The sequence below is a fragment of the Leptospira mayottensis 200901116 genome (genome assembly GCF_000306675.2).
In the GTDB taxonomy this organism is placed as follows: domain Bacteria; phylum Spirochaetota; class Leptospiria; order Leptospirales; family Leptospiraceae; genus Leptospira; species Leptospira mayottensis.
The window spans coordinates 1,275,001-1,320,000 of the sequence record NZ_CP024871.1 but is presented as its reverse complement, the minus strand read 5'-3'; the positions used below and the strand labels follow the sequence as shown (position 1 = coordinate 1,320,000).

Annotated in this window: 34 protein-coding genes and 5 pseudogenes (2 of these 39 cut by a window edge); 8 read left to right on the top strand and 31 right to left on the bottom strand. The window is 40.8% G+C overall.

The window, feature by feature from the left end:
* The 6 genes from glyA to LEP1GSC190_RS05830 form a co-directional block, all read right to left on the bottom strand.
* Window positions 1–715, bottom strand: partial view of a serine hydroxymethyltransferase gene (gene glyA / locus LEP1GSC190_RS05855; RefSeq protein ID WP_002760821.1) — the 5' portion only. Its footprint begins 533 nt before the window's first position; 715 of the gene's 1,248 nt are visible here — the first part of the coding sequence; its start codon is at window positions 713–715; its stop codon lies off the left edge, out of view.
* A gap of 37 nt (window positions 716–752) precedes the next feature.
* Window positions 753–1,730 carry a lipoate--protein ligase family protein gene (locus LEP1GSC190_RS05850; RefSeq protein ID WP_004280808.1) on the bottom strand — a complete coding sequence of 326 codons (978 nt, stop codon included), beginning with the start codon at window positions 1,728–1,730 and terminating at the stop codon, window positions 753–755.
* Window positions 1,731–1,778: 48 nt separating this feature from the next.
* The gene (locus tag LEP1GSC190_RS05845; RefSeq protein ID WP_173380556.1) at window positions 1,779–2,963 is read right to left on the bottom strand and encodes an efflux RND transporter periplasmic adaptor subunit; all 1,185 of its coding nucleotides are present in this window, start codon (window positions 2,961–2,963) and stop codon (window positions 1,779–1,781) included.
* Window positions 2,964–2,976: 13 nt separating this feature from the next.
* The gene (locus tag LEP1GSC190_RS05840; RefSeq protein WP_002760666.1) at window positions 2,977–4,602 is read right to left on the bottom strand and encodes a TolC family protein; all 1,626 of its coding nucleotides are present in this window, start codon (window positions 4,600–4,602) and stop codon (window positions 2,977–2,979) included.
* A complete protein-coding gene (locus tag LEP1GSC190_RS05835) occupies window positions 4,578–5,174 on the bottom strand; it encodes a hypothetical protein (RefSeq protein WP_002760844.1) in 597 nt (198 codons plus the stop codon). Before LEP1GSC190_RS05835 ends, LEP1GSC190_RS05840 begins: the two co-directional genes overlap by 25 nt.
* Before the next feature lie 153 nt (window positions 5,175–5,327).
* Entirely contained in the window at window positions 5,328–6,389 is a 1,062-nt protein-coding gene (locus LEP1GSC190_RS05830) for a saccharopine dehydrogenase family protein (RefSeq protein WP_002760652.1), read from the bottom strand.
* A 575-nt stretch (window positions 6,390–6,964) separates the two neighbouring features.
* Here LEP1GSC190_RS05830 and LEP1GSC190_RS05825 point away from each other — a divergent pair.
* Window positions 6,965–8,293, top strand: coding sequence for a sterol desaturase family protein (locus LEP1GSC190_RS05825; RefSeq protein ID WP_036034981.1), 1,329 nt, complete (start codon window positions 6,965–6,967; stop codon window positions 8,291–8,293).
* A 280-nt stretch (window positions 8,294–8,573) separates the two neighbouring features.
* On the opposite strand, the pseudogene LEP1GSC190_RS21280 reads toward LEP1GSC190_RS05825, so the two are convergent.
* Both LEP1GSC190_RS21280 and LEP1GSC190_RS05820 read right to left on the bottom strand, forming a co-directional pair.
* Window positions 8,574–8,720 (bottom strand): annotated as a pseudogene (locus LEP1GSC190_RS21280) (LIC_12337 family protein); the annotation flags it as partial.
* 43 nt (window positions 8,721–8,763) lie between these two features.
* Complete coding sequence (locus LEP1GSC190_RS05820; protein ID WP_002760618.1) at window positions 8,764–10,263, bottom strand: hypothetical protein; 1,500 nt, start codon at window positions 10,261–10,263, stop codon at window positions 8,764–8,766.
* Window positions 10,264–10,474: 211 nt separating this feature from the next.
* Between LEP1GSC190_RS05820 and LEP1GSC190_RS05815 the strand changes: the two genes are divergently transcribed.
* Both LEP1GSC190_RS05815 and LEP1GSC190_RS05810 read left to right on the top strand, forming a co-directional pair.
* Window positions 10,475–11,596, top strand: a complete 1,122-nt coding sequence (locus LEP1GSC190_RS05815) for an MBL fold metallo-hydrolase (RefSeq protein WP_004280284.1) — start codon at window positions 10,475–10,477, stop codon at window positions 11,594–11,596.
* 129 nt (window positions 11,597–11,725) lie between these two features.
* Window positions 11,726–12,169 (top strand): annotated as a pseudogene (locus tag LEP1GSC190_RS05810) (transglycosylase SLT domain-containing protein).
* Window positions 12,170–12,241: 72 nt separating this feature from the next.
* Here the strand turns inward: LEP1GSC190_RS05810 and LEP1GSC190_RS05805 are convergent.
* Both LEP1GSC190_RS05805 and LEP1GSC190_RS05800 read right to left on the bottom strand, forming a co-directional pair.
* A complete protein-coding gene (locus LEP1GSC190_RS05805) occupies window positions 12,242–13,261 on the bottom strand; it encodes a substrate-binding periplasmic protein (RefSeq protein ID WP_002760799.1) in 1,020 nt (339 codons plus the stop codon).
* Between the two features lie 80 nt (window positions 13,262–13,341).
* The gene (locus LEP1GSC190_RS05800; RefSeq protein ID WP_004280582.1) at window positions 13,342–15,324 is read right to left on the bottom strand and encodes an acetoacetate--CoA ligase; all 1,983 of its coding nucleotides are present in this window, start codon (window positions 15,322–15,324) and stop codon (window positions 13,342–13,344) included.
* A 132-nt stretch (window positions 15,325–15,456) separates the two neighbouring features.
* Here LEP1GSC190_RS05800 and LEP1GSC190_RS05795 point away from each other — a divergent pair, with 132 nt between their 5' ends.
* On the top strand, window positions 15,457–15,861 hold the full coding sequence (locus tag LEP1GSC190_RS05795; RefSeq protein ID WP_002760842.1) for a hypothetical protein: 405 nt from the start codon (window positions 15,457–15,459) through the stop codon (window positions 15,859–15,861).
* A 118-nt stretch (window positions 15,862–15,979) separates the two neighbouring features.
* Window positions 15,980–16,117, top strand: a pseudogene (locus tag LEP1GSC190_RS20165) (WGR domain-containing protein); the annotation flags it as partial.
* 320 nt (window positions 16,118–16,437) lie between these two features.
* Here the strand turns inward: LEP1GSC190_RS20165 and LEP1GSC190_RS20720 are convergent.
* From LEP1GSC190_RS20720 to LEP1GSC190_RS05765, 5 genes and pseudogenes are all read right to left on the bottom strand, one after another.
* A pseudogene (locus LEP1GSC190_RS20720) lies at window positions 16,438–16,644 on the bottom strand (antitoxin).
* Window positions 16,645–16,772: 128 nt separating this feature from the next.
* Window positions 16,773–17,417, bottom strand: coding sequence for a pyridoxamine 5'-phosphate oxidase (pdxH, locus tag LEP1GSC190_RS05780; RefSeq protein ID WP_002760624.1), 645 nt, complete (start codon window positions 17,415–17,417; stop codon window positions 16,773–16,775).
* 254 nt (window positions 17,418–17,671) lie between these two features.
* Window positions 17,672–22,954 (bottom strand): trifunctional serine/threonine-protein kinase/ATP-binding protein/SpoIIE family protein phosphatase, encoded by a 5,283-nt coding sequence (locus tag LEP1GSC190_RS05775; protein ID WP_004280052.1) that lies wholly within the window; start codon window positions 22,952–22,954, stop codon window positions 17,672–17,674.
* Between the two features lie 3 nt (window positions 22,955–22,957).
* A complete protein-coding gene (locus LEP1GSC190_RS05770; RefSeq protein ID WP_002760777.1) occupies window positions 22,958–23,623 on the bottom strand; it encodes a transmembrane-type terpene cyclase in 666 nt (221 codons plus the stop codon).
* Between the two features lie 3 nt (window positions 23,624–23,626).
* Entirely contained in the window at window positions 23,627–24,745 is a 1,119-nt protein-coding gene (locus LEP1GSC190_RS05765) for an oxygenase MpaB family protein (protein WP_004280925.1), read from the bottom strand.
* Window positions 24,746–24,842: 97 nt separating this feature from the next.
* Here LEP1GSC190_RS05765 and LEP1GSC190_RS05760 point away from each other — a divergent pair, with 97 nt between their 5' ends.
* Entirely contained in the window at window positions 24,843–26,237 is a 1,395-nt protein-coding gene (locus LEP1GSC190_RS05760) for an OmpP1/FadL family transporter (protein ID WP_051066322.1), read from the top strand.
* Between the two features lie 556 nt (window positions 26,238–26,793).
* Here the strand turns inward: LEP1GSC190_RS05760 and LEP1GSC190_RS05755 are convergent.
* From LEP1GSC190_RS05755 to LEP1GSC190_RS05740, 4 genes are read right to left on the bottom strand one after another with little or no spacing between them, the layout of a single operon-like run.
* Window positions 26,794–27,864 carry a sulfate/molybdate ABC transporter ATP-binding protein gene (locus tag LEP1GSC190_RS05755; protein ID WP_002760631.1) on the bottom strand — a complete coding sequence of 357 codons (1,071 nt, stop codon included), beginning with the start codon at window positions 27,862–27,864 and terminating at the stop codon, window positions 26,794–26,796.
* Window positions 27,865–28,704 carry a sulfate ABC transporter permease subunit CysW gene (gene cysW / locus LEP1GSC190_RS05750; protein ID WP_002760627.1) on the bottom strand — a complete coding sequence of 280 codons (840 nt, stop codon included), beginning with the start codon at window positions 28,702–28,704 and terminating at the stop codon, window positions 27,865–27,867.
* Window positions 28,701–29,537 carry a sulfate ABC transporter permease subunit CysT gene (gene cysT / locus LEP1GSC190_RS05745; protein WP_002760759.1) on the bottom strand — a complete coding sequence of 279 codons (837 nt, stop codon included), beginning with the start codon at window positions 29,535–29,537 and terminating at the stop codon, window positions 28,701–28,703. Before cysT ends, cysW begins: the two co-directional genes overlap by 4 nt.
* Window positions 29,538–29,566: 29 nt before the next feature.
* Window positions 29,567–30,562 (bottom strand): sulfate ABC transporter substrate-binding protein, encoded by a 996-nt coding sequence (locus LEP1GSC190_RS05740; RefSeq protein WP_004280176.1) that lies wholly within the window; start codon window positions 30,560–30,562, stop codon window positions 29,567–29,569.
* A gap of 563 nt (window positions 30,563–31,125) precedes the next feature.
* On the opposite strand from LEP1GSC190_RS05740, the pseudogene LEP1GSC190_RS20565 reads away from it, so the two are divergent.
* Window positions 31,126–31,504, top strand: a pseudogene (locus tag LEP1GSC190_RS20565) (IS4 family transposase); the annotation flags it as partial.
* A 179-nt stretch (window positions 31,505–31,683) separates the two neighbouring features.
* On the opposite strand, the gene LEP1GSC190_RS05730 reads toward LEP1GSC190_RS20565, so the two are convergent.
* The 12 genes from LEP1GSC190_RS05730 to LEP1GSC190_RS05670 form a co-directional block, all read right to left on the bottom strand.
* Window positions 31,684–32,889 carry a bifunctional 3,4-dihydroxy-2-butanone-4-phosphate synthase/GTP cyclohydrolase II gene (locus tag LEP1GSC190_RS05730; RefSeq protein ID WP_002760620.1) on the bottom strand — a complete coding sequence of 402 codons (1,206 nt, stop codon included), beginning with the start codon at window positions 32,887–32,889 and terminating at the stop codon, window positions 31,684–31,686.
* A gap of 492 nt (window positions 32,890–33,381) precedes the next feature.
* Window positions 33,382–33,978, bottom strand: coding sequence for a riboflavin synthase (locus tag LEP1GSC190_RS05720; protein WP_002760728.1), 597 nt, complete (start codon window positions 33,976–33,978; stop codon window positions 33,382–33,384).
* Window positions 33,963–35,327, bottom strand: coding sequence for a bifunctional diaminohydroxyphosphoribosylaminopyrimidine deaminase/5-amino-6-(5-phosphoribosylamino)uracil reductase RibD (locus LEP1GSC190_RS05715; RefSeq protein ID WP_004280324.1), 1,365 nt, complete (start codon window positions 35,325–35,327; stop codon window positions 33,963–33,965). The genes LEP1GSC190_RS05720 and LEP1GSC190_RS05715 overlap by 16 nt, the downstream gene beginning before the upstream one ends.
* Window positions 35,327–36,265, bottom strand: a complete 939-nt coding sequence (secF, locus tag LEP1GSC190_RS05710) for a protein translocase subunit SecF (protein ID WP_002760805.1) — start codon at window positions 36,263–36,265, stop codon at window positions 35,327–35,329. Before secF ends, LEP1GSC190_RS05715 begins: the two co-directional genes overlap by 1 nt.
* A gap of 2 nt (window positions 36,266–36,267) precedes the next feature.
* A complete protein-coding gene (gene secD, locus LEP1GSC190_RS05705) occupies window positions 36,268–38,196 on the bottom strand; it encodes a protein translocase subunit SecD (protein WP_002760605.1) in 1,929 nt (642 codons plus the stop codon).
* Between the two features lie 9 nt (window positions 38,197–38,205).
* Entirely contained in the window at window positions 38,206–38,973 is a 768-nt protein-coding gene (locus LEP1GSC190_RS05700; RefSeq protein WP_002760760.1) for an SRP-less Sec system protein, read from the bottom strand.
* On the bottom strand, window positions 38,970–39,299 hold the full coding sequence (yajC, locus tag LEP1GSC190_RS05695; protein WP_002760794.1) for a preprotein translocase subunit YajC: 330 nt from the start codon (window positions 39,297–39,299) through the stop codon (window positions 38,970–38,972). Before yajC ends, LEP1GSC190_RS05700 begins: the two co-directional genes overlap by 4 nt.
* A gap of 55 nt (window positions 39,300–39,354) precedes the next feature.
* Window positions 39,355–40,365, bottom strand: coding sequence for an anthranilate phosphoribosyltransferase (trpD, locus tag LEP1GSC190_RS05690; protein WP_002760684.1), 1,011 nt, complete (start codon window positions 40,363–40,365; stop codon window positions 39,355–39,357).
* Window positions 40,340–41,086: a CDP-diacylglycerol--glycerol-3-phosphate 3-phosphatidyltransferase gene (pgsA, locus tag LEP1GSC190_RS05685; RefSeq protein ID WP_002760693.1), complete on the bottom strand. Its 747-nt coding sequence runs from the start codon at window positions 41,084–41,086 to the stop codon at window positions 40,340–40,342. The genes trpD and pgsA overlap by 26 nt, the downstream gene beginning before the upstream one ends.
* A complete protein-coding gene (gene rimO / locus LEP1GSC190_RS05680; RefSeq protein WP_004280072.1) occupies window positions 41,083–42,405 on the bottom strand; it encodes a 30S ribosomal protein S12 methylthiotransferase RimO in 1,323 nt (440 codons plus the stop codon). The genes pgsA and rimO overlap by 4 nt, the downstream gene beginning before the upstream one ends.
* Before the next feature lie 6 nt (window positions 42,406–42,411).
* Window positions 42,412–43,530: a helix-turn-helix domain-containing protein gene (locus tag LEP1GSC190_RS05675; RefSeq protein ID WP_002760635.1), complete on the bottom strand. Its 1,119-nt coding sequence runs from the start codon at window positions 43,528–43,530 to the stop codon at window positions 42,412–42,414.
* Window positions 43,531–43,556: 26 nt separating this feature from the next.
* On the bottom strand, window positions 43,557–44,267 hold the full coding sequence (locus LEP1GSC190_RS05670; RefSeq protein WP_004279926.1) for a LolA family protein: 711 nt from the start codon (window positions 44,265–44,267) through the stop codon (window positions 43,557–43,559).
* Window positions 44,268–44,824: 557 nt separating this feature from the next.
* Between LEP1GSC190_RS05670 and LEP1GSC190_RS05665 the strand changes: the two genes are divergently transcribed.
* A protein-coding gene (locus tag LEP1GSC190_RS05665) for a TPR end-of-group domain-containing protein (RefSeq protein ID WP_004280535.1) crosses the window boundary here: on the top strand, window positions 44,825–45,000 show its 5' end (the start). The gene runs 649 nt beyond the window's last position; the window shows 176 of its 825 coding nt (coding positions 1–176); it begins with the start codon at window positions 44,825–44,827; the stop codon falls past the right edge of the window.

Here is a 45,000-nt window from a genome sequence, read left to right as displayed (position 1 = left end):
TAGATAAAATTAATCCACCCCTCGGTCCTCTCAACGTTTTATGAGTGGTAGTAGTCACAAAATCGAAAAGTCCAACCGGAGAAGGATGATAGCCCGTGGAAACAAGACCGGAAATATGAGCAATGTCCGCCATCAGTTTCGCCCCTACTTCCTTCGCAATTTCAGCAAACTTAGAGAAGTCTATAGTTCTTGCGTAAGCGGAAGCACCCGCAACAATCAACTTCGGTTTGTGTTCCCTCGCAAGTTTCGCGATCTCATCATAGTCGATTGTTTCGGTTTTTGAATCGACTCCGTAAGGAATCGGTTTATAAATTCTGCCGCTTACGTTGACGGGAGAACCGTGGGTCAAATGTCCGCCGTGCGCAAGATTCATTCCTAAAAAAGAATCTCCGGGTTCCAAACAAGCAAGAAAAACCGCCATGTTTGCCTGAGCACCGGAATGAGGTTGAACATTAGCGTATTGCACACCGAAAAGTTTTTTTGCTCTTTCAATGGCGAGATTCTCCACGATGTCCGCATTGTGACAACCGTTGTAGTATCTTTTTCCCGGATAACCTTCGGCGTATTTGTTTGTGAGCGTGGAAGTATAAGCCTCTAAAACGGCTCTGGAAACAAAATTTTCGGAGGCGATCATTTCCAGGTTATTTTCCTGTCTTTCGTCCTCTTTTTTTAATGCTGCGAATATCTCTGGATCCGCTTTCGGAAGAAACTGCATCTGGCCCTTCTTTTTGATGATTACGAGTAAGTCCGATTTAGTTTCTTAGGATGAAATCCATCCTAGAATATTTATTTTCCAAAAGCCGTTTCGCCTCTCCAAAGACCGCTTTTGTAAATCGGAGATCCTTCTCTGAGCCCATTCTGAAAAGACCCAAAGATTCGGCAAATACATGAGAAAGATCCTGACCAAATTTTAGGGAAGAAAAATCGCTCGGAAGAGATGTCACAAAATCGGAATGTTTTCGATTCTTTCTGTATTCGGGTTCCTCGGGAGGATGTTTGAGCAGCCCGGAAACCCTTTCGATAAGAGAAGGTTTTAAGATCAAGGTACCGTGGTGTATAACCGCATTTCTTTTTCGAAACTGAGCGTTTCCGGAAATTTTTTTTTCCAGACCTTGTTCCAAAATAGCAAGATCCGATTTTCCACGACAAGAAGCGCTTAACGTTTGTCGCTTTAACGCGCTTATCACCAAATTTAAAAAATAGCCGTAGGATTCCTTTACTTTGTAGAGCTCAGGTTTTACATCCAAGGAAACAAAAAAAGTAAAATTCAGATTCTCCTCGGGATGATGAACGACCGTCCCTCCTCCGCTCACTCTTCGAACGATTGTGGGAAACTCCTTGTCGAAACGTTTCCTATATTTGAAACCCCGAATAGAATCCGAACCGTTTATTCCGGAAATTTCTTTCGGGCTTTTCGAAATCAAATTTTGACTCCCTGACGCGGTTAAATTTGTTCGGTTCTTTTCGGATTCCAAAACTAAGTTCAAAATTTCCGGCAAAACCGCACTTTTCTCTTTTTCGCCCGATTCCATAAAATTCCGCAATACTTCCGGTAAAACCGTATCTTCCGCCCGTTCCGAAAGCCCAAGCACGATGGAAAACGAATTTCTCCAAATTCTAAGTCCCGCTCCGTAACCGGACGATACGAAATGGAGTCCGATCGCTTCTTCAATGGCAAGATTGTAAGCGGCGGATCTCTTTGAGTCTTGTAGGAATGCAAATGTACGCATAAGATATGAGGACAAAAGTTCGGATTTAATTCCAAATTTTTTGAACTCTTACAGTTTCAAATATTCACTTTTGAGAATAAAGGATCCTTTCGAAACGATCCGTGCTCCCTCTTCTTTAAGACCAACTTTGATAACAACCTCGTCTCCCACGGTATCTCCCGTGATCACTTCTACGGCTTCAAAACTTCCGTCATCGTTCTGAAGAAACACGATGGACTTTCCTTCGATTTCATGAACAGCTTCCAGGGGAACAGTGCGTCTAGGTTCCGCTCCCGTATCGGCAACAATTCCCTTTACCTTTGCAGTTACGGATTGGCCCGGTTTTAATTTTCCATTTCGGTTAGAAACCATGATTCTCAATTTCGCGGTTCTTTTGACGTTGTCTAAAACGGTTCCTACGTATGCAACTTCGCCGCGGATACCGGGAGATTCCTTATCTCCCAGAGGATAGATATGCGCCTCTGCTCCTTCGGAAATCGTGCCTAAATCTTTTTCATACACTTCCAAAAGAACCATCAAATTGGTAAGGTTGGCGATGGTGAACAAATCTTCGTTTCTTGTGACCTGTTGACCTTGAACTGCTTTTCTTTCGGTAACCTCTCCGTTGATCGAACTTCTCAAAACGAGATTGGAAGAAACGTAAATTCCTCTTTCAATCCCCGCAATTTCCGCAGGAGTAAGTCCGTAGTTTTCAAGTTTGATCCGAGTTGTCTCCACTTCGATTTTTGCCGTTTTGTATTGCATATTCGCAAATTCGTAATCTTTCGCGGAAGTTACCTTCATATCGAAAAGTTCTTTCGCACGATCGGCTTGTAACTTTAACGCTTCAAGACTAGCCCTCGCTTTCACGTAAGAAGCCTCTACTTCTCCGAGCACCACAGAAGAAAGAATTGCAAGCGGAGAACCCTGACTTACACGATCCCCTTCTCTTACGAGAACCTTTTTGATTCTACCTTCGACCGTCGAACCAGCTCTTGCCATACTTTCGGGATCGTAGGAAATCCTTCCGGGAAGAGCGATCTCGTCGACCGCTGAAATCTCTTTCAGAGCGACAAACGTCAAGGGATGTCTTTTTAATATTTCTTCGGATACGGTAAATCTGTTTTTATCAACGACAGTTTGCTTTTTCTCTTCCGATTTTTTAAAGAAGAATTTTTTGTATCCGAAATATCCAGCGCTTAAAGCCGCAATAAGGACGAGAATGATCTTGTATCGTCTTATGATCATACGAATCTCCGAGATAGGATTATTCCCTCTCCGTTTTTTTTCCAACCGCCGCTTTATATATTTCGACCGCGTTGTAATAGAGATACAACACTTCGTAATAATCTCTGAGAACCGTAAGATAATTTTTCTCAGCTTGGAGAAAGGTTACTTGATCGGACGCGCCGCGGACATACGCTATCCTGGATTTTTGTTCCAGCTGTTTGTTCTTTTGTAACAGATTAATTCTTTCGTACTTTGCAAGAAGATCCTCTCTCGCAAGAAGTTCCTTCTTGGAAGCCTCGATCTCTTCGTCAACTTCCCTTTTTTTTGCCTCAAGTGCAAGTTCGAACTTCCTGTGTTCTTCTTTTGCGGAAAGAACCTTACCCTGACCTCTATCGTTTAAAGGAAGAGGAATAGTCGCAAAAACACCTGCATAGTGTTCATTGCCTTTGATTCTCCATTCTCCCCCGACTTGTACATAACCGAGAGCTTCTCTTCTCTGGAGATCAATGTTAAGCTTTTTCTCTTTGACTCTTTCTTCGAGTGCAGCGATATCGGGACGGTTAACTGTGGTAATTGCGGTATCTCTGAGCTTGAGTCCCAAGTCTTCCAAGGATTTAAATCTCATTTCCGTCTTAAACGCAAAGATTCCTTCCGCTTCCCGAATTCCAGAAAGGATTCGAAGTTCTTTTTCCACGAGCTGTCTACGAACAAGCGCGTCGCGGTAGAATTTTTCGACCTGAATTCTTTCCAACTCAAGTCTTTCGTATTCGAGAGGAGAGATGTCCCCCTTTTCAACTCGAAACTTCGTAAGCTCCAGAAGATCACTATAATTTTCATAAAATTCTTTATTATAATCTACTAAATTTGTAAGAAAGATATAAGCCCAGTAGTTCTGCCTGAGTCTGAGCCGAAAAAGCCTATCAAAGTTGTCAAATTCTCCTAATACCGCTTCAAAAGATTTTTTTGCCACCTTGGAACGAAGCGAAACCACTCCATATACGTCCAAATCCTGATAAAGCCCCGGCGCCAGTTCCATATGTCCTCCTTGAGAGCCATTGGCTCCGAGAACTTGTGGACCGGATGATCCTCCTCCTCCTCCGGGGACTCCGATGAACTGCTGTTGGAGTTGTATGATCGGATTTCTGTAGAGAGAAGCTGTGATCACTTTTCCCCTTTCGATTCTCATATTTTGTTTTTCCGCGAGGTAAAGAGGATTGTTGGAAACCGCATACTCCGTCAGTTTTTCCACATCCCAGTCTATGATCTTTCCGGAAAAAGACGCTGCCTGATTCGACTCAACTTCCGTTTTAGGCGGTTGCGTTTGTTCTTCTTGAAAAATTTGAGATTTTTTTTCCTCAAACTTTTTCTCTTCCGTTACGGTATGAGATTCAAAAGGAATTATTTCCGGGTAAATCCAAGACAATGGGAAAACAAATCCGAGAAAGCCGAAAACAAAAATTGTATTCACGAACTTTTCAGGTTTGAACCCGCGCATTCCTGGACTTTCCGTTTTCCCCAAAAAGAAAATCGGAAGCTTAAAACGATCCCAAATCCCAACTTGATCCCGATACTGCTTCAGGAAATTTCTTACCTTTCGGAAAGGTTCGTTTTTAAAAAACGATTCTCCTTTTAGAGCTCTTAAAACATTCTGTGAAGATACCATTTCCCCTGCACTTTCTTAAAGTATGGATTGATAAGTTCCTTCTCCAGTTGTATATTATCTTTGAATTTAAGTTTCAATTCGCATTCCGTCATACTTTCATAATAGAACTCGACCTCGATTCCTCCCGAAAGTAAAAACAAATCCCGAACCGTTCTTACGTTTTCAGAATTCTTTTGCTTTTTCAGGAGTTCCCGCTCAAAAAAATAAGTCTCGAAATAATTTCCTTTTTTGGAAAGTTCCTTTTTAATCTCTTCTCGGGTCCAAATTCCTTTCAGATCCAAAAGCAATCCGTCTTTTGGAGAAACTTGGTCCGGTAATTTTGAAAAATTTTTCCCTACCGTATCCTCCACCAGGTTTTTTATCAAAAGTAAAATTTGAGCCGTATCCTTACTATGATCTCCTGTGTGACCCGCAAGAAAGATCTTTCCAGCCCGAATTTCTATTTTTTTTAAGTTCGTTTCGGATTGAGTGGTTCCCTGTCCCGAAATCAAACCGTAGGAAAGGGTTAAACCTAGGAAAAAAAATATCCCGCATATTTTTCGGGGCAAAGATCGTTTGGAAAGAAAGTTCATGGCGGTTTTCACGTTCTCAAACAGCAAACGCGCCCAGTCTCTGAAAATCAATCCGAAAGTCGAAATATAGTGACGAAATAATATTTGTGTTCGTCTCTAAAACGCTGAAGTGAATCGATATTTTCTTTCGAATAGAACAAACACTTTCGAAATTTAAGGTAAAATCTTAGTACCAGGAATTTCTAATACGAATTTAGATCCAAATACTTTACCGGGAGTCGTAAAACCCGCTTGGAATTTTCCTTTCCCCACTTTGGCAACGGCCGCTAATGCGGATTCGACCGTAAACTCGTAGACTTCCGCACAACGCATTCGAATTGAAACTTTTTTCGAATTCGCTTCGGTCCAAGCCTCACCCCAAAGAAGAACCGTCCCTTTTTTTCTTTTTTCTTCACCGGGACCTCGGACGGTCAGTTCTACGAGTTTTTGCATTCCTTTAAGAATCAGAGAGTTTTTTAATAATAAAGCCGTAGGCTGTAACAGTTTCAGAATCTTAGTTTGAAACTCAGGCAAAGAAGAATACACTGTGATGTTCGGAATTCCGGTAGAAATAAAAGAAGTAAAAACATCTCCCCAGGGAATGGCAAAAAATTCCGCATATTTCCCACTGATCTCCACGACCTTTTTCAAACTCAATTGAGGAATTGTTTCGATCTTTCCGTTTCTTCTCACCCTACTTCCGTGAGGAAGTTGAGCAAGCATACTTTTTAAGGTTCCTCTGGAAATATCCGTAAAACCCGAAAAACCGAGTTCCAAAGAATGTGCCTTGGGAAGTTTTTCCTTGAGCATCACGGCAAGACAATCCGTAGGTACGACATCGAAGCCTACTCCCGGAAGAAGCATTACTTTTTTTGCAAGCGCTTTGGAAGATAGAGAATGAAGCGTTTCATATACGGAAATTTCTCCCGTGATGTCCAGATAGTGGACCCCGGATTCGATACAAACTTCCGCCATTGGAAGTGCAGTTTCTATAAAAGGACCGGCACAATGCAAAACCAAAAAACAATCCAAGATTTGGGCCTGAACTTCTTCCGGATTCTCCAAAGAAAAAATCCTGAATGGGAGACCTAGTTCTTCTGCAAGTGGACGAATCTTCGATTCAGACCTTCCTGCAAGGATAGGTTTTTGTCCCCTTTCAACAGCCCTTCTTGCGATCAATTCTCCGCTGTAACCGTTTGCTCCATATAAAAGCCAGTTCTTTTTCTTAGCCGCCATAAAGGCCAGATTTTTCTCAATCGGAAGAATTCGTCAAGTTTTGACGGAAATTTTCACAAGTTACGATCCAAGAATCCATTCCAAGAACTGACTTTGAAACGGTCCGACTTAATTTCACTTCTTACTCATCATTTCAAATCAGATAGATTTCGACCAAAATTCGTCGAGGACACTCTTCCCCAGTTTTCGACCCTATATCCGACAACGGATCTAGGGCTATGCAAAAACACTAGAATCACATATCATCACTCAAGCGCTTTCGCCCCTCATTTCAATTACATCATCTGTGGAAAACGGCTAACATGGAATTTACGAAAAAGTTTTCAAATCAACCAATTGGCCCTAGTTTTAGAAAAGATTGAAGTGTCAATATGTACTTTTCAAACTCATTCTTTTCAATTTCTTTCCCAATACAAAAGAAGTTCCATCGGATTTATTACACGACATCCCAATTTAGGATGGTTCGATTTACCATAACGGTTGTGACGAAAAAATGCTCATACTTAGTGGGTGTTTTTGAATTGACCGAGAAAGCGTTGAGGAACAATCTTAAAGAAGAACTTATTAGAGGCGTTATGGAAATCAATCTTGTCACGATCGCAATTCCATTTTTCTTTTTATTGATCTTTCTGGAAATTGGATTTTCCGCGTATCACAAGCGAAAACTCTATCGACTGAACGATTCGATCAACGATCTCTCAACTGGAACCGCGAGCCAGGTTGTGGGAGTTTTTTCGAAAACAATTACTTTAGCCGCTTATATTTATATTTATCAAAATTTTAGAATCTTCAACCTTCCTTCTTGGCCAAGTGAAGCTCTTTCCATCGTTCCCGCAAGTATGTTAGGGCTTAGTTCTCCGACTTGGGCTTGGATCGTTGTCGTAACAGTTTGGATCCTTTGTTTTATCGGTTACGACTTAGCCTATTATTGGGCTCACCGTCTGAGTCACGAAGTTAATTTTCTTTGGGCGGGACACGTTGTGCACCATCAAAGTGAAGAATATAATCTTACAGTCGCTTTAAGACAGGCCAGCCTTCACGGACTTTTTACCTGGGTGTTTTATCTTCCTTTAGCACTCATCGGTTTTTCTCCTATCGTGACAATTCTAAACGGACAACTCAATTTGATCTATCAATTCTGGATTCACACAAAAGCGATCGATAAACTTCCTCGTTGGTTCGAGGCGATTTTCAACACTCCTTCTCATCATAGAGTTCACCACGGAATCAATCCGAAATATATCGATAAAAATCACGGGGGTACTCTGATCGTTTTCGACAAATGGTTTGGAACCTTTGAACCAGAATCGGAAGAACCGGTTTACGGAACCGTTAAACCTCTTCGTAGTTTCAACCCAATTTGGGCGAATCTTCACTACTGGTGGGAAATGTTCGAGCTGGCTTGGAGTTGCACTCGTTGGTCGGATAAGATTAAGGTTTTTTTCGCCCTTCCCGGCTGGAGACCGGAGGAGTTCGGTGGTCAGTACCCGATTCCCGAAGTCTACTCAAATTCATTCCATAAATATGATATTGATCTTCCTAAAGGATTAAGTTTGTATTCTCTTGTATGGTTTATTATTTCCGTAGCATTGGCGTTCGGAATGCTCGTCAAGATAGGATCTCTTTCTTGGTTTAACATAGGAGTCATTAGTCTGATTACCTTGGTTTCTTTACTGGCGATAGGCGGAATTCTGGAAAGAAAACGCTGGGCTCTTTTTACGGAACCTATCCGTATGGCAATTCTAGTCGCGGGCGCTTACGCGCTTTCAGAAGAAATGAATATCACATTAGGTACTCTTGTTCTAGGAGTAATTTCCACAATGTGGTTTTTGAACTATAGAAATTTCTTTGCTTCTATTCAGGAAATCAATCCGGTTCAGGAAATTCTCAGAAGGACGGCTTAATAAAAACTCACTGACTTATATTTGAAAATCCTATCGGATAGCGAACAGAATATGTTTCTTCATCGATTGGAACATTTATAAATCCACTCAAGTCGTTGTTAGGAAGACAGAGGAGCGAGACAAAGCCTCTGTCTTTTGATTGAAAGTCCATCCAAAGACCCTAAACTAAATCGGTTCCAATCATTTTATACGTTCATAATAAAAACGCCGGAGTTCCAACAAATTACGCCACATCAGTTAAGTCCATGGGCTTTTAAACAGTCTTTCGTTGTTCAATTCCTATCTCAGTCAGTTGATACACAAGAACAGCTCCATCTGCGAAAACGTCTCTCGGATTATGGTCGAAGAAAACTGAAATGTCGGGAGAAGAACGAAGTTCAAAAAAATTCGTATAGGAAGCCGAATTACCGAGAATCCTCGGTTGATAAGGATAAGTTCTTTAAAAAATTTCGGTTTTTACTTTTGAAAATTCAAACACTTTCTAAAGTATAAATAAAACATTGGTTACTTAAATAGATTCTCAATTCGTTCAAAACGATTTCAATCGCCGATTCATCGTATTCTAAATGGTTAGGCAAAGGTAAAATCGTAATTTTGCTCTCTTCACGTTCCAGATTTAAACGCACTAAATTGTATTGATCCTTGCCGGCACTTGTAAGAAACCAAAACGAATTTCCGGAAATGAAATGAGGTTGCCTACAAGAATGACCTTTGAGATAAGGAAGCTTTTGTTTTTGAATCTTTTTGTTTATAAAGCTGAGAATCTGTAAAGAATCATCCAAACAAACTATCAATCTGAATTCCGAAAAAAGAATACTTTTGGGATACCCAGAATCTACCTTCCCTTGACTGATCAAATCGTACTGAAGGTTTAAGACCTGTACCTCTTCCTGATTCTGCACGACGATAAAATTTTCGTCAATTGCAAGTTCCTTCGCGCGAATGATTGATTTAAACGGTTTTTTTTCTCCCGTTGAAAGATCCTGTCGGAACAATTGTGCAGCCTTATAGACGACCTGGTCTTGATGAATCGCCGCGACCTCCGTCCCTTTTTCATCAATGACACCTCCGACTTTCGGAGAACTGAGATCGCTCAAGTCTATCCAAACAAAAGGATTAAAAAGACTCGTCATTCGGTTAAAAAGGATCGCCTTCGATCCTGAAATTTTCATGTTAAAACTATTTTTTGAACTCGGAAATTCAGTTTTTCCAACGAGTTTGAGATCCTCTATATTAGAAGTATCTAAAATACAGAAGAATTTTTGATCATCTTGACTTAGAATCGCTCCAATTTTATTTTCTCCTATGCTTTCAGCTTTGAGGATAGAAAAGGGTAGAGTTATTTTTCTCAAGAATGTAAGTTTATTAAAATAATTTTCTTTCGATTTCGGAGAAGAGTCTATCTTTAATCGATCCGCCAGTCGTTTAAGAAACAAAGAACCGACATTATGTGGAAAGCTTTCTTTTACTTTGCCGCTTTCGTGAGAAACAAAGTAAAGCATCGGTTGATTCTGTTCATTTTTTTCCTGCGGATGATATATCCACCAATCCGATTGTCCATCAATCAACGGGCTTTTGGCGTTTTCAAATTCTTCTTCGCCTATAAATTCATCTAAAAAGGAACCATGATCCCCTAATATAAAATCCCTATTGGCATTTTGGTCATTAGAATCTCCAAATTCAATCAACTGATGGACGCCAACTAATTTTTGAAAACTTTCCGGCCATGTTGTGACTTCTTCGGAGGAAACGGGCGCACTTGCCTTCAATAGAAAATTATTCTGAAACAAAACTTGAAAAGTATCCTCTTCAATCCGAACGCTTAAAACTTTCTGCATAATCGACTCCAGCAATCGATCGTATCCGGGACTATCCGCAAGATACGTAAAATGCAGAGTTAATGCTTTAGAAAAATCGGTCGCATTTATGATCTGTTGCCAACGTTTAAGATAATTAAGATTCGTTTCCATAATTTTTATATTGCTTTTGAGAGATCTTACTATTCCCGTTTGGTGTGGGTTAAAGTCAATTTAAATGCTTTCGTTATATCGTAGGAAAAAGACGCAGTAGTCTTTTTAGGATTGTGCAAATTTCTTTCTGATCGAATTTCCTTCAGAATGATGAATTCCCATTGCTCAAATTCGCAAAGATAGTATAACTTCGATTTTAGGAGTAAATTGTATGTTCGGAAGCCGAATTCAAAAAATTTCTTTCTTATCTTTGATTCTTTTTTTGGGAACTTTCATTTTAGTCATTTTACAGACAAGCTGTCTCAGTTCTTTCGGAGGAACTCCGGAAGGAAAACGACTCGAAAGAATGCGGACCTCTAAAATGTACAAAGATGGAAAATTCGAAAATGATCCCTTTGTTCCCAATATTGTTTCTGGAACTTATACAAATATCATCTGGAGACAACTTTTCGGAAACGAACAAAGAACCCCTCCCTCTTCGATTCCGGTGATCTATCCGAAAAGTTTTTCTCCAAACGCAGCTCCAGGATTAAGAACGATTTGGCTTGGTCATGCTTCCGTTTTGGTCGAAATCGACGAAGTAAGAATTCTCACGGACCCGGTGTTTTCAAATAAGGTTTCTCCATTTAAGAATGTAGGTCCGGAAAGATTTTTCCCACCTCCGATTTCCCTGGAGAACCTTCCTTCAATCGACGCGGTTGTAATTTCACATGATCATTACGACCATCTGGATATGGATACCACCAAATACCTGGCTTCCAAGGGAACGAAATATTTTGTCCCCTTGGGAATCGGCGCTCACTTAGAACATTGGGGAATTCCCGAAAACCAAATCATCGAGTTGGATTGGTGGGAAAAGGGAAATGTAGGTAAAGTTGAGATCGTCTGCACGCCTGCGGTTCACTATTCCGGAAGAGGACTCTTAAACGGCAAATCCACTCTTTGGGCCTCCTGGAGCATCATCGGTCCTAAAAATAAATTCTTTCATAGTGGGGACACCGGTTATTCTCCCCATTTTGCGGAAATCGGCAAACGTCTCGGTCCCTTCGACTTAACTTCGATTAAAGTCGGTGCCTACGATATTACTTGGGAAGGAATTCATATGAATCCAGAAAAGGCCGTTCAGGCACATCTCGACCTGAAAGCCAAAAGAATGCTTCCGATTCATTGGGGAACATTCAATCTGGCAATTCATCACTGGGACGAACCGATTCTACGAACCGTGAAATCCGCAAAACAATACCAAATCGACTTAGTCACTCCAAAACCGGGAGAAGTTGTCGTCGGAGGAACGGCCTTTGTCTCCGAAGCCTGGTGGGAGAAAGTCCGTTAGTGACGACGCCTACATGAATGCGAATTCGGTGTAAGAAAATTAGAAAAATTTTTCTTTAGGTAGGAGTTCCATATTTACGAAGATAGAACCCGGTTTCTAAAGCTAAAAATATAGAAGTTCTCATATTTAATTTTTCTCTCACCTTCCGGTTTCCAGTCGCTTTTAGCACCACTTGCGGGAGTATTCAACCAAAAGAAAAACTTTTGGAGATAAAGAATCTATCAAAATAGCAACCATTCATCACTCCAAAAACCTCCCAATGAATATAGGTCCAACACAAACAAAGTATCTACTAATCAGTCTCATCCATCTAGAATCCCAGTCCAAAGCAACGGCCCGTTCACCCAAGAACATTCGGGGTTTATGCAAATTATGCCTACAACCCAAGCTGTTTTCCTAACAAAAAAAGGTTGGAAAATCAACCTGAACGATCCCCACAAACCAGAAGTCAATATCTACCTTGGAGTTTCTTATTTGAATGATTCGTTGAATCTAAGGCCTCCTCACCGACCCAGTGTGGTCGAATACAACAAAATCATTCTTTCCAACCAATCCCATTTATTTGAAACTTAAGAGAAAAATTACGATTATTGAATTCTTTAAAGAGCCGTCGCTTCACTGTAACGCTTATGGATCAGCGTGAACTCAAGGCTGCCGCTCTCTATGGATCGGCGTTTCAGGAACCCAATCCGACTTATTGAAATATTTATCCTCTAATTCCCGAAGGGTCCCGGATCGCTCCAATTCCTCAAGAAAGAATTCAAAATTTCTAATAAACACTATATCTCCGTACGGAAACGCCGCGCTGATATCTTCCCTTTGTACAAGCTCAAGAAGGGGTCGGAAGTTGGAAGAGATCGATTTGTCCTTAAGTAAAAGCCCTTTGATATAGAAAGAATCCGCAACTAAACAATTTGCCGTTCCATTCTTAACCGCTTCCCAAGCGGCAAGGGTATCTCTATAAGTAAAAATACGATTGTTCTTGAATTTTTTCAGAAGATATTCGTGGCGATTAGAAAAAGATCTAACCGCAAACGTAACTCCGTTCACATCCGCTAAATCAAGGATACTTCTGAAATTCTGAGTCGTGATAATGTTTCCTTCTGGAGGAGGAGGAAGCGCGGATTTTCGAATCAATGCGGCGGGAGTTGCGACCAAATACGCCTTACTGAATTTTACTTTTTTAGATCTTTCAAGATTACTTGATATTCCGGATAACGCAATATCCGCTTCCTTTTTTTTGATTGCGTCCGCGAATTCATTAAATTCCTGATAAGAAACGAATCTATATTTTACTCCGAGAAAATCCGCATAGGCCTTTCCTAACTCGTAATCAAAACCCGGATAACCCTCCTTTGCGTTTACAATATAAAAGGGCTCGTAGGAGGAATCACCAGTGACTTTCAATTCCCCCTTTTCCAAAATTTCTTTGAGCCTGGATAAATTGTAAAATCTGAATGTGTTTTCCTCCACCCCAAAATATCCCACCTCGTTTATATTGCAAAGGATCCCTAAAAAAACGAAAAGAAAAGGTTTTATCGGAATTCCTCTTATAGAATTTTTAATACGGTTTACGGTGCTTAAAAACGCAACTAAAACCCATCGGATATATGATCGGGGAGTTTTGTTTTCGAATAGATCTTCAGAAAATCTCCATTGACCCATTATAGTAATCCTCTCATACAAAAAACCCCGCCGAACAAAATTCAGCCTAAATCACTTTAAACTCAAGCCCAAAAGTAGCTCTAATCTTCTCCGAGTTCTGAAAGATTTTTATAATATTCTAAACTTTCCGGATTACTAAGGGCTTCTTTATTCGTTACGGATTCGCCTTGAACAGTTCTTTTGACAGCAATCTCCACTTTTTTCATATTGATCGTATATGGAATATCCGCAATCGCAAGGATTTTAGAAGGTACATGTCTAGGAGAAATTTTTTCCTTAATTTCTTTTTTCAAGGTTTGAATGAGAGAATCGTCTAATTTTTTTCCGGGAGCCATCTTTAGAAACAAAACAATCCTTACGTCTTCCTTCCAATCTTGACCTATAATGACGGAATCAGCGACTTCAGAAAAAGTTTCAATCAGACTGTAAAGATCGGCGGTTCCAATTCTCACTCCACCCGGATTAAGAGTAGCATCCGATCTTCCATAAACGACAAGACCGCCGTTTTTCTTAAGTTCCACAAAGTCCCCATGACACCAAACTCCGGGAAAGGATTCAAAATATGCGGACTCGTATTTTTTTCCTTCAGGATCTTTCCAGAAATAAAGAGGCATGGAAGGAAAAGGTTGTTTGCAAACAAGTTCTCCCTTTTCTTCAACCACAGATTTTCCGGATTCATTCCAGACCTCTACATCCATCCCAAGACCTCTGGACTGTATCTCTCCTTCGTAAACGGGAAAAACGGGATTCCCCAACGCGAAACAACCGTTGAGATCGGTTCCTCCTGAAATCGAAGAAAGTTGAAGATCCTTTTTCCAATTTTGATATACGTATCGAAAACCCGCTTCAGTCAAAGGAGAGCCAGTAGACAACACAGCCCTCATCGACGAAAGGTCGAAATCCTTCGGCTGAAAGCCCGACTTTTCTAAAGTAAGAATGTATTTCGCTCCCACTCCAAAGACATCGGCCTTCTCTTCAGAAGCGATACGAAATAAAATTTCCGGCCCGGGATGAAAAGGATTTCCATCGAATAAAACGACTGTCGCGCCTACGGATAAGGAACTTACAAGCCAGTTCCACATCATCCAGCCGCATGTCGTATAATAAAAAATTCTTTCCCCGGCTTTGAGATCACAGTGGAGTACCAATTCCTTCCAATGATTGATCAGCACACCCACTCCCTGCACCATACATTTCGGAAGTCCGGTTGTTCCGGATGAATACATGATGTACACCGGATGATCAAAATCAATTTGATGAAATTCCGGTTCGGCTCCTTGATTTTCCCGAAGAATAGTTTCCAAAAAATGAATATTCTTTTTAGGATAGTCTTCCGGAAGTTCCGTGTCCGTCTGGTTTTTAAAATGCAGAATTCCTTTTTTGTAGTCCGATACGATCACCGCTTCGAGTGAAGAAATGGACGCAAGAATTTGAGTCAGATTCTCCGCAAGAGATAAATCCTTTCCCTTAAACGCATATCGATCCGTGGTAAACAGAACCTTGGGGATAATCTGCCCAAATCGATCCAACACTCCCTTGACTCCAAAATCCGGTGAACAAGAGCTCCAAATCGCTCCGATGGAAGTTGTTGCAAGCATTGCAATTACGGTTTCGGGAACATTCGGCATCAGCCCCACGATTCTATCCCCAGGCATCACCCCCCTTTTTTTCAGATCCTTTGTGAGAGCTCCCACATAAGAGCGTAACTCTGAATAGCTGATTTCTCTTCTGGAACCGTCTTCTCCTCTATAAATCAAAGCTGGATAAGAGTCAGTCCTTCGGAGTAGATTCTCCGCAAAATTGAGCTTGGCTCCCAAAAAAAATCGAGAATCCGTAAAACTCCGTCCGGCCCGATAGGGGGTTTCGTACTTTTTAGAATGAACGATTTCGGAAAACTCCCAGATGCTTTCCCAAAAAACTCCGACATCCTTTACAGACCAAGCCCTGAGTTCTTCGTACGAAGAAAAATGAAGGTCTTTCCTTTCCCTGAGAAACTTTTGATATCGGCTTAAATTGGAAGATTCGATCCGAGCGATGGAAGGCGCCCATAATTGTTGATGCATGTAAAAACTCGATTCCGTTTTTTTCGTTCTCTATTACATTTTTTTAAAAGGTCGGGTCAACATGAATTTTGATTGAGGAACGGAACACTCCGGATATATTTAGAAAAATAAATCCGAAAACGAGAATCTCCATTGAACTCATTCGAACACATCCATTTCGCCGAAATCATCCTTATCACGTCCGGAATCATTTATACTCTGCACGGTTTGATTCACCAATTGATCGTAGGAGGTGCAGTTGGCTTCTTTCAATTCAGAGAAGAAAGACAATCTCGTTTGATCTTAATGATGTGGATCACTACAGGAGCTTTTATGAGTTTCTTGGGATTTCTTCCTGCGATTCTGATTTTACTCTTCGGTTCCCAGCCTCCGGTGATAGCAACCTTAATTGCGGAAACAATCGCAGTCGGATTTTTATCTCTTCACATTTTTCTCTCGGGATATCGGACTCACACACAACCTGTAAAAATAGGCTTTTTTTTCAGTCTCGGTTTTGCAATCGTTTTGATTCTTTACCTTTTAAATCTTTGGGTTTGAACTTGTCTCAAATCCGTTTTGGGATTTTATCGGATCATAAAAAACGTGAAACAAACTTTAATTTTACTGCCAAATAATTAGCTGAAATGAAATTTTAAAAAACACTACCTTACCTACATCTGACGAATTCCGGAATATTGAAATATCTGGAAAATCCTTTACTGTAACCGGAATCTCTCAAACCAAAACTTTTAATACAAAAGAGAAATGTTCGAAAGAAGCGGAGAAATTACTGAATGAGAATATGAAAAAGGGAGGAAAAACATTTTATATCCATCCGACTGTTTGCAAAAATGGCAATCAATTGTTGACTCCAAAAATTTCCAGCTTTATTGAACCATTTCAAATATTTCGCTGATACATCCGTCGCTCTTAAAAGTAATTGTACAAAATGCCAAAAGTGTTTTTATTCAGGAGAAAACAAACTTGTTGTACAATGATTCAAAAGATATGCAGATAACAACTTTGTCAGCACCCACAACAACCTACCAAAGATAACGACTCAAACAACAGCTCTACAAGCCGGATGAACGAAACGGAAAACCGGAGTTAGGCGGGTTATGTTTACCGTTCTATTCATTTACCAATTACATACTGATGCAATATACTTGAAACCAAAGTCTGAGAAGAAACCCAATGCCTTGATTTTTAATAATTGAATATCTTTCCTTGCAATTCTGATATCTATTCTTTTATCTTTAATAGGGTATTCTTGACGGTATATTTGAATTTTTTTAAATATTAAACTTTATTACCGACCGGTTTCCATTCATTTCGCTCAATTGATGATTCTAAACTTTTTCTTCTTGGATAATTTACGTATTTTCAAACAGTTCTTTTCCGTTGTTCAATTTTTGTAGGAGTTCCCACGCCTTAAGATTTTAGTACAGACTCCGATTTCAAATCGAATCTTATGGAGCAACTCTGAATTTTTTCCAAGAAGAATCCGTATCTTTCTCAAACACAATTCTATCGTGCAAACGGCTGGAACGTCCTTGCCAAAATTCGATTCGGTTAGGATGAACCTCATAACCTCCCCAATGATTCGGAAGATCCACTTCCTTACCTTCATATAGTTTCGAAAATTCTTCAAAACGTTCTTCTAAAAATTTACGATTCGGAATTTCGTAACTCTGAGGAGAGACAACCGCACCGATCTGGGATCCTCTAGGTCTGGAATGAAAGTACACGTTTGATTCTTCTCTAGAAACCTTCTTTACGCTTCCTTCAATTCGTACCTGACGTTCCAACTCGGGCCAAAAGAAAACAAGACAAGCCCTCGGATTCTCTTCCAGTTCCCGTCCTTTCTTACTTTCGTAATTTGTATAAAAGACGAACGAGTCTTTCAGGATTCCCTTGAGAAGAACGATTCTTGCGTCCGGTTTTCCTTCCTTAGTCGCCGTAGCAAGAGTCATTGCATTAACTTCCAAAACTTCCGACAATACGGCTTCCTCAAACCATTTTTGAAAAAATGAAATCGGATCGTCTCCGATATCTTTTATATCCAAAGAAGATAAACTGTAATTCTTTCTAATTTCTGAAATTTTAGAGTTCATATCGGTTGAATTCAAAAAATAGGAACAGCTTTAAAGTAAAAGAAAAAATTTAAATTATCTCTTTCGTTTTTAGGAATTCGATCTTGTCTACAAAAGCTCGTACTTACTTATATAACAAATCTCGAAAAAACTTTTCACAATCTCAAAATTTTTCAGATTCAAGTTCAGAGTTTATACTTTAAACTTTTTCCGAACGAAAATTTTTCTAAATTCCAATTCCCAAAATTCAAATACGAGCTTTTTTAAGGTCAACTTTATACAACTTCGACAACGATAAGAGTCAAATCGTCCTGTATCGGCTCTCCTTGCAGGAATAGATTTAAGTCTTTTTGAACTTTGGAAATTTGATCTTCGGGATTCAAAGAAGAGGATAAAACAATCGAACTTAAAAACCTCGCTTCGCCGAATTCGTTTTTAGTCGCATTAAATTGTTCGTAAATCCCGTCCGTAAAAAAATAAATTCGGTCGCCCGATTTTAATTTTACTTTTTCGGTATAATATACAAAGTCTTTCTTAAGTCCGAGAATCGCCCCGGTTTTATGAAAGAGATCCGTCTTTCCTTCTCTCAAAAGGATCTGAGGCGGATGGCCCGCGGACGAATACTCCAAAGTATGATTCTTTACATTTATGTCCGCGACGACGCAGGTGAGATACAATGTTTTAAATTTTTCAAGAATAACTGCATTCAATTCTCCTAATAGAGAAGAAGGATTTTTCTGGATCTTTTTTAGATGTTCATATTCGCTCTTGATTGCCATAGTAATTAAAGCGGCCTGAACTCCGTGTCCTGTCGCATCCGCCACGAAAAATCTGTAAACTCCGGGACGAATTTCGAAAAGATCGTAAAAATCCCCTCCGACCTCGTCCATAGGTTGGTAAGAAACCGAATAAAAAATTCCCGAAAGAACCGGATGTTCCGGTAAAATACTACGTTGGATCTTTTTGGAATACAGAAGATCTTTCCGTATAATCTCCAAAGATTGCATCAGCTCTTGTGTACGAAGTTCCACCTTCTTTTCCAGCTCGGCGTTTAAACTTGTGATATCTTCATATAGTTTAGCATTTTCTAATGAAATTGCAGCTTGTGAAGATAAGATTTCAAGGATTTCCAACTTACGTTCGTCGAATACGTCATAAGTGAGTCTGTTTTCCAGATAAAGAACACTCAAAATTCTTCCTTGTTTCGTGATAGGCAGACAAAGAAGAGATTTCGGTTGTTTCGTTCCGATATAAGAATTCAAAGAATGCGGAGACTCTTTAGAGGAAGTATTGTTTAGAAGTATTCTTTGTCCCGAACGATAACAATAATAGACGATTTCAATCGGTAGCAACTCCGTAGCGTAGTCCAAAATCAGAGATTTAGGAAGGATATCCTCTCTTTCGATATCCTGTCCCGTTTCCACATACAAACCGTCTTTTCTGGGAAGTATCAGAAATCCTCGAGTCGCTCCTGCGTTTTCCATGATTGTTCGCATTAATTTCTTTAGAAGTTCGTCTTGCTCTATAATTTCAGAAATGGATTGAGAAGACTTTAAAACGCTTCTAAAATCCAGTTTTTCGGCGGACTTCAGGATCGTATCCCAAAGAGCTTCTTCTCTCATACGGAGAAGGATTCCCACATCCTCCTCGTGCTGCCTCATCGCCTGAATTTGATTCGCCTTCACGGCAGCGCCCCAGGTTCTATATTGTCTTTCCGAAACCTTTAAAAGATAATTTGCGTAATGTTTTCTCCCCCTTTCAAGTTCCCATACACCCGCGTGTTCGTGAACGATCGCTTTTCTAAGATTACCTTCGTTTTCCTGAAGAGAAGATAGTGCCAGTTCGTAGAACATCTCCGCCTTAGCAAAATCCTTTTTATATCTATTATATTCCGCTTTTAGAATATAATAGTAAGATTGAAAATTATTGGGAAAAGTTTTCGACCAAACTTTGAACAAGGAGATTGATCTTTTGATAAAGAATAATTCCGACCAACTTAGCCTCCTTTTCGATTCGCTAGAGCGAATCAAGTGAAGAGATTTATAGAATCTGTATTCGGAATATATAAAAATCGTTCTGGACCTTTCTAGATCGTTTGCAAATTTCTCGAAAATTCCCAATCCTTCTTTCCATTCCCCGCTAAGATAAGTTTCCTTTCCTCTCAGGACCGCATACCAAGCGTTTGCAGTTCCATTTGCATTCGGCACTAGAACTTCCTGTTCGAAAATTTCCGCGGATATCTCCCGATCCCTATAAACCACGTTTTGCTTGGAAGGATTTCCCAGACTTCGGATTAAAAAATCAGAACTCGCGACAACTATATAAACGGTCTCATAACCTAGTTGCTCCCCCCGCTTTGCGTCTTTAATTAGAGTTTCATGATACGATTCGGATGTATCCGAAGAATACAGATGATAAATAGAATGCGAGATCAAAGAAAACGCGGCCCAAAGATAATCTCCGTATTGTATACTTTTTTCGTACGCCTCGTCCGCAAGTAAGACCAATTTGGAAAAAGGGTGCCTATAGAAATCGAGGAGCATATTCTTTCCGAACAGATATCTACCACGAACGCGATCCGCATTGAAAATCTGAATGATATATTCGCCGAGATCCCAGTATCGAAGTGTGGTTTTAAAATTTCCAGTCACCACGAAAAGAAGAGAACCGAATCCGGCATAACCGAAAAAACTTACCGGAGAATTTCCCTCCTTTAGAGTGATGTTCATCAATTTTAAAAACAGGAATACGAACAACTTACCGTCGGAATGTTTTCCGTAATTCAACATATTCGTAAGGATGTTGATGGTTTCTATTTTATAAGGATCTTGATTTTTTTTCGCTTCCCGCAATTGTTCCGGACTCCTACCTCTTTGATAGTAAATCATCTTTAGGAATTCGAAGATAAGAACTATGATTCCTGGTTTTTCCGGAAATCCTACGTCCAAAGACTGAAGTGCTTTTAAACCGACTTTGTAGGCTCCTTCAAGATCGTTCTTTGCGTTCATCACTTCCAATTGCATGAGATAAACGTCGACGATTTCGATCCGATCTTGCAATCGAGAAAGCAAAACTTGAACCGCATCCTCCGCTTCGAGGGTTTTAGAAAGGAAATATGCGGACTCTGCAAAAGACTTATAAATTTGAACGCATTGCTCCTTTCTATCCTTCCAAGATTCTTCTGTGATCTTTTTTCTCAGAAGAGCGAAAAGGTTATAGGCGGTGTTAAACGCCGCGGCAAGTTTGGCCGAATTTCCTGCGAGAATGATATAATGGTTGAAGATCTCGATTTCTTCTTTAGAACTTAGAATTTTTTGGGATTTGATCAGGTGGTTTGCAATCTCCGGAATCCGTTCTTGTTTGGAAGAAAGTCGATCCGATTCAATCAAAAGCCAGCCGAGGTTTTTATGAATTTCAACTCTTTGGTCCGGTGCGATCGATTCCCCAATCACCTGATTGATCTTATCATGAGAAAAACGAAACGTGATTCCTTCGAAAACCCTATTCTTATCCAGTTCTTCCGTATTCCCTTTTTTTAATATTTGTAAAACCGGATAAAGGCTTACCTGTGATTCCTGATATATGATGATTCCTTGTTTGATACATTCCCTAATTCCAGTTTCGACGATCTCCGGAGTATCTTGAAAATACCGGTACAAAATTCCCAAATCAAAAAGATTTCCCACACACGCCGCTACCTTTAGAAATTTTTGTGTATCCTCCGGAAGTCTCGTAATCTCTTCTGTGAGAAGATCCAAAACGTTTTCGGTCACGGTTTTTTTGATAATCTGATCCCAATCCAGACTCCAAATCCCCGAACTCTTCTGATATCGTATAAAGGATTCCGTATAAAGCGTATTGAAAAACTGATTGAGAAAAAATGGATTCCCGTTTGTTTTTTGATAAAGAATTTCGGTGAGTTTTTCCGAGTCTTCCTCTTTCAAATCCAAACTATCCATCACATAACTTCGAATCATAGTTTGATCAAGAGGATTCAAAGAAATCTCTTGAAGAAGAATTTCCGAATTCAAAATACTTTCCCGAAAAGAGTTTAAGAAATCGGAATATTCTTCCTCGTTCCTAGAAATAAATACGAACAACATTCCTTCCCATTCGGTCTGTTTGGATATGAACTCGATGAGAGCAAGGGACGCAGGATCGGCCCATTGAATATCGTCTAATATAAGTAATGCGGGATTACGTCTGTTGAAACAAACGGATAAAAATCTTAGGATTACGATGAATAAAAATTGGTCGTCCTTTTGACTCTGATGTTCCGACGGAACGGGAAAAATTTCTGTCAGATTTTCGATCTCAGGTATAAGTTGGGCCAAAAGTTGAATATTACCTCCGAGTTTCTCCTGAATTTTCTTTCGAAAGGACTGGATTTCGTATTCGGATTGGGTTAAAAGATGATTGGATAATTCGACTAAAACCTGCCTGAGAGCAAAATAAGGAATCCCCTTTTTATCTTCCTCGAACTTTCCTTTAAAACTTCGTAATGTATTTAATTCTTTAGAAAGAATCGCGTCCTGAATCAAGGAAGTTTTTCCGGTTCCCGACTTTCCCTTGATCAGAATGGATGCTTTTACTCCGGAATAAACGGAAGAAATCGCTTCCTCTATGATTTCCCTTTCCTTGTCCCTTCCGTACAACTTTTCGGAGATTCGGAACTTATCCTTTTTTTCGGTAAAACCGGGAATAAATTCTAGAATGCTTCTTTGAGACCGAATGGAATCGTAAAGAATCCGCAAATCGCAGAGTAAAGTTTCCAACGAGAAATATCTTTCCTCGGGCATTTTGGAAAGTAATTTCATCACGAGGCTTGAGATCGGAACCGGAATTTCTTTTCTTTTTTCGGATACCGGAACGGGAACGCGGGCGATGTGGGAATGTATGATTTCCAACGGATCGTCGGATTCAAAAGGAGGCTTACCGGTCAAAAGCCAATAGAACAAAGCCCCGATGGAATAGCCGTCCGATCGAAAATCCACGGAGCGATTGAGCTTTCCCGTTCGTTCCGGCGAACAATAAGCGAGTAACGTGGATGAAATTTGTAAAGGGGCAAGATTTCCTTTTTCTCCTATAAGTAAAGAAGAGGAGCCGAGCCAAGCAAGAACGGAGGTTTTCGTACCAACATCGTAAAAAAAGGAATTAGGACCAATCTGATTGTGAAGAACCCCCTGCGAATGTAAATGAACCACATTTTCCGTGACCGAAAGTGCAATTTGAAGACATTCTTCTACGGCTAACGAACCGACCTCAGATATATAATCCGACAGAAGAACACTTTCCAGATTTTCATAGACGAGGCAGTATTTATCTTGAATCCTTAATATACGTTCGGGCTTTAAGATATGGTCATCGGAAATCAGCTTTCCAATCTCATACTCGTTTAAAAAGTAGAAAGAATCTTCTTTTTTAGTTTTTTCTTTCTGAATTCTAAGAATTTTTGTTTCCGATTCCCCCTTTAAGATCCCTCTGTAAACCGTAGAAACGTGATCTTGTAGTAGGATTTCGTTCGTTTGAAAGGTGGTCAGATCCGTTCGAATTGACATTTTTTATTTTCTAGTCTTTGCAAATAAATAAACGTAATACGCATCCGCTATAAAAACCAATACACCCAAACATAAAACGAAATATTCTTTCGGGAAATAGAGAAACAAAAATAACGTAAAGAATACAGTTCCTAAAAATTTACACCATGCGACCGGATAGGAAAATAACCTGTTATCATTCATCGAAAGAAACAAAACCGGATACATACCCGAAATGAATAGGTTCAGAATATATGCGGAATTGGACCCGGTAAATAGGTCGTAACGATTGACATAATAAGTATAGATCAAGGCTCCCCAAGAAAGTAGTAAGACCAGGAGTAAAAATCTATATTCTGATATACTAATGGAAATTTTGAACTGTTTTTGACCGAATCTATATATGTTGTAAAAGATCAGAACGTCCAAAAGGAACGCGATCTTATAACCCCAATTCAAAACGATCCCCATGTCCTCTTGAATGACAAAACCCCAGAGAAATTCCCAGACGATATTACCGCAAGCGATGAAAACTGGCATCTCTACGAATTGTTTACGATTCGAGTCCACGATCAATGCGAAGTAAACGTACGCCCATAAGATCACTCCCGAAAATAAAAAGATATTTTCAAGAAGAGTAAACCTTCCCAGATAATAAGGATCAGTTAGGAACTTTTCCCAGAATCCCATTAACTACACTCCCCAGTTTCCCTTCAGAGAAGGCGGAATTTCGAATTTTGCCTTTTTATCTTTGTAATAGAAGTTGTCCATTCCTAAGATAAGCTTTGATGAAAAATGAGAGACGAGCCTTTGGAAATGATCGTTTTCACTTAAGGTTTCATCAAAGTCCAACATGATTTTTTCTATGATCCCACCTAACACTTCCTTCTCTTTCCAAGGAAGTCCCAGAATCTCGCAGTTTTCTTTCCCCAAATAGTTTTGAAGGAAATACAACGGTATTCCGTCCAATAGGTTTCCAGGCAGCATATATTCCATAAAATCCAAAAGTGATTTTGCGAGAATTTTTCCGGCCTCAGATTCTTTTCTTTGATCTTGAAAGATAGAGAGTCCGAGTGCATAAGAATTTTCGTAATTGTCCGGAGACAATTCGGGAATCACTCCTAAAATATGTCCCACAACTTTCCACAGGTGAATGTACGAATTTTTTTCCTCTTCGCTTAACGTAATTCCGGAAAGCACAAGCCCTTCCAAAATCAAACTCGAAAAGGATTGTAAGGTGCCCGCCATGTCTTGTTGATTGATAGGTTTGCCCCATTCCTCTTTCCATCTTCCCGATTCGATTATAAAATGACGAATCGACGCGTGCATGAGCCTTATTTTTTGTGCGACTCGAATTCCCTCTCCTCCGTTGGAAAGTCCTCCTTCCTGTAAAACGGATACGACGAACTGTGTCGTTTCCATCAGTCTTCTAAATACTTTTTGTGTGGAACCGTTCTCTTCCACGAGTCTTCCCGTATGAACAAGAACCTCTGCTCCGTTGCCGCAAGTATATGCCATTGGTAAAGATTTACAGCAAAGAATCATAAGGATCTGAGGTCCATACGTAGCGAAGATCTGTTCCGCAATCCGGATCTTCTTAAAATCGGTCCATTCGGGAAGCACATTCGTCTTTTCAAAGTATTCCTTAAAGTAAGAAGGAAACGACGACGGTATAGGCCCGAAGTTTTGCGTTAGTATATTGAATAAAACTAAACTTTTCAGTTTTTCTTTTTCGTCGGATTGAAAATAATCCTGAATGACCTGGTCCGCATAAACGTCGGTTACGGATCTATATTTTGTAAAGTTTTGCATTCAACGTTCCCCATTCGAGTCACAAAGTTTACGAAACCTCCGAAATGTGAAAAGAAAAATAACTTTTCAGAATTCTAAATCTGAAAAGAGTTTACCGATGCAAAAATATAAACTCCCTTCTTTGTTCGGCTTTAAAATTTCACTTCTGATCGTATTTGTAAGTCCTTTGTTAGGCGTGGGAATCTTCCAACCCTCCCACAACACCCGATACGCTGGAATGGCGGGAGTCAATCTTGCAATCGGCGGTTCTCCGATGGACGTAGCGACCAATCCCGCAAATCTCACACGAAGTCAAAAAGGCGGTCTTGAATTCGGAATCGGCCTTCCCTACATTCGCTCCAAATATACGGATCAACTTACGGATACGAATCTGGAAACCACGTATAGTAATTCTCAAAATTATAATATTCTTGCGCCCTTGCCCTACTTCGGCCTGAACATTCCGATCACGGATCGATTGAACTACGGAGCGGGGATTTATGTTCCAGGAGGGGGAAGCGGCCATGTAAATGGAATTCTCAGAGTGACTCCCAACGGCCAATCTCTGAGAGATTGGTCCGGTTTGGATATTCCGGGACCGATTGGGGACTCAAGAAAAATCAAAGAAGATCTGTCGACCACTTTTTATGTCGTAAAGATGACGAACGCGCTCGCGTATCGGCTCGGAAATCTTTCAGTGGGTCTTGGAATCGAAACGATCTATTCCAAACAAATCGCTTATCAAAAACTTTATGATATCACTCATACTCTGGAAATTCCGGGTCAGGGTTTCGATTATAGGAGTCGGAACGCGTATTCTATGGGGGCTATATTCGGACTTTCTTATACATTCACAGAGCAACTTCGGATTGCGTATTCTTATCAGGCCAGAAATATCCTTCCTTTGGATGGAGGAATGCAAATAGGAATCAATGACGCAAATCATTATAGAAGGACAGGAGTATCCGCCACTTTTAATCTCCCCGAAAAACACGGGCTCGGTTTTTCCTTCGGTGGAGAATACTTACGGGTCGGTCTGGATTTTCTTTATTACAATTACAATTCCTACAATCAAACGTTTAAACAGACATTGGAAGACCCTTGGTTTCCGACCTTTTTCGGAAAGACAAATACGATCTCTCAAAATATCGCCTATCACGATTCCTGGGCCGCTGCAATCGGTCTTGAATACAAAACGGATTTTTTTGTGTACAGAGGAGGTTACCGTTACAACACAGGGGTAGTGAGATCGGAAGGGATAAGCGCCTTACAGGCCGGCATCATGGTTCAACAACTCTCGACTCTGGGGATCAGTTTTCTTTTAGACAAATGGAGCATCGACCTAGCGGTTAATTATTTGTTCTCCAGAAAAATAATCGCAAATCAAGGAAACGATTGGGCGGTATTGCATTCAGTGTTCGGTCCGAACGATATTCGAGTTCTAAATTATTCCCAGTCTTTGCAATCGGATGTACCTGCGATCTTACTCGGAGCTTCCTACCGATTTGATTGAAAGAAAAGTCCCGAGTAAATTTATAAAGGACTTATCGTAACCTTTCGTTTCCGTTTCGAAAAGATCTTTTTTGAATGTGAGTTTCGAAGTAAGAAATCGAAAAAATATATTCGCTTAGAACCACAATAGGTTTTGAGCCTGTCTCAAAACCTGAAGAGAAATCAGTTACAATTTCGTTGAGTCAATTCGTAATAAAACGTAGGAGTTCCCGCAGATTACCACCCTCTTAATGTTATAGACTTTCAAACAGAAACAGACTTTATTATCGTTTAAGCTCGATAGTTTTAGACAAGCTCTTTGTAAAAAAACGCAAACCCTACCTTAACATGAGTTAGGCGCAAGAAATCCATTTTTCTGAAACAAGTTGGAATATAAACTTTGTAAATCTATTCTTAGAATGTGGAAACTACCGCAAATCACGATTTTATTAACAAATTCTAAAGTTGCAGGAACTTTTATTTTTATAAAATTCTTTCTTATTTCCTTACGCCGAGTTCACGTTATGTGTTATGTTATTTTCCTAGGAAAAAAATTCAGTCCTTTCGACCAAAACCGATTAGATCGTGTAATCTTCAACGTAAACCTTTACCTTTTTGAAACGGATATGTACCGTCTCGCCGGGAAGCAAGTTGAGAGATTGGAACTCCGAAGAATTGAGTTGTGATTCCAGGATCGAACCCGTATCCAAACGTTTTAGATCGATCTTTACGGTTCTACCGGTTGAGTGAATATATTGAATTTCCGCGGGAATCGTTTGAGCTTCGATAGGTGCTCTCAAAATTTCCACGTCGTAAGGACGTACATAACCGACTGCGGACGCGCTTTCAATTTCGGAATGTTCGGGAGTGTCCACCTTAATTTCTCCGAGCTGCGTTTGACCACCTTGCACTCTACCGTGAAAGAGATTCACATCGCCTAAAAAGTGAAACACGAAAGAATTTTTAGGATGATTGTAAACTTCGTCCGGAGTTCCGACCTGTTCAATCTTGCCGGAATTTAAAATGACCACCTTATCCGAAACCTCCAACGCCTCTTCCTGGTCGTGGGTTACAAAGACACTCGTGATATGAATTTCGTCGTGAAGGCGCCTGAGCCAGTTCCTCAGCTCCTTTCTGACTTTTGCATCCAGAGCTCCGAACGGTTCGTCTAACAATAAAAAACGAGGTTCTATCGCCAACGCTCTAGCGAGCGCGATCCTTTGTCTTTGACCTCCGGAAAGTTCGGAAGGATAACGGTTGTGAAAATTTTCAAGTTGAACGAGCTTTAAAAGACTCATCACCTTGTCTCGGATCGCTTCTTTACTCGGTCTTTCTGATCTTTTTCTTACCTCAAGACCGAAAGAGATATTTTCAAAAATCGTCATGTGTCTAAAAAGCGCGTAGTGTTGGAATACGAAACCCACACCCCTATCTTTTGCATTTTTTTTACTGACTTCCAGACCTTCAAAGATCACCTGGCCTTCGTCCGCGTCCTCAAGTCCCGCGATAATTCTAAGTAAAGTAGTTTTACCGGAACCAGAAGGACCAAGTAAAGCGACCAACTCTCCCGCGGGAACTTCCAAAGAAAGACGATTGATAGCGGTAAAATTTTGGAATCGTTTTACTAGATTCTTAACTTCGATACCCATCTATACCTCCTCTTGAAGCAATTCTTCTTTTCTGGTAATTTTGATTTTACTTTCCAAGATCTGTTTTGCAACTAGGGTGACTAAAGATAAAAAAACGAGAAGAGAGGCCGCGGAAAAAGCGGCCACCGAATTGTATTCATTGTAGAGAACTTCAATCTGTAAAGGCAATGTGTTTGTTTGTCCTCGGATATGACCGGAAAGAACGGAGACGGCCCCGAATTCCCCCATCGCTCTTGCGTTGCAAAGAATGATTCCGTATAACAACCCGTATTTGATTCCGGGCGTTACGATTTTAAAGAACACTTTGGTCGGGGAAGCTCCTAAAAGAAGTCCCGCCTCCTCTTCTTCAATTCCGGTCGAATCGAGTAAGGGAATGAGTTCTCTCGAAACGAAAGGAAGGGTGATAAAAACGGTCGCGATAACAAGCCCCGGAATGTTGAACACGATTTTGATGTCCATTTTTTCTAACCAAGGCCCAAACCAACCTTGTCTTCCGAAAAGAAGAATGAAGATCAAACCGGAGATCACGGGGGAAACGGAAAACGGAGAATCTATGATCGTAAGAAGCCAACTCTTTCCTGGAAATTCGAAACGGGTCAATGAAAATGCGGAAACAATTCCGAAGACCGTATTCAAAGGCACCGCAATCGAAACCACCAAAAGAGTCAGCTTGAGAGCAGACACGGTATCGGGCTCCTGAATTCCTTCCAAGTAAGCTCGAAAGCCTTTCGAAAACGCCTCGTGAAAGACCGTATAGATAGGAAGGATCAAAATCAATCCGGTCAGAAAAAAGACCGCTCCGATAAGAATACTTCGAACGAGTAAAGATTCCTGTCTCATCCCTTTCTCCTTGCGGCAATCGTCTGAATAATATTAATACACAATAATATACTAAAAGAGATTACGAGCATGACGAACGCGATTCCGGTTGCCTCCTCGTATTCGTATTGTTCTAACTTCGTGACGATGAGCAAAGGTAGAATTTCCGTTTTACCCGGAAGGTTTCCCGAAATGAAAACGACAGAACCGTATTCTCCGATTCCTCTCGCAAATGCCATTGCAGCTCCCGTAACGAGCGAAGGAAAGAGTTCCGGAAAAATCACTTTTCTAAAAATCTGCCAACGATTGGCACCTAAACAATACGCGGATTCTTCAAGTTCTTTCGGAAATTCCTCCAAAACGGGTTGAACCGTTCTTACGACAAAAGGAAAACCTATGAATACGAGGGCGATCACGATTCCGACCGGAGTATATGCGATCTTGATTCCGTAAGGTTCGAAAAGTTTTCCGATGACTCCGTTCGGAGCATAAATTGCAGTGAGCGCGATTCCGGCAACTGCGGTCGGTAATGTAAAAGGAAGATCCACAAGAGAGTCGAGCAAGGATTTTCCGGGAAAACGATAACGGACCAAAACCCATGCGAACAAAAATCCGATGAACAGATTGATGATCGCCGCAACGGCTCCAGCTCCGAAACTTAAGTAAAGGGCGGCTAAAATTCTCTCATGGGTAAGAAGTTTCCAAAAACCTTCCCAACCGATCCCGGAACTTTTCAGAAAAAGAGCGCCCAACGGAATGATGACAATCAAACTTAGGTATGTGATCGTAACACCTAACGTAATACCGAAAGCGGTTTTTCCGTAGGGCTTGGTCCTAAAATTTAAAGTAGACACGATTTTTCTATTCGAACTTAAGAGTTCTTTTATTTAGTCTTGGCCGTAATCTGATCGAAGATCGCACCGTCCGCAAAATGTATTTCCTGGGCCTTCTTCCAGGAACCGGCAACGTCTCGAATCGTGAACAGTTTCAAATTTTTGAATAAACTCTTATATTTGGAGGCGATCTTCTTATCCGTAGGTCGATAGAAATGATTCGCGATCGTTTCCTGGCCTTCCGGAGTATATAAAAATTTCAAATAACTCTCGGCGACTTTAAGAGTATTGTGTTTTTCCGCATTTTTCGTGACGACCGCTACGGAAGGTTCGGCTAAAATACTCACAGATGGAAATACGATTTCAACGTCCTTTGCGGTTCCTTGGAGCGCCAAATGAGCCTCGTTTTCCCAAGAGATGAGAACGTCTCCGATCCCTCTTTGAATAAACGTAGTTAAGGAACCTCTTGCACCCGAATCCAAAACGAGAACATTCGCATAAAGACTTTTTACAAAGGCTTTTGCTTTTTCTTCCGACCTGTATTTTTCTTTCGCGTAACCCCAGGCCGCGAGATAATTCCAACGCGCCCCGCCTCCGGTTTTAGGATTTGGCGCAATCACTCCGATTCCCGGTTTCACAAGATCATCCCAATCCTTGATTCCTTTTGGATTTCCTTTTCTGACCAAAAATACGATCGTAGAAGTATAAGGGGAACTTTGATGGGGAAGCAAATTCTCCCAATCAGTAGAAAGAAGTTTCGTTTTTTCCGCAATTGCTTCGATATCGTGAGCAAGCGCCAAGGTTACTACATCCGCTTCCAATCCGTCGATAACGGCCCTTGCTTGTTTACCGGAACCTCCGTGAGATTGGTGGATGACTAAGTCTTCTCCGGTTTGTTTTTTCCAATGTGCAATGAAGAGTTTATTGATCTGAGAATACAATTCCCGAGTCGGATCGTAGGAAACGTTCAAAAGTTTGGTTTCTGAAAACAATGAAAACGAAACAAAGAACAATACAATCCATGTTCTTAAAGATTTGAATTTCATTTCGATCTCTCCCTGGGCAAATCCTACAACAAAGTGAAAAAAAATCTAATTTATTAGATAATTTGATCCAATATTCTTAAATCTCCTCTAAAAGTAAAGAAATTTGTAAGCTTTTAGATCAAGGATTGTTTCATGTAAGAACTCAAACATTTCAGAGTCTACCCCAAACTTTAAAAGCAACTGAGTTCAGTGTGGGAAGATTCATTTTTCTGAAAAAAGTTGGAATCTAAACTTTACAGATCGATTTCTAAAGTGCGGATACCGCAAATTACCATTTTACGAACAAATTCTAAAATTGTAGGAACTCATACTTTTAGAAAATTCTTTCTCATTTTATTACTTCGAACTCACGTTAAAATCAAGTCCGTAATAAGACGTAGGAGTATTGCGGGATCGAAATCATTGGAATTCGCTTTAACAAATATTTTCCGAAATCGTATTTCAATGATCTATAACCTGACATTTTCCTGTTTTACTCTTTCCATTTCCTGCGTTAGGGATATGCAAGGCACGACGAGAAACCTGAAATAGCGCCCACAAATATCAAAGATAAGATAACGACTAAGAAAATAGTAAGTGTGATGACAAAGCAGGGCGAAACGAATTTGCCTGATATATTTGGCAATTGGGCAGGCACGAAAAGTGCATATCGTATTTTTCAAATCAGAAAGTATCTAATGATAAAATACTATCTCCACATAGCCAATCAACAAAGAAACGAACTCAAAAACAAGAAACAGCATTAAGCGACACAACGGAAATTTATTATAGAAAAATGGATCAAGTTAAAGGTTTGGGACCGATAAACTCAGGGACGACTTTGCATCCATTGATAGCGTTTACGACTGATGGAATCTCTTTAGAAATATTGAACTTAAAAATGTGGTCACGGACAAAGTTAGGCGCAACCAAACTCAGGACAGAAGAAAAACGTCCATAGAACATATGGACCTGTTCCTCATCGGCTTTATGTTTAAATTACTTACGAAAACCTGACTTGTGGGTAAGGTTTTATGGCTCTTTATGAATCGCTCATCTTAGTTGCGCTAAGAGCCTTCGAGCAACTCAAACCTCGCTTCTAGTCCAGGATCGCTCGACGGATATTGAGAGCGGTTTCAAGTTCAACCAAGACCGAGCATGTGCCCAAGTTTTAATTTTTTGGTCATCAGATAATTATGATTGTCCGAGCCCGGTTGAATTTCGATTGGAACCCTTTCTACAACTTCCAAACCGTAACCGTCCAAACCGACAATCTTGCGAGGATTGTTCGTTAAAATTTTCATTTTACCGATACCGATCTCTCTCAAAATTTGGGCTCCGATTCCGTAATCCCTTAAATCCGGAGCAAAGCCGAGTTTTTCATTGGCTTCAACAGTGTCGTATCCCTTATCTTGAATATTATAAGCTTTTAATTTATTAATCAGACCGATTCCTCTTCCTTCCTGTCTCATGTAAAGAAGCACACCTTTTCCTTCTTTGGAAATCATTTCCAAAGCAGAATGTAGTTGTGGACCACAATCGCATCGGTTACTCGAAAAAATGTCTCCGGTCAGACACTCGCTATGAACACGAACCATCGTGGTTTCTTCTTTTTTAATGTCGCCTTTGATGAGAGCAACATGAATCTTATCATCTATGAGAGTCGAATACGCTCGAATCGTAAAGTCTCCGTATTCGGTTGGTAATTTGGATTCCACTTCGAGGCGAATCAAATTTTCCTTTGCCCTTCGATAACGGATCAAATCTTCGATTGTATAAATATTCAGTCCATGTTTCTCTGCAAATTTTTCCAGATCCGGAAGACGAGCCATAGTCCCATCATCATTCATAATTTCGCAAATAACACCCGCAGGATATAAACGGGCAAGCTTCGATAAATCAACGGCCGCTTCGGTGTGACCTGCCCTTCTTAAAACCCCGCCCGGAACGGCCTGAAGAGGAAACAAATGTCCGGGACGCATCAAATCAGCAGACACGGTTTTATCATCCAAAAGAGTTTGCACAGTAACTGCTCTGTCTTGAGCGGAAATTCCGGTAGAAGTTCCATGTTTCGCATCAACCGAAACCGTAAACGCAGTCCCGTGTTTATCTCCCAAGGAGTAATCGTCCACCATTCGGTTGAGTCCGAGTTTTTTAAGGCGCTCGGCTTCCATTGGGATACAAATCAGACCACGGCCAAACGTAGCCATAAAATTGATTTTTTCCTTATCCGCAAACTCAGCCGCAACGACAAGATCTCCCTCGTTTTCTCGGTCTTCCGAATCCACAAGAATAATCATTCTCCCGGATTTGATTTCTTCGATTGCATTTTCAATGGGTTGAACCATAAATCTTTCTTACCATCTCTTCTATTGGACTAAAATTTGACTACAGAAGCTTAAATATCAACTTATCATGAGTTTTTCTAAAATGATATAACGTTTAGTCCTTCAAAATAAAACTTCTTTAAGTCTAGTGAAAGAGGAACTTTTATTCTCTTGCAAGCCGTTTTTTACGGAGAAATAATCTCAAAACAAAACGTACGGCATGGATTTTCAAAACGACTCCTGGCAAGAAAATGAAAAAACTCGAACTCAAATAGAGAATCTTGTATCATTTGAGGCCCGTCCCTAAAAATCGGCTCATGTCCAAAAACCGCCCATTACAAAACAAAATCCGAGGTTTTTAGAGTATCATCTATTTCAAAAATAACTTGTGTAACGTATCTTAAAACTCAAGGCTTTTTCGACTCAATAGATCTCCGTGACGACAAATTATAAATGTTACACGACATTTTAAGATCAAGCTAGAGAATTTTTAGACTATATTCAAACCAAAAACTATTTCAGAAGTTGTTCTAAATAACGCGCCACAAGGTCGATTTCTAAATTGAGAATTGTATCGGAACTCCAAAACTTAGCATTCGTTTTTTTAAGAGTCTCGGGAATCAAAACCAGATCGAATTCATCCGGACGAGAATCCACGACAGTCAGCGAAATCCCGTCCACTGTAATGCTCCCTCTCGGAGCGATGTATTTTGAAAGGGAAGAATCGTTTCTAATCGTATAACAAACCACACTTCCCTCTTCTCTTTCTTCCTTGCTGAGAACTTTTCCGGTCCCATCCACATGCCCACTCACGAGATGTCCTCCCAAACGGGTTGTCGGAAGGGCACTTCGTTCCAAATTGACTTGTGCATCTTTTTTTAAAAATTTGAAGTTCGTAAGTTCTAACGTTTTAAAACTGGCGTAGAATCGAAAACGGTTTCCTCCTTCAAAAAATTCGGTAACTGTTTGGCAACAACCGTTAACCGCAATCGAATCGCCTAATTTGAGATCCGGCTGAGCCCACTTCGTCTCTACTAAAAAATCTCTTCCTTCGGTCGTTTCTTGAATTTCAAGAATCCTTCCGGTAGCTTCCACTAAACCCGTAAACATCCGTGCGCCTCCCAGATATCTTCTCCTACGTTTGCTTTCCAAAATAAGGTTTCCGTATTCGTAATAAGCAAAGGTTTTATCCCACTGGAAACAGAACGAGAAGATCGAATTTTCAGAATGAGATCGTTCTCCTGCATTTTAGGGAAGAAAGTTTCGTACATCAGATTTCCCCCCTCCACAAGCAACAGGTTCACTCCGATCGAAGATAAAAATGCAAAACATTCTTCCGCAAGTGTTTCCGGATCGAAGGTATAAATTTCTTTTTCTGTAAGGGATCGAAGTTGCTCTTTAATTTTTTCCTCAAAAAAAGCCCCTCTTTTGAAGAGAAAAACGCATTTTTTAGAACCGTTATTTTCGTTGATCTCCTTTTGCTTTTCGATCCATCCCTCTGGTATATTCCTTTCTTCGAATATAATAAAAACACGGTACGGCTGATATCGTTCCCGGAACTTCCGATGGATCTCCAAAATTTCCGGCTCAAATCCATACTTTAGGACATTCTTCAAAAAATAGGAAACCCCAAAAAATCCCTCACTTCTATTAGGAATATCCGTACTTCCCGAATTTTTTCCCGCAACATTATCCATTCCGGATTCTCCCTTAAAGGAAAAACCGTATTCAAACTTCAAAACACCCGCCTTTTCCAAGTTGGGTTCCGCTTCGAACTGGTGGCTGATACCTAAACCGGTATTTTCCCCGATCCGGAATTCCAAACCGGGGTTATCGTGGAACAAGGTTCCCGGTCCCACGAGCACCGCGTCGCACTTTGCCCGTAAAATCGACGTTAAGTGATTAGAAATATTTCCTGAAAAACGGATCGGAGACTTATCTCTTTTGGAAAAAAAACCTTCTTTGGAAAGTGCGGTCTTCAGAATCATAGAGGGTTTTTTTCTTTCGATCCGAGAAACGAATCCGAACAAACTTTCCTCCGCGATTTCCCTTAAACCAGGTTCAGCCACAACTAAAATCCCTTCCCGTCGGCAAAGCTCCAATCCTTCGTTTTCGCGAACGAGCGGGTTCGGATCCTTTCGGCCGTAGTAAAGTGTCTTCGGTTTGTGTTCTAAAATCAGATCCAAACAAGGAGGAGTTTTTCCGCTATGAGTACAAGGTTCAAGAGTAACCCAAACGTTATGCGGTTTTTGAAAAAATCCATTCTTTAAAAATTCGTAATATGCGTTTCTCTCTGCGTGCGGTCCTCCGACTGGAGAAGTCCTACCTTTGGCAAGGATACGGGTATTGTCAACGTCCGTGATAAGACAAGAAACGGGCGGATTCGGGGAACTTTCGCCCGTCGATAAAAAGGAAAGTTTACGCAATTCCTCCCGAAATTTTTCCGGGAGAAGAGTCATCAGCCTCGAGCCTTTCGTATAATGTGGTCGTAGATATCCACGAGAGGAGCCGCGATAAAAATGGAAGAATACGTTCCGATGACGATCCCAAAGGTAAGTACATAAGCGAAGTCGAAAAGTTCGGTCGCTCCCCCAATGATAATCGCAACAATGGAGATCAGAGTCGCAAAAGACGTGTTAAACGTTCTTCCCAGAGTCTGATTGATCGCAGAATTGATGGTCTGACCGAAAGTTTGGTCCAAATTTCCGGACGCATTTTCCCGAATTCGATCAAAAACGACGATCGTATCGTTGATCGAATATCCGAGGAGAGTCAAAAGAGCCGCGATGATCGGAACACTCGGTTTGATTTGGAAAAACCCAATAAATGCAACAGTCAGTATTAAATCGTGGGTCAAGGCCACAATCGCTCCCAAGGCGAATTTGAATTGAAATCGAAAACTGATATACGCAAGAATAATCGCCATCGTAAGTCCGAGCAGAGTGATTCCAGTGGAAGAAAGTTCACCCCCTACGATCGCACCGACTTGATTGGCACTGAGTACATTACTTTTATCTATTCCAAAATCCGCAATCAGGATAGAAATAAGGGCGTCAATGCCGGAAAGCTCCACCTTATCCGTAGGTTTCAATCCGCTCTTTTCCCTGTATTTTTGTAGAATGAAATCCAGAGAACCGAGGCCGATATCAATTTGATAATGATGTTTTTCCTTATCCAAGAGTAAGAGTACCGCTTCGATCTTATTTTCCGCAAAATAGCTTTCCAATTTTCTGCGGTCCGTATTTTGATCGAACTCGATCACGGTTCTAAGTCCCCCGTTAAAATCCAAAGAATTTGCAAACCCTCCGTGAACGAAGTATGTATAACCAAAACCGAATATGATCAGAACCAAGGAAAAGACGATGGAAACGTATTTGTATTTTATAAAATCAAACATTCTTAATACTCCAATTTTTTAAAGCCGAGCTGTAGTCTTTGAACTCCCAACTTATTGACCAAAATATCCATCACCAAACGGCTTAAGAACAAGGATGTAAAAAGAGAAGTAACGATCCCCCAACAAAGCGTAATCGCAAATCCTTTAATAGGACCGTTTCCAAGGCGGATCATCAAAATCCCGGAAATCAACGTGGTTACGTTACTGTCTATGATCGTCCAGAATGCGTTGTCGAAACCCTGTGCCACCGCAACCGCGGCTGATTTACCGGCCCACAATTCCTCTTTGATCCGTTCGTAGATGATCACATTCGCATCCACTGCCATACCCACGGTCAAAATGATCCCGGCAAAACCCGGCAAAGTCAAAGTAAATCCCATCAAGGAAAGGAGAGCACTGAGGATTAGAATATTCGCAAAAAGGGCGACATTGGCGACCAAACCAGAAAGACGATAGATCAAAATCATATAGAACATGACAAGAACGAATCCGATTAGAACCGCCTTCATACCAACTTCGATGGATTCGATCCCAAGAGTGGGCCCGATAAATCTCATTTCCAAAACTCGGAGAGGAATTGGAAGCGCTCCTTCACTGATTACGTTTGCAAGATCCACCGCCTCTTCTTTGGCAAAGGAACCGTCGATCTGCGCTACACCACCCGCAATTGCGCCGCGAATCGTAGGAGCGGAAACCACTTTGTCTCCCCAAACAATGGCTAAATTTCTACCTTTGTTTTGAGAAGTGATCTCGAAGAATTTTTCGGCTCCCGAACTGGTCAGAGTAAACGAAACGATATAACCGAAGGAATTATTTTCAAAGGAAGGCCTCGCATCCCTCATATCTCTTCCGTCCAGAGCGATCGCTTTTTCCAAAACGATGAACCGTCTCGGAAGTAAAGGAGAATTTTGATTGTTTCCCCTCGCCCAATAGGCAAAAATCCTGTATTTATCCTTGGGAATTTTATACTTATCTTCTAAGGCTTGCAGAAATTTATCCTGTTCCGCCTTACCTAATTTTTGTTTTACAATATTCTGATATTGAACGATATCGGTTTCTTCTCTTCTTTTCAGTTCGAGAAGTTTATTTTCTTCCTGCTGGATAATTGCTGCATAGGTAAGTCCATTTCCCGCCGAATTCTCGGGTTCTTCCAGACGATATTCTACGGTTTCGGTGTTCTGGATGATTTCCAAAATTTGGGAAGAGTTAGTCACACCGGGAAGAGAAACTTCGATGGAATCCTGATCCTTTTGAATTCGCACCTGAGGTTCGGTGAGGTTTTGACTTGTAAGACGATTATCAATGATGAGTTTCGCCTTTTCCAGTTCTAAAAGTTTTCGGCTCGGGGAAAGTTCAAAATAACTTTCGATCTCGCTCAGGCGATCCTTAGCCTTTTTCTTTTCTTTTTCGTCAACAGAAGGATCCGCCACGGTCTTTTGTAAAGTTTCAATTTCTTTAATATAACTTTCACGAAGTTTGAACGCGTAATCCTCAAAATCCCCTTTCAGAGCGACCCGCATCCCACCTTGCAAGTCGAGACCGAGTTTAATCGTAAGAGGACGTCCTTTGGTAATCCATTCCTCCACGAAAGTTGGACGGAGCTTGTTTTTGGCTTCCAAAATCAGCTCTGGATTTTCCTGAGAGATTTGGTTGATCTTTGCGGAAGTGATAAATCTACCTTTGACCAAAAGATAAGATTCTTCCTGAAAAGCAGTTGGAACAGGAGTAATCACCCAGTCGGATTGTTTGTATTCTAGGTTCCAACGTTTTTCAAACCGGGAAAGAATCGCCTTTTTTTGTTCCGGCGGGAGAGAAATAAATTCTTTTCTGATCGCAAGTTCCAACTCCCTAGTCGCAAAGTTGGGATAAAGTATTACCGTAGCCACTAAAATAATAGCAAGCGGCAGGAAAATCCATGTCGCAGATTTCAAGGGAAACTCCTAATCTCTTCTCATTTTATTGATCGTAACCGGGGATCTGCGACTAGAATTGCCGCGCGATTTACCCGCTTTCAATCGATACAAAGCAAATAATAGAATAAATACTACAATGATAATAGGTTTCTTATATTCGGAAAGAAAACCAGTAAAAGAACCGGCCTTTTGCCCTCCCTGAACTTTCTTTTTTTCCTCTTCCTTTTTTTTGTCTTCGCCTAACTTCAGTATTTCGGAAAGACTACTCCTAAAGGAAGCGCCCTGCTCCGGCTTTTCGGATTCAACAGAGGCGGTATAACCGGGCAGATTGTTCGGACGGACCTTCATCTCTTCGTTGACCCAATACGGCTTGGGTAGTTCTCCCAGATCGGTTTTGGAAACACTCGCACTCGCAAGCGGTTGTCCGTCTACATTACCGGACTCTTTGATTTGTGTATTGGAGTTAGATGAATTCGATCCGTTATTCTGAGAAGTATTGTTTCCGGAAGAGCTACCCTCGTTATTATCCGGCTCCGTATTCTTCTTTGAATTTTCTGGATTGGTCGGAACAGTAGAAGACTTTTTAGACTTCTTTTTTTTGAATCTTCTTTTTTCCTTTTTTTTGGAAATCTTAGAACCGCTCGAAGAGCTATAATTCGAAGATTTTTTGCTGACGGTCTTTTTTTTGGGTTCTGAAACCTTTTCTAAAAAATCAACTTCTTCCCCATCCTGAGAAAATAAAGATAGATTTCCTAGAAATAAAAAGATCAGAATTGAGACCGCGACTTTTTTCATTTGTCTGCTTGTTTCTTTTTTAAAACGGTACTCGCGGTAAAAGATACGTTCGTATCTTTTGCGATGTTGAGAACTACAACCTCGTTGTTGTCTTTGATCTCTACGACCTTACCGTGAATTCCAGACGAAGTAATCACTTCGTCTCCTTTTTTCAAACCGCCTATCATCTCTTTACGTTTTTTTTCTTCGCTCCTCTGCGGGCGTATGACTAGGAAATACATAATCACGAGCATAATCGGGATCAGAAGCAAAGTGGAAAAAGGAGATTTATCCCCTTCTCCGGCGGCCTGCGCCAGTTGTAGTAATATGCTGGAATTAAAAATCATGATTTACTTTCCTGTTCGGTCTTTTTTGTCAAACTCTTACCAGTATTTTTCCCGTTTACTCTTTGGAAATTAAATCTTCGAAATACTTTCTTGTTTTTCCCGAAAGGAGAGCCTCCCAAGCGATTTTATAACCTTGTTCAATTGTTTTTACCTTTCCCATCACAAAAAGCCCCGCTCCCGCATTTAAAGCCACCGCGTGTGTTCCCGCAATCGGCTCTGAATTCAAAACTCTTCTGGCCAAAACTTCCGCATGTTCACTGGAATTGGCGTATACTTCCTCTCTTTTTAAGGAAGAAAGCCCAAGAGTCATAGGATCAAAAGAATGACGACTGATAACCTCATTTTCTAAGAGAGTATAATCTGTTATTTGAAAGATGGAAAATTCGTCCAGACCATCACGGGAATGACAAACCAAAGCCCGTTTCAAACCTAGGAATTGCAAAACCTTAATGAACAATTCCGTCAATTCCGGTTGGTAAACTCCGATGATCTGAAATTGTGGGGAAAACGGATTGGAAAGAGGACCGATCATATTGAACACAGTTCTAAACCCAAGTTCTTTACGAACCGGACCCGCATACTTCATCGACGGATGCCACATCGGCGCAAATAAGAATGTAAATCCGCGATTTATGAGATGTGCTTCCACTTCTTCCTGGGTCGTTTCGGTTTGATACCCGAGACGAGCGAGAATATCACTCGAACCGGTATGGGAGGATACGGAACGGTTTCCGTGCTTTGCCACCTTCACTCCCAAAGAAGCCAAAGTGATAGCGGAAAGAGTACTAATATTGATCGTGCCTTGGTTGTCCCCACCGGTCCCACAGGTATCCAAAAGATCAAAGGGAAATACAGTCTTAGGCTTGAGTGCGTTCTTACGAAGGGCGAGGGTACAACCGAGCACCTCGTCCACAGATTCTCCGTTGGCACGCATAGCAGTCACGAAAGAGGAAACAAGAATTTCGGAAACTTCCCCCTTCATTACACGACTCATAAAGAATTCGGCCTCTTCGACACTGATATGTTTACGTTCGACCAGTTTAAGAACGATTGCTCTTGGTTCCATTTTTCTGAAACATCCTTTTGATATGAGAAGGTCGAAGAACCTTACTGTTGGTAACGAGATAACGAATTCCGGAAATCACGGTGATCGCGGTAGTAATGAGCATCCCCCAATAAGGAACGAAAGCTCCCAAACCGAAAATAACGTCTCCAAGTCCGGTATTTTTATTCAGATTTTGGAAAAAGTAAATCGCATTCCCAGTGGCAATTTCAAACACCGTAAGACCACTCGCCTTTCCGGAAGCATAGGCCTCGTTGATCAAAATTCTCTTTTTGCTCGAAACCAAAATAAAAAATATGAGGATCAAAAGAATAGCCCCCATTTGAAATACCGTCTTGACCTTTCCAAGCATGGTAGTTCGAATCGAATGTCCTTGTCGGATCGCCAAATAACGAAGACTCGTGATAAGCATATCCCGTCCTATGATCAAACAAACCATCCAAAATTCAATTTGTTCCTGCAAAAATATAAACGTAATAAAACAACCCGTTACGATGATCTTGTCGGCAAGAGGATCCAGGAATTTACCGAACTCGGTTTCCTGATTCCACTTTCGGGCAAGATAACCGTCGATCAAATCGGTGAGAGAAGCCACGGAAAAAAGCACAAGAGCGGCTATGTGATATTCCAGTTCTTTCTGGAATAGAAACCATACGAAAAAAGGGACCGCTACGACACGAAGCATCGTGAGAAGATTAGGAATATTGAAAATAGATTTGTTCATTTAGAAATCCAGGTTCCGTTCATATCGTATTCGTAAAAGGAATCGACCCGCACTTTTCCGATCATACCCGGAATCAGGGAAACTTCATCCACATACACGACCTCATCCATTTCGGGGGCATCCTGAAATCTGCGGACAATGACCTGGCCGTCTTCTTCGACCGAATCCACGATCGCATCGTAAGTTTGACCGATACGGGATTCGTGAATCTCCTCTAAGATCGCCAAGTGTGCATCCCGAATCAGATTGATTCGTTTCGATTTTTCCTTTTCAGGAACGGTTTGTTTTAACTCCGCACCTTTAGTTCCTTCCTGCGGAGAATAGGAAAACAGATTTACCTTTTCCGGTCTCGTTTCTTCAATAAATCGCAGAATCTGATCCACGTCATCCGGTTCCTCTCCGGGATAACCGATGATAAACGAAGTCCGAATTTCGAGACCGGGTTTGACCTCTCTCGCCAAGGCAAAAAGATCCTTGAAAGTGGAACTTTCCCCGACTCGATTCATCGACTTTAGAATTTTAGAAGATACATGTTGCAAAGGGGATTCCAAATACGGAGCGATTTTCGGAGTTTCCCCCATAAGCCGGATCAACTTTTCGGTTTTTTTATCCGGATACAGATACAAGAGCCTTAAAATTTCCAAGGAATCGATCTCTGCAACTTTGCGGACCATATCCAAAAGAACTTCGGAATTCCTTCCGTAATATACGGTGTCTTGGGAAACCAAACAAACTTCTTTAGCACCCGCACGGATCGCACGGTCCGCATCCCGAAGAATATCTTCCACGGGAGATTCCCGAAACTTACCTCGAAAGGAAGGAATGATACAAAATGAACATCCACGGTTACAACCGTCGGAAACCTTCACATAGGCATACGGTTTAGAATAATTTTCGATCTCGGAAGATAGTTTCAATCTTTCTAATAGACTATCGTTGAATTCGCGTTTCGGAGGGGAAAGGTCCGGAAATTTTTCCCGCAGTATTTTACCCGCTTGTGCATATTTGCCCGTGCCGAAAAACAGATCCACTTCCGGAATTTCGGAATTGATATTATCCGGATATCGTTCCGCAAAACAACCTACTACGACCAGTTTCTGATGATTTTGTTTTTTGACCCGGGCCGCAGATAAAATTGTCTGAATCGTTTCTTCCGTAGCCGATTGAATGAAAGTGCAGGTATTGATAAAGTGAAAATCGGACTCTTCCGCAAAAGTGGCCGGAGTAAATCCCTCTTCCAAAAGAGAATGATGCATACTCATAGAGTCCGCGGTATTTTTGGGACAACCGAGAGTGGTGATGTAGAACTTCTTGTCCAAAAAATTCTATTCTCCCAGCTCCTTGATGATGGACTGAGTACTATCATAAGGATTCTGCGTTTTCACGAATATTTTCTTCACGAGTTTTCCCGGACGCCCTAAGGTAATCTTAGGTTTTCCGTTTTGAATCATCTCCACGGCAGAACCGTCTCCTACTTTCAGTTCGAGACGATCCTTTGCCTCTATACTTTTGGTTTCGTTCGCTTGGACAAGACCTCTAAATCCCATCTGGCCATCGATGATAAATTCTGCATAACTCACCTTATTAAAAAACAGGGTCACTTGGATTGGAACGTCGCCTAACGTTTTGGTGTTATCTATCGCATTGTTCTTGTTTTCCTGCTTTTGCTCCTCTTCGCTTAACGTTACAAGAACTTTTGCAGAATTTTCAGTCACGGCCTGCGCTATGATCCGAACATTACGCCTAAGACTTGAAATTTCCGGAATTGTATAACTCAGAACTTTTTCTTGTCCCTCGTTCAGACGGAATTTATACACAGTGAGTTCGGGATATACGTTAAATGCGAGGACCGCTGTATTTAAGGCACCTCCTTTTTCCACAGAGTCGATAAACAGTTTACATTGTTGGTTGCTCACGGAAAAACTCACTCCTTTATCGGGCGTGAGAATAAAAGATTCGCTTCGACTTTCCGGAATGGAACGGGTAAGAAAATCGATGTTTTCGGGAATATCCAGTTTTTTACCGGATTCCTCCACTGCATCGTCCCCAGAAGAAGGGTCTATAAAACTATCAATGATGAGGTATGCAGAAATAAGGATGATCAATACGGACGCAATCGTAAAGATTTTGTTTTTATCCACATTGATTTTTGTATAATACGAAGTGGTCGGACGGGTCAGCTCTTCGAGCGGGGCTTGGGATTCTTCAATCTTTTCTCCCCGATACAAGTTGATGAGTTGTCCAGTATCAAGTTTGAGATAACTCCCGTAATTCTTTAAAAAACCCATAGTGAAAGTTTCACCCGGAAACTGGGAATAATCCTCGGTCTCAAGTGCAAGAATGTATTTAACGGAGATGTTGGTTTCTTTTGCTACATCTTTGACACTGAGTTTTTTTTCTTCTCTCGCCTCGCGGAGAATTTGCCCTACTCTTTTCTGATTCAAAGTTTCTCTCCTTCTAGAACTTAGGGTTATTGTTCCGACACAAGCGGGTTGTTTATAATTTTTGCGTTTCCACCGATATGAAAGTTGAATTGTCCATCTTCTAGATCCGGATTGATTTCCAAGTTGGAGAATTCGACCGTAGTTTCCTTTCCTCTTCCGTCGCTTGCGACCGCTTTCTGAATAAAATACGTTTCCGCATCCACATAAAGGAGCATGGTTTCGAAACCGCCTATTTTTTCCCTTTGTTCCAAATTGAGTACAAAATATTTACGTCCATCTTTGGAAGAAGTTTGTGGTTGTTCGATCGAATCAAACTTATAGTGGTATTTTCTAAAAATTCTGGAAAGGCCTTCATCCGTAAAACTGGAAAAGATTGGACCGGATTTATTCGATTTATTGAGTGTAAGATCCTGTTTTCCCACTGCATTCAGACGGGCTATGTAAATATACAAAGTTTTTCCGTCGGAAACGATCTCATCTCCGGAAGGATCACTAAATTGATACCGAATTCTTCCGCCTTTTTTGTAAAGACAAACCCCTCTCATATTTTTGCTCTTTCTATTGGAAACGGTTTGGATCTGAAAGTTGGCCTTGTAGGAACTCAGATCGTTGAACTTCTTCTTCACCTGTTTAACGACTTCGGAAGGAGAGTTCCAATTATGCGCGGGTTGCGCCAGGAGAGCGGGTTCTAAGACTAAAAATAAAATATAAAAAGAGAGAATGATTGTTTTTTTCATGAGAAAAACCGGATCTCCCGGGATTTTTTTACTAACATCGGATACCTTGGAAACCTTGTCACTTTCTAAAATTGGGGTCGACCCCGATCTGTCAAATTTTGATTCCAAGACAATTTCGTTCGAAAGATAGTCCCGTGGGCTCTTCTGTGAAGTGCGATCGAAAATCCGGACATAGAAAAAGTGGCCCGAGCAAGAGTCGCAAGTCAGACTTTATTATCGGCAACTTTAAGAAGCTCATCCCTATTTTGCGAAACCAATACCGAGAGACATTTCTGCAAAATTCTTTTTTCACTCGACGAAGTTATATGAAAACTCACCTTAAATAACGTGAATCCGATATACTAACGCGAAAACGATTAGTGTGAAAAGCAAGGTCCGATTGAATGCTAAATTTTATAATCCGAATCTTGTAACTTCCTTTTATTTATAATTCAAGACCACAAACCCATACAAAAGTCGTTTAAATTCATTTACAATTCTTGTATGTCCCTGATACTATTTGGAATGAAATTTTTTGCAAAGAGCCACAATATGAATATAGGATTAGATTCTATTTCGTGAAACGACCAATCATTGTAAGCTTCGATTCTTTTCGATATCATTTACTCGAAGAAAACTTTCCATTTTTTCGAAGGTCGTTTATTTTGAGATGGCTTGGTCTTTTTTCGATTCTCCTCCTTGTTTTCAACCTTTCTATTCTTGCTGAAGAAAATGATAATTTTGAGAGCGAAAA

Bases quoted from the DNA above. Each gene is read 5' to 3' on its own strand.
- LEP1GSC190_RS05850 (WP_004280808.1), bottom strand. From the start codon at position 1,730: ATGCGTACATTTGCATTCCTACAAGACTCAAAGAGATCCGCCGCTTAC.
- LEP1GSC190_RS05840 (WP_002760666.1), bottom strand. From the start codon at position 4,602: ATGGTATCTTCACAGAATGTTTTAAGAGCTCTAAAAGGAGAATCGTTT.
- LEP1GSC190_RS05835 (WP_002760844.1), bottom strand. From the start codon at position 5,174: ATGAACTTTCTTTCCAAACGATCTTTGCCCCGAAAAATATGCGGGATA.
- LEP1GSC190_RS05830 (WP_002760652.1), bottom strand. From the start codon at position 6,389: ATGGCGGCTAAGAAAAAGAACTGGCTTTTATATGGAGCAAACGGTTAC.
- LEP1GSC190_RS05825 (WP_036034981.1), top strand. From the start codon at position 6,965: ATGGAAATCAATCTTGTCACGATCGCAATTCCATTTTTCTTTTTATTG.
- LEP1GSC190_RS05820 (WP_002760618.1), bottom strand. From the start codon at position 10,263: ATGGAAACGAATCTTAATTATCTTAAACGTTGGCAACAGATCATAAAT.
- LEP1GSC190_RS05815 (WP_004280284.1), top strand. From the start codon at position 10,475: ATGTTCGGAAGCCGAATTCAAAAAATTTCTTTCTTATCTTTGATTCTT.
- LEP1GSC190_RS05805 (WP_002760799.1), bottom strand. From the start codon at position 13,261: ATGGGTCAATGGAGATTTTCTGAAGATCTATTCGAAAACAAAACTCCC.
- LEP1GSC190_RS05800 (WP_004280582.1), bottom strand. From the start codon at position 15,324: ATGCATCAACAATTATGGGCGCCTTCCATCGCTCGGATCGAATCTTCC.
- pdxH (WP_002760624.1), bottom strand. From the start codon at position 17,417: ATGAACTCTAAAATTTCAGAAATTAGAAAGAATTACAGTTTATCTTCT.
- LEP1GSC190_RS05775 (WP_004280052.1), bottom strand. From the start codon at position 22,954: ATGTCAATTCGAACGGATCTGACCACCTTTCAAACGAACGAAATCCTA.
- LEP1GSC190_RS05770 (WP_002760777.1), bottom strand. From the start codon at position 23,623: ATGGGATTCTGGGAAAAGTTCCTAACTGATCCTTATTATCTGGGAAGG.
- LEP1GSC190_RS05765 (WP_004280925.1), bottom strand. From the start codon at position 24,745: ATGCAAAACTTTACAAAATATAGATCCGTAACCGACGTTTATGCGGAC.
- LEP1GSC190_RS05760 (WP_051066322.1), top strand. From the start codon at position 24,843: ATGCAAAAATATAAACTCCCTTCTTTGTTCGGCTTTAAAATTTCACTT.
- LEP1GSC190_RS05755 (WP_002760631.1), bottom strand. From the start codon at position 27,864: ATGGGTATCGAAGTTAAGAATCTAGTAAAACGATTCCAAAATTTTACC.
- cysW (WP_002760627.1), bottom strand. From the start codon at position 28,704: ATGAGACAGGAATCTTTACTCGTTCGAAGTATTCTTATCGGAGCGGTC.
- LEP1GSC190_RS05740 (WP_004280176.1), bottom strand. From the start codon at position 30,562: ATGAAATTCAAATCTTTAAGAACATGGATTGTATTGTTCTTTGTTTCG.
- LEP1GSC190_RS05730 (WP_002760620.1), bottom strand. From the start codon at position 32,889: ATGGTTCAACCCATTGAAAATGCAATCGAAGAAATCAAATCCGGGAGA.
- LEP1GSC190_RS05720 (WP_002760728.1), bottom strand. From the start codon at position 33,978: ATGTTTACGGGTTTAGTGGAAGCTACCGGAAGGATTCTTGAAATTCAA.
- LEP1GSC190_RS05715 (WP_004280324.1), bottom strand. From the start codon at position 35,327: ATGACTCTTCTCCCGGAAAAATTTCGGGAGGAATTGCGTAAACTTTCC.
- secF (WP_002760805.1), bottom strand. From the start codon at position 36,265: ATGTTTGATTTTATAAAATACAAATACGTTTCCATCGTCTTTTCCTTG.
- LEP1GSC190_RS05700 (WP_002760760.1), bottom strand. From the start codon at position 38,973: ATGAAAAAAGTCGCGGTCTCAATTCTGATCTTTTTATTTCTAGGAAAT.
- yajC (WP_002760794.1), bottom strand. From the start codon at position 39,299: ATGATTTTTAATTCCAGCATATTACTACAACTGGCGCAGGCCGCCGGA.
- trpD (WP_002760684.1), bottom strand. From the start codon at position 40,365: ATGGAACCAAGAGCAATCGTTCTTAAACTGGTCGAACGTAAACATATC.
- pgsA (WP_002760693.1), bottom strand. From the start codon at position 41,086: ATGAACAAATCTATTTTCAATATTCCTAATCTTCTCACGATGCTTCGT.
- LEP1GSC190_RS05670 (WP_004279926.1), bottom strand. From the start codon at position 44,267: ATGAAAAAAACAATCATTCTCTCTTTTTATATTTTATTTTTAGTCTTA.